Origin of the sequence: Comamonas koreensis, assembly GCF_021026195.1 — a bacterium.
Classification (GTDB): domain Bacteria; phylum Pseudomonadota; class Gammaproteobacteria; order Burkholderiales; family Burkholderiaceae_C; genus Comamonas; species Comamonas koreensis.
Genome location: NZ_JAJNCT010000021.1, coordinates 236739 through 292303 on the forward strand (window position 1 = coordinate 236739; position 55565 = coordinate 292303).

Below are 55565 nucleotides of genomic sequence, written 5' to 3' on the forward strand. Positions count from 1 at the left end.
GCGCAGAACGCTTTGTTGGGGTAAAGAATGTCCGTGAGCACATGCTGGCCACGGGTTTGCAGCAGGTAGGTGCCCGGGCCTCCATCGGCAATGGCTTGTTCCAGCAGTTGCAGGAATTGCTGGCGATGGTGGGCATCATCGGGCAGCCAGGCAGAGGCAACTATGGCGTTGTCCGCGCCCGCGCCTTTGGAATTGATCAACCTAATCTCTTTCATGTTGAACAATTCTCCATTTCCGATTGACATTGTGCAAGCAGTTTTTGCTTGGATTAGCAATGGTTAAAGAATGAAGGCATGAGGCCATACATTTGGTGCGTGGAAGGGTTGTCTAGATAAACCTTTTGACATCAACCACTTTTATGCGGTCTATCTCGGAGGTAGCTATCTGAGCTGGCAATTTCCAGAGATGTAGCGCTGGTTGTTTGTAACAATTGCCTGTGCGGTTGGCCGTCCATGGCGCTTTCGCCAATGCTGCAGATCAGGGTTTCCACAGACCATATTTTGTGTGCGGCGGTATTTTTTTCGCGCACAATGCTGCCTCTCGCGGCGACGCTGTATGGTTTCCGGGACTTGCGATGGCCACTTGGCCGATTTCAGGGGGAAGGGACCGGGCTGGCACCGATGCAGAGGATGCGCTTAAGGCACTGCTGTTTGATGCAACAAAATGCATCATAGTGTATGGTGACTGATCGCCTTCAACAGTGTTTTTGGTGGTGCTGTGCACATTATTGGTGCATGAATAGCTGTCAATGCCCTGTATAGGTGCAAAAATCACCATTTACTAGCACATAAGTGACATATTTGGCAATCCTTGGCATCCCTGTTGCGGGAGTTTATTAGACCTATATGCTGTCTCCGCATCGCACTTGATAGTTGCTCTATTGTCAATGTCTGCGATCCATAGCTCGATTAAAAAGGATTCCGTTATGAACGTACCGTTTCGCCTCAACTCGATGGTGGTTGCATTTGGTCTGGCCGGCAGCATGCTGGCTGGTGTAGCCCAGGCTCAAAATATCAAGATTGGCGTGGTCATTCCAGCGACGGGTCCGCTGACCCAGTACGGCGACATGGTCAAGGAGGGTGTAGATACGGCGCTGGAGCAGATCAATGCTGCTGGTGGCATCAATGGCAACAAGCTCGAAGCGGTGATCGTTGACGACGCCTGCGAACCCAAGCAAGGCCCCGTTGCTGCCAACCGCGTGGTCAACGCCAAGATCCATTACGTGGTCGGCCCCGTGTGCTCGGGCGCTGCGATTGCTGCAGCGCCGATCTACAACAACGAAGGTGTGGTGGTCGTGACCCCGTCGGCGACTTCGCCAGCGCTGACCGAAGGCAAGAACTTCACCTCGGTCTTCCGCACCATTGGCCGTGATGACCAGCAAGGTCCTTTCGCTGCCAAGTTCATTGCCCAGAACGTCAAGCCCAAGAAGGTTGCCGTGCTGCATGACAAGCAATCCTACGGCCAGGGCATTGCCACGGCAGTGCGTGACACCCTGAAGGCAGACGGCGTCAACGTCGCGCTGTTTGAAGGTATCAACGCCGGTGACAGCGATTACTCTGCGGTGATCACCAAGCTCAAGAGCGCTGGTGTCGACTTCGTTTACTACGGTGGCTACCACCCAGAAATGGGCCTGCTGCTGCGCCAGTCGGCCGAGCAAGGCCTGAAGGTCCGCATCATGGGCCCAGAAGGTGTGGGCAACCCAGAGATCAACGCCATCGCCGGTCCTGCCGTTGAAGGCATGCTGGTGACCTTGCCTGCTGACTTCGCTTCCAACCCCAAGAATGCCGCGATCGTGAAGGCCTTCAAGGACAAGAAGCGCGATCCTTCCGGTTCGTTCCAGATGGGTTCGTACACCGCCGTGCAAGTCATTGCTGACTCGATCAAGGCCGTGGGCAACGATGGTGCCAAGGTGGCCAAGCACCTGCATACCGCTACCTTCGAGACCCCACTGGGCAAGCTTGCCTGGGATGCCAAGGGTGACCTGAAGTCTTACGACTTCCAGGTGTTCAGCTGGCACAAGGACGGCAGCAAGTCGGCTGCGACCAAGTAAGTGTTAGACAAAAGCATGGCTCTACAACATAGAGCCATGCTTTTTTATTTTGGCGGCCACAAGCGCCAATGGAATTGGGTTGGTACGGTATGAACGATTTTTTGCCCCAATTCATACAGCAGTTGTTCAATGGTTTGTCACTGGGTGCGATCTACGCGCTGGTGGCCATTGGTTACACGATGGTGTATGGAATTATCGGAATGATTAATTTCGCCCACGGCGAGATTTATATGATTGCGGCCTATATCGGCCTGGTTACCTTGTCGGCCATTGGCACGCAAAGCGGTCTGCCGGTCTTCGTGGTGATTGGTGCCATGTTGCTGGTGGCGGTGGTGCTTACCGGGGTCTATGGCTTCGTGGTGGAGCAGGTGGCCTATAAGCCCTTGCGCAGCAGCCCCCGCCTGGTGGCGCTGATCTCGGCCATCGGTATGTCCATCTTCTTGCAGAACTGGGTGGCCCTGGGGCAGGGTGCACGCGATATGGCCGTGCCATCGCTGCTGCCTGGTGCATTCAACTTCCACATGGGTGATTTCGAGGTCTTTGTGCCTTACACCCGCGTTTTGATCATTGTGGTGGCCGTGGTTTTGATGGCCGCGCTGACCTTCTACATCCGCCACTCGCGCATGGGCCGCGCCTCGCGCGCCTGCTCGCAAGACATGCAAATGGCCAACCTGTTGGGCATTGACACCAACAAGGTCGTGTCCTTCACCTTCATCCTGGGCGCAGTACTGGCTGCCGTGGGCGGTGTGCTGATTGCGCTGGCGATTGGCAAGCTCAACCCCTATATCGGTTTTGTCGCCGGTATCAAGGCCTTCACGGCGGCAGTGTTGGGCGGTATTGGCAGCATTCCCGGTGCGATGCTGGGCGGCGTGCTGCTGGGTGTGGCAGAGACCATGGCTGCGGCTTACATCTCGTCCGAGTACAAGGACATCGTCGCCTTTGGTCTGCTGGTGCTGATCCTGCTTTTCCGCCCCACGGGCCTGTTGGGCAAGCCTGAAGTGGAGAAGGTCTGATGATGAAAGCGAACATCAAGAACGCCATCATCTCGGCCGTGCTGGCCGCTTTGGTAGTGGTCCCCATCTTCGGCCTGCATCTGGAGCGAAAAGGCGGCCAGAACTACATTGAGCCGCACTGGAACCTGGTCATCTGGGGCTTTGTCATTGTTCTGGTGCTGCAGCTGATCAAGCCGCTGCTGGGCAAGCACATGGCCCGTGTACAGGCGCCGCGCCTGCCCGAGGTCAGCTCGCGAATGCGCATGACCCTGCTGTGGCTGGTGATTGTGGCGGCCATTGCGTGGCCGTTCTTCAGCGGCCGCAATGCGGTTGACATCGCCACCTTGGCGCTCATCTATGTGATGCTCGGCCTGGGCCTGAACATCGTGGTCGGTTTTGCCGGTCTGCTGGATCTGGGCTTTGTCGGCTTCTACGCTGTGGGCGCCTATACCTATGCCTTGCTGTTCCACTGGGCCGGCTGGTCGTTCTGGGAGGCCTTGCCGCTGTCCGGTGCAGCCGCTGCCTTGTTCGGCTTTCTGCTCGGCTTTCCGGTGCTGCGCCTGCGCGGCGATTACCTGGCGATCGTGACCCTGGGCTTTGGCGAAATCATTCGCCTGCTGCTGGTCAACCTGGTGGATTTCACTGGCGGCCCGGACGGTATCTCGGGCATTCCCAAGCCGACCTTGTTTGGCTTTGAGCTGACGCGTACCGCATCGCAAGAGGGTGCACAGACCTTGCAGCAACTGATGGGCATCGAGTTCAACACCATGCACATGGTGGTCTTTCTCTACCTGCTGGCGCTGGGCCTGGCCCTGGTCACCTTGTGGATCAGCAACCGCCTGATCCGCATGCCGATTGGCCGTGCCTGGGAAGCGCTGCGCGAAGACGAAGTGGCATGCCGCTCGCTGGGCATGAACCCCACCAAGATCAAGCTCTCGGCCTTCACCTTGGGTGCCATGTTTGCCGGCTTTGGCGGTGCCTTCTTTGCCGCGCGCCAGGGCATCGTCAGCCCCGAGTCGTTCAGCTTCATCGAGTCGGCCCTGATCCTGGCCATCGTGGTGCTGGGCGGCATGGGATCGCAGATCGGCGTGGTGGTGGCAGCGATCCTGATCACGGTGCTGCCTGAGCTGGCACGCGAGTTCTCGGAATACCGCATGCTGATTTTTGGCCTGGTGATGATCTTGATGATGGTCTGGCGTCCGCAGGGCTTGTTCCCGATGAAGCGCTACCACGAAGAATTGAAGCAATGACCGTAAACACGGAAAACGCAAACAGGGAGAAGTGTTTATGAGTCAAAGCATATTGAAGGTGGAAGGCCTGTGCATGCGCTTTGGCGGCTTGCTCGCGGTCGACCAGGTCGCGCTCGATGTCAAGCCGCAGGAAGTGTTTGCCATCATCGGCCCCAATGGCGCTGGCAAGACAACCGTGTTCAACTGCATCAGCGGTTTCTACAAGCCCACGGCCGGTACCGTGTCGCTGGGTGGCCAGTCAATCGCTGGCCTGGCCAGCCATGAGGTGGCCAACCACGGCGTGGTGCGCACCTTCCAGAACGTGCGCCTGTTCAAGGGCATGACCGTGCTGGAGAACCTGCTGGTGGCCCAGCACCAGCAGATCAAGCGCAACCTGCTGTCGGGCCTGTTCAAGACCAAGGCCTACCGCGCAGCGGAAGAGAACGCCAAGGAACAAGCCGCCCACTGGCTGGATGTGATGGGCCTGCGTGCCTTCACCAACCGCGAAGCGGGCAACCTGGCCTATGGCCACCAGCGCCGGCTGGAGATCGCGCGCTGCATGATCACCAAGCCCAGGCTGCTGATGCTCGACGAGCCCGCAGCGGGCCTCAACCCGCAGGAAAAGGTGGAGCTGCAGCACCTCATCGACCGCTTGCGCCGGGAGTACGGTGTGACCGTGCTGCTGATCGAGCACGACATGAGCCTGGTGATGGGGGTGTCCGAGCGCATCCTGGTGATGGAGTATGGCAAGCCGATTGCACTGGGTGTGCCGGAGGTCATTCGCAATGACGAACGCGTGATCAAGGCATACCTGGGAGAGTCCTGATGCAGCCGATGTTGGAAATCAAGAATATCAGCACGCATTACGGTGCGATTTGTGCAGTCAACGACGTGAGCTTGCATGTCAACGAGGGGGAGATCGTCTCGCTGATCGGCAGCAATGGCGCGGGCAAGACCACCTTGCTGATGAGCGTATGCGGCAACCCCTGTGCCACAACAGGTTCGATCAAGTTCGAGGGCGAAGAGCTGGTGGGCCAGTCCTCGCACCTGATCATGCGCAAGGGCATTGCGATATCGCCCGAGGGCCGTCGTGTGTTCAAGGACTTGACCGTCATGGAGAACCTCCAGATGGGCGCGTTTTTCTTGAGCAAGCAGGAGATCGCCCACGGCATCGACTATGTCTACGGGCTCTTTCCCCGCCTCAAGGAGCGTGCCGACCAGCGCGCCGGCACCATGTCTGGCGGCGAGCAGCAGATGCTGGCCATTGGCCGGGCCCTGATGAGCAAGCCGCGTCTGCTGCTGCTCGATGAGCCTACCTTGGGCCTGGCGCCGCTGATCATCGCGCAGATCTTCGAGATCATCAAAGCCGTGCGCGAGCAGGGCGTGACCGTGTTCCTGGTGGAGCAAAACGCCAACCAGGCGCTGCAGATTGCCGACCGTGGCTATGTGCTGGAGACCGGCAAGGTCACCCTGGAGGACAGCGGCGTCAACCTGCTGCGCAACCAGGACATCCGCAAGGCCTACCTGGGCGGCTGACCGGCCTGGCGGCAAAGCCTGCCGCCACCCAAAGCAAAACCGCTGCTGGCTGCATCGCCAGGAGCGGTTTTTTTTATGGGCCGAACGCTGCTTCAGCGCTGGTAGTAGGCCTGGATGATGCGGCAGGCCTCATGCACATCGTCGGTGATGTGGAACAGCTTGACGTTCTCGGGCGAGATGGTGCCGTACTCGATCATCACATCGAAGTTCAGCATGCGCGACCAGAAATCCACGCCAAACAGCACAATCGGCACGCCCTTGGCCTTGTGGGTTTGCACGAGGGTCAGCACTTCGAAGAGCTCGTCCATCGTGCCAAAGCCGCCAGGAAACACCACCAGGGCGCGCGCGCGCATCATCAGGTGCATCTTGCGCAGCGCAAAGTAGTGGAACTTGAAGCACAGCGCCGGCGTGATGTAACGGTTGCCCGATTGCTCATGGGGCAGGGTGATGTTCATGCCGACATTGGGCGCATGCTCTTCGGAGGCGCCGCGGTTGGCCGCTTCCATGATGCCGGGGCCGCCGCCGGTGCAGATGTAGAGGCGGTCTTCGAGCTTCTGGGTCTCGCTGAACTTGGCCACCAGGCGCGCAAAGCGGCGCGCGGCATCGTAGTAGCGGCTGGTGGCCATGGCACGCTGCGCCACGGCAATCGCCTGGGCATCACCCTGGGCCTGGGCAGCGGCGAGCAGTACCTCCGCCTCCTCGGGCGCCACAAAGCGGGCGCTGCCAAACACCACCACGGTGTTGTTGATGCCCTGGGCGGTCAGCTCCAGATCGGGCTTGAGCATCTCCAGCTGAAAGCGGATCGAGCGGGTTTCTCGGCGGCTCAGAAACTCCGGGTCTGCAAAGGCCAGGCGGTACGAGTCGCGTTTGGCGGCCTGCTCTACAGGTATGTCGGCACCGAACAGGTTCCAGTCATGCGCCATGACTTGTTCGTCGAGTTGGGTGTTGGCGTCCATGGTCTTCTCCAGCTTTCACAAGGCCAATGCCCGGCAGGCACCAGCGGTCACAAGAAACACGAGCAGCACAAGCGGGGCCTGTGCTGCTACTGAATATAGAGTGATTTGGACATGCGCTTGGGGCAATGCGTTTAAAAAAAGTCGTTCAGCGCCCACCCCAGAGGGCTTGGCCGGTGGCCAGCCCCAGGGCAGTCAACGCCAGCGAACCGAGCAGATGCAGGCTGCACTGCAGCAGCGCCAAGCCGTAGCGCTGGGCTTGCAGCATCGATACCGTCTCGGCAGAGAAGCTGGAAAAGGTGGTGAGGGCGCCCAGAAAGCCGGTGATCAGCACCAGGCGCCAGACCGGGTCAATGCCGGGGGAGTTTTGGAACAGGGCCACCAGCAGACCGATGGCATAGCCACCCACCAGGTTGGCGGCCAAGGTGCCCCAGGGCAGCAAGGCATGGGGCTGGTTGAGCCAGCGGCCCAGTTGCCAGCGTGCCAGCGCGCCCAGGCAGGCGCCAATCGATATGCCAAGAACATTCCACATGGCCAGCAGCTTAGCAGGGCGAGGCTGCGCTGCGTGGAAAATCGCTGGCGTCCGTTAGCAGCACTTGGCTCAGCGCGTTTGCACAATGTCCTGCCAGGCGGCATAGGCGGCCAGCACCGCAGCGCGCTGCACGGTATGTGCAAAGACCAGTGCATCGCCCACAACGGTCTGGTCCGGAAACTCGGTAATCAGGCTCACCGGGCTGAGCCCCTGGTTGTCGACCTGCATGGTGCAGGGCGTGCCGCGCCGCAGCTCAAACGGCTGGCGGCCGGAATGGCTCTGGTACAGCGCCAATTGGCGGCGGTTGTATTCTGGCAAACCTGGCACCTGCAGCAAGGCCTGCGCCACACGCTCAGCCAGCGCCTCGGCTTGTGGTTGCCAGTCTTCCTGGTAGCGCAGAATCAGGAAAAAGCCCTTGGGGATGGTCCAAAGGTCAAAGCCCTGCGGCACATAGCCGGACAGGGGTCGTGTCCATTCATGGGCCGGGTAGCCGTGCAGGCTCAAGTGCAACTGTGCGCCACTGGCGGCAATCGCGTCACGCCGCAGCGCGCTTTCGTACCAGGGGGCGTGGTCGCGGTAGGCCAGGTCATCGCCCAGCGCGGTGTAGCGCGCTGCATGGTGCATTTGCTCGGGGGCATAGCGGCAGTACCACTGGTGCAGATCGTAGCCGTCCGGGTTCTCTACGGGGATATAGGCAAAGTGGCTATCCGGCTGCTGCGCCAGTGCCACCGCAGCGCGCAGCGCGCCTGTCACGCCTGATATCTCATTGGCATGCTGGCCGCCGCTCAGCACCACCGGGTGCTCACTGCCCTTTTTGTATGTGGCGGCAATGCGGCGGCCTTGCACGCTCTGGCCCTGGCAGGCGCTGCCATAGGCGACAAACAGCGGCTGCACCAGTGCCTCCATCTGCGCCAGGCTCGGCGCCCGCTGCAGCTGCGCTGCGGCGGCATCGGCCTCGGCAATGCTGTGGGGGTTGAAGGCAGCCGCTGGCAGGCCGTCATCCGCTTCCGGCAAGGGCTCGCTCAGGGCCAGTGCGCGGATCTGCAAGCCTACCGTGGTCAGTTCCAGCGGATGGGATTGGGCGGCGATGCGGATGTCCGGCACGATCTGGCCCGGTTGCAGGCGGCGGTCACCCGCAGCGCGCCCGGACAGCTTCTGGAAATGCTCCAGCAGCGAGAAATACAGGTCCTCGTGCATGGCTTCGGGCGTGCTCATGGTCTCGCCCGTGCCGGCAATCGCTTGCTCAAAACCGGGCAGTTGCATGGCGATATGCAGGCGCCCAAAGAACGGCTCGGTCTTGGGCCAGCCATGCTGCTCGATCGCCTGCATGGCCTGGGCATAGGCCGCTTCGTAGTCGGTGAGCAGGGCGGCATCGTGCACGGCGCGGCCTTGGGCGTCATGCGCCTGCTGCCAGCCGCAGGGGGTGATGCCGCTGCCGCCGTGTGCCGATTGGAAAGCACGGTTGGGCGCGAACACCTGCAGGCTTTGTGTGCGCCCATCCTGGTAGCGCAGCGCCAGTGTGTAGCTGCTGGTGTGCGGGCCGGCCTCCATCTGCAGCTCGACACCGGGCGGCAGCATGGCGGCCAGCGGGTAGGCCTCCAGCATGAAGCGGTTGGCGGCGGCGTCCGCATGCAGGGGGTAATGCAGGTGCAGGCTTTGCAGCCCGGTGGTGTCCAGCTCTTCCAGCACCGCATGCACCAGCGGCTTGTAGGCGCTGCGGACGCGGGCGCGGATGCCGTGTCTGGCCAGTTGCTGCTCAGCCGCCCGGCGCGCATCCACGCCTTCAAAGCACCAGAGCTGCCATGCCAGCTCGGGCTGCGGATGTGCCAGGCGCTCAGCCATCCATTGGCTGAGCGTGCGGTCTAGGGTGTGGGAGAGCAGAAGCGTCATGGCGGTGCGTGGGGTGTGGATGCTTGTGATCCACCAGCATAGAACAAGCGCGCTGTTCCTGCTGACCCCAGGCGCTTATTCCACAATGCGCTTCGACCGCTGTGCTGGCTTAGCCGTCTATCGCCATCCAGGGCTCAGGCGTCGTTGCCTTCCGGGTTGGCCGATACGATGCGGCTCAGGCTGGGTGGCACATCTTTGCCCATGCGCCGGTCGCGGAACAGCGCCGCGCGCATCAGGAAGATATTGGTGATGGGCACGGCCACCGACAGCAGCACGGCGATCAGCAAGGTGTGAAAGCTGGGCTTGTGCGTCTGCAGGCTGAAGTAGAAGACGGAGCTCCAGACAATCAGCCAGCAGCCGGCGCAGGCGATGATCGACGGGGTGTGCACGCGCTCGTAGTAGCTGGGCAGGCGGAACAGGCTGAGCGCGCCGATCAAGGTGATCAAGCAGCCGGCAAGCACCAGCACCGACACCACAATCTGAACCCAGATGGGCAGGGCGATTTCCGTCATTCGATCACCTCCCCGCGCAGCAGGAACTTGGCCATGGCGGTGGAGCTGACAAAGCCAAACAGCGCGATGAGCAGGGCGGCCTCAAAGTAATTGACCGATGCATAGTGGATGCCCAGCACCAGCATGGTGAGCATGCCAATCAGGTACATGCAGTCCAGGGCCAGCACACGGTCTTGTGCCTGTGGGCCCTTGAGCAAACGGATCATCGCAAACAGCATGGCCAGCAGCAAGATGAACAGGGCTGCCGGCATGGTCCAGGCAAGAATATTGTTCATTCGAAAATCTCCATGAGGGGCCGTTCGTAGAAGGCCTTGATGTGGTCGATAACGCCCTGCGGGTCATCCGCCTCCAGCACATGCAAGAGCAGGATGGAGCGGTCACGCGATATCTCGGCCCAGGCGGTGCCGGGGGTGATACAGACGATCATCGCCAGCACGGCCAGGCCATTGGGGTCGCGCAGCTGCAAGGGCACATGCACAAAGCCAGCGGGCTTTTTGCGGCTGCCGGGCATCAGCAGCAGGCGCAGCACCGCGCCATTGGATTGCAGCGAATCAGCGGCCACACGAAAGCCCAGGCGGATGATGGTCCAGGGCTTTTTGATGCTGACCGCGCGCGGGCGCAGTCCTTGGGTCAGCACCGGGATCAGCAAGCCGAACAGCACGCCGAGAATGATTTGACCGGGGCTGACGCTGCGGTTGAGCAGCAGCCACACCAGGCACAGCAGCACGGACAGCAGGGGTGCAGGGAAAAGGCGCTTCATGGCTGGGTACCTCCTGCAGTGGGTGCTTGCGGTGCAAGTTCAAACCCGGTCTCAGGCAGCACGGTGGGGATGTCGGGCGCGCCCACGGGTTTGGAGGTCGGGGAGGGCTTGGGGCTGGTCTCCAGCACCGCGCGGATGTAGTTGCCCGGCGAGTGGAGGTTGTCAGCCGCGCGCTGGGTAAAGCGCATTACGCTGGCGCCATGGGTCACCATCAAAATGCAGCAGCCCAGCAAAATGGCCAACGGCAGGCCTTCGATCACCTTGAGCTCGGGCGTGTTGCGGCTGATGCTGGACCAGAATTCGCGGATGCCGATGCGCACCAGGGCAGTCAAGGCCATCAAACCGGTCCCAATCAGTATGGCCATGAACGACCAGCCCAGCCAGCCGATTTGCGTGCCCGCCGACGAGCCCAGACCCAGTGGGTTGAGAAGCGCCGAGAGCATCGCGAATTTGCCGATAAAGCCGGACAGCGGAGGCAATCCGGAAATCACCAAGGTGCTGACCATGAACGACAGGCCCAGGAAGGCCATCGCTGCCGGAATGGCGCGGCCAATCAGCACTTCCTCATCCTCGTCCAGGTTCAGGCCCTCGCGCGGTAGCAGCTCGGCGGTCAAGAATGGCGCTTCCTCATCTTCAAAGCGTACATTGGCCCCATCGGTGGTGCGCCACCGCTCGATCAAATCCGTAATCAGGAACAGCGCCGCAACCGCCAAGGTGGAGCTGGGCATGTAGTACAGCAGGGCGCTGGTCATCAGGTTCTGGCCAAAGCCGGCCGCAGCCAGCAAGGTGCCGGCCGACAGAATGGCCGCGTAGCCCGCCACATAGCCCAGCCGTTGCGTGCCCAGAATGGAGATGCCCGCATACAGCATGGTGGCCAGCCCGCCCAGGATCAGCCAGGCGCTGCCGAAATGCGCGGAAGGCCCTGCCTCGCTGCTGAACATCAGGGTCCACAAACGCACAATCGTGTAGATCCCCACCTTGGTCATCAGCGCAAAAATGGCGCCGACCGGGGCCGTGGCCGACCCATAGGCCGGTACCAGCCAGAAGTTCAGCGGCCAGACCGCAGCCTTGATCAGGAAGGCGGTGGCCAGAATGCCGGCGGCGGTGTGCAGCAGGCCCCGGTCCGCGCTGCTGACGCTGGGGATAATGCGCGCCAGATCGGCCATGTTCAAGGTGCCGGTGATGCCATACAGCATCGACACACCGATCAGGAACAGCGACGAGGCCGCCAGGTTGATGGCGATGTAGTGCAGGCCATGCTGCACCCGGGATTTGCCCGAGCCGTGCAGCAGCAAACCATAGGATGCCGCCAGCATGATCTCGAAAAACACGAAGAGGTTGAACAGGTCACCGGTCAGGAAGGCGCCGGCCAGGCCCATCATCTGGAACTGGAACAGCGGATGAAAATGCACGCCCACCCGGTGCCAGCGCGCGCCAGAATAGACCACGGCACAGAGCGCAACCACGCTGGTGGTCAGCAGCATCAGGGCCGAGAGCCGGTCGAGCACCAGCACAATGCCAAACGGCGCAGCCCAGTTGCCCGATAGGTAGACACTCATCGAGGTGGCCATGCCATCCTGGTTGCTCCACTTGACCAGGGCCATCGCAATGACCAGGCCGATCAGGCAGGAGCTGATGTTCATCAGCAGTTTGGTGCGTTGGTACTTCTCGCCCAGGGTCAGCATCAGCGCTGCGGTCAGCATGGGCAGCAAAATCGGTGCCAGCAACAGGTGCGGCATCAGGCGCTCAGTCAGCGTCATCAGCGACATCAAGGCGCCTCCTGCACATCATTGGACAGGGAGCCGTCCACATGGTCAGTGCCCGTCATGCCGCGCGAGGCGAGCAGCACCACCAGAAACAGCGCGGTCATCGCAAAGCCGATGACGATGGCCGTCAGCACCAGGGCCTGCGGCATGGGGTCGGCATAGTGCATCAGGTCGGTGGGTACACCGGGCTGCAGTATCGGTTCCCGGTCGATCGCCAGGCCCACGCGGCCCATGCTGAAGATAAACAAATTGACCGCATACGACAGCAAGAGCAGACCCATGATGATCTGAAAAGTCCGTGGGCGCAGCAGGAGCCAGACGCCGGAGCCGGTCAATACGCCAATGGCAATGGCCAGTACGATTTCCATTTGGTATTGTCCTTAGAGTTGGGAGGCGGGGTCGCTGCGCTCGCCTTGCTGGCGCTCGTGGTAGCGGAATCCCCGGACGGATTGGTGGGCAATACTGGTGAGCATCAGCATGGTGGAACCCACGACCAGCGAGAACACCCCAATATCAAAGAACAGCGCGCTGGCGATATGGATCTCGCCCACCACGGGCAGGGTCAGGTGCGCAGTGTGGCTGGTCAGGAAGGGGTAGCCAAAATACCAGCTGCCCACGCCGGTGCCCAACGCAAACAGCAGGCCGGCGGCGATCCAGCGGCGCGGGTAGATGGGCAGATGCGATTCCACCCAGTGCGTGCCGGAGATGATGTACTGCAGCAGCAGGCCGATGGCCAGGGTCAGGCCGGCCACAAAGCCGCCACCGGGCTCGTTGTGGCCGCGCATGAACAGGTACATCGCCACAATCGCGGCAAACGGCAGCAACAGGCGCACCAGCACAGCGGGCACCATCAGATAGCCCACAGCGGTATCGGTCGCACTGCGCGGGTTGAGCAGGTCGGTCTGCAAGTCAGCAGGCAAAAAGCGCTGCTGCTCGGGCACATCCATGGCCTCGGGTGCGGGGCGGAAGCGGCGCAGCAGCGCATAGACGGTGAGCGCGACAATGCCGAGCACAACGATTTCGCCAAAGGTATCAAAACCACGGAAATCGACCAGCATCACGTTGACGACGTTGGTGCCGCCGCCCTCGGTCTGCGCCCGCTCCAGAAAGAAGGTCGAGGTGCTTTCTGGGAAGGGCCGGCTCATCATCGCAAACGACAGCCAGGCCATGCCGCCACCGGCAAGCAGGGCAATGGCCAGGTCACGCCAGCGGCGCAGGGTGACCAGCGCACCTTGCTGCGAGACTTTCTTGAGCTTCTTGTCGCGCTTGGGCAGCCAGCGCAGGCCCAGCAACAGCAGCACGGTGGTAACCACCTCAACCACCAACTGGGTCAAGGCCAGATCGGGTGCGGAGAACCACAGGAAGGTCATGCAGGTGGCGAGGCCCGCACCGCCCAAAGTGACCAGTGCCGCCAGGCGGTGGTACTTGACCAGGAAGGCCGCTGCCAGCGAGCAGCTGATACCGATGAGCCACAGAATGCCAAAGGCGGGCGACAGTGGCTGCAGGCCCCGGTTGCCCAGTTGCAGGCCGTGGATCAGCAGGGGCAGCGTGGCAGTCAGCAAGGCAGCCAGCACCAGCCACAGTGCTTGCCACTGCCAACGGCGCGTGCCCAGCCAGCGGCGCATATGGCGCGCGCCGTTGGTGATGATCGCCATCACCGCCTGGAACACCCATTGGCCATTGAGACGGCCGACCAGCGGCGCATCATCGAGGTATTGCTTGCTGCGCAACAGGCGCAGCAGCAGATACAGCAAGATGCCCGCCAGCATCGCGATGATGCTCATCACCAGCGGCGCATTGATGCCATGCCACAGCGCCAGGCTGAACTCCGGCAAGCTGCCACCCACCACGGGCGAGGCGGCCGCATCCAGGTACTGGCCCACCGCCCAGGCCGGGAAGATACCGACCAGCAGACAGATCAGCACCAGGAGCTCGACCGGCACACGCATCCAGTGCGGCGGCTCATGCGGCTCATGCGGCAGATCGGTGGCAGGCGGGCCAAAAAATACATCGACCGTGAAGCGCAGCGAATAGGCGACGCTGAAAATACCGGCCAAGGTGGCAGCCACCGGCAAGGCAGTAGTCAGAAACGGCGTGGTGTTGATGTACACCGTTTCGGCAAAGAACATCTCTTTGGACAAAAAGCCGTTGAGCAGCGGCACGCCAGCCATGGCCGCGCTGGCCACCATCGCCAAGGTGCCGGTGATCGGCATCATCTTCTGCAGGCCGGAGAGGCGGCGGATATCGCGGGTGCCGGATTCATGGTCGACAATGCCGGCGGCCATGAACAGCGAGGCCTTGAAGGTCGCATGGTTCATGATGTGGAAGACCGCAGCGACGGCCGCCAAGGGGCTGTTGAGGCCCAGCAGCAAGGTGATCAGGCCCAGGTGCGACAAGGTGGAGTAGGCCAGCAGCGCCTTCATGTCGTGCTGGAACATGGCGATATAGCCACCCAGCAGCAAGGTGATGGCGCCGGCACCGCCGACGAGCCAGAACCATTCTTCGGTACCGCTGAGCGCAGGCCAGAGGCGGGCCAGCAAAAAAACCCCCGCCTTGACCATGGTGGCCGAGTGCAGGTAGGCGGAGACGGGGGTGGGCGCTGCCATCGCGCGCGGCAGCCAGAAATGGAAGGGGAACTGGGCGCTCTTGGTGAGCGCGCCGAGCAGGATCAGCACCAGGGTGACGCGGTAGAGCTCGTGGTTGCGGATCTGGTCGCCAGCGGCCAATACATTGTCGAGCTCGTAGCTGCCGACGATGTGGCCCAGCAGCAGCACGCCACCCAGCAAGCAGAGGCCGCCAGTGCCTGTGACCGTCAGCGCCATGCGCGCGCCCATGCGGGCATCCTTGCGGTGGTGCCAGTAGCCAATCAGCAGGAACGAGAACAGGCTGGTCAGCTCCCAGAAGAATACCAACTGGATCAGATTGCCCGAGAGCACCACGCCCATCATCGAGCCCATGAAGGCCAGGAAGAACGAGAAGAAGCGCGGAACCGGGTCAGCTTGTGACATGTAGTAACGCGCATACAGCACCACCAGACTGCCGATGCCGAGCACCAGAATGGAGAACATCCATGCAAATCCGTCCATGCGGAAGTGCAGATCCAGGCCCAACTGGCCCAGCCAGGCAACGTTGTGGTGCACCACGCCGTTGTTCTGCGTTTCCGGGAAAAGCATGGCAACTTGAACCACACAGAACACCGCTATGGCCCCTGCCAACGTGGACTCCGTGTTACGCGCGTTGGCAGGCAGCAGCGCTGCAATTGCGCTGCCGATGAAGGGGAGGAGGATCAGGTATGAAAGTGCCATTTCTTTGTAAATTCTACAAGCTGGCCCGACCCCAGCTGCTACTAAAACCCGAGCAAGTACAGGATATTGGTCATGGCTTATCGATAGTCAATACCCTATGTTAGTAACTGCAAATGCGCGAACAAAGATGTTTTCTTGATGCCTGTTTTGAGTATGGGCCCATGCATGCTTTGCATGAATAGACCGGCGCGAGCCCATAGTGCAACACTGCAGTGTTGCTGCAGCGCCGAGTGGCTGGTTCAGGCAGAGGTAATGGCGGTGACGCAGACCGAAGGCATCGGCTTGGCGTGGCGGAAGCGCATATTGCACCGCTGCTGGCGCGTGGCAAGTAGAGCGGTGCGGGCGGGGCTGGGCTGCATGGGGTCCGGTGCCGTGGCATATCAGGGCTCCTGCGCCCCAGGGCAGGGCGTTTCCGCATCCTAGCAGAAGCAGCGGCGAAGTCCTATCGCTGTTTGGATAGGTTTAGAACAGGTTCTTACTGTTCTTCTACCCGGCGTGGCGGGTAGCTGTCCCAGGATTGGCAGCCGGGGCACTGCCAGAAGTGCTGGCGCGCCTCAAAACCGCAGGCGGCGCATCGGTAGCGGGTGAGAGGCTTGGCGGCATTGTCCAGCGCGCGCTGAATGGCAGGGTGGTGCTCCTCATGGCTGAGCGATTCTTGCGCAAGCCAGCGGCCGGCGGCCACCAGCGATGGCTCATGGCGCAGGTGTTCGATATACCAGTCACGCCCCACGGGGCCGGCAGCTTTGTCAACAGGGGCAAATTCATCCAGCTGTACCAGGCTTTGCATCACATCCAGCGATGGCGAGCTTTGGTAATTGGCTTCCAGCAGCGCACGCACCTGGGGCTTGCGCTCGTCGTTCTTGACCAACTCCAGCATCAGTGGCGCCACCAAAGGCACCGATGAGGGCGACACCGAGGCCAGCTCCATCAGCGAACCCAGGGCCAGTGCGGGATGGCCGCTCTTGTGCTGCAGGTGGGCCAGCTCGATGCGAGGGCGCGGTGCATGCGGCGCCTCGGACTGGGCTTGCTGCAGCAAATCCTGCGCCGCATCAAGCTGGCCTTGCGCCAACTGGCCCAGCGCCTGTTCACACAGGTAATGGGCAATGCGCACGCTGTAGTCGCCCTGGTTGTGGCTGTGCATCAGGCGTGCGATCTGCACCGCTTGCGGCCAGTCATGGGCACGCTCATAGATGGCCAGCCGCGAGAGGCGCGCCTCGTTCTCGTAAGGTGTGTTCTCCAGCCGGGCCAGTGCATCTTCGGCGCGGTCCAGCAGGCCGGCTTTCATGAAATCCAGGGCCAGCGCATGCTGGGCGCGCTCGCGCTCGGGTTTGCTGATGTCGGCACGGGAGAGCAGGTGCTCATGCACACGCACGGCGCGGCTGTATTCGCCCCGGCGGCGGAACAGATTGCCCAGCGCAAAGTGCAGCTCGGCGGTATCGGGGTCGTTCTGCACGGCCTCGATAAAGGCATCGATAGCCTTGTCCTGCTGCTCGTTCAATAGAAAGTTCAGCCCCTTGAAGTAGGCCTTGGGGGCGCTGCGGTTCTCGCGGCGGATCTGTCGCAGGTCAAAACGCGAAGCCAGCCAGCCCAGCACAAACGCGGCGGGAAAGCCCAGCAGGATCCAGGAGATGTCAAATTCCATGAGGAGGCAGCGGGGTGGATTCGTCCGCAGGGGCGTTGGTGGAAGGGGTGGACTCGGCCGCTGCGGTGTGCGCTGCCGCTGCACGCTGGGCGGCTTTGCGGTGCTTCCACCAGCGCGGCACCATCCCGATGATGCCGACAATCACGCCCGCGCTGAAGGCGAGCAGCACGACCAGAACCAGGGGCGCCTGCCATTGGGTGCCAAAGAACAGGTGCACCACCACATCCCGCTGGTTATTGAGCGCAAATGCAAACAGGGTGAAGAAGATGACAGCTTTGAGCAGCCACAGCAGGTATTTCATGGCAGTGACGGGAATGGCTTGGGCGCCATTCTACGTGGATTCCCGCGCCTGGCCTGGAAAAGCAAATGCCAGCACGAGGCTGGCATTGGACAGAAGAAGGTGACGAGCCTGACCCCGGCACTGGATCCACAGTTAGGGCTGCTTGGTTCCCCACCTGACCCGGTTGGCCGCTTCCCCATGCGAGGAGGCCCGTCAGCTGTCGATTGTACCTAAAGAATGGGAGCCCCTTGGCCAAGCTGGCCAAAAAGTCCATCTTCGTCCATGCCGCCAGGGCGCAGCGGCCAAAAGTATTGCAAGCTGCGCGCAGCCAGTGCCGTCCATGGCCGCGACTGACCGTAGAATGCGATGCTATGTCTTATCTTGTTCTCGCTCGCAAATACCGTCCGCGGAATTTCTCTGAAATGGTAGGCCAGGAGCATGTGGTGCAGGCGCTGTCCAATGCGCTGGTGCAGCAGCGCTTGCACCATGCCTATCTGTTCACAGGAACCCGGGGTGTGGGCAAGACGACGGTCTCGCGCATTCTGGCCAAGTCGCTCAACTGCACGGGCGTCGATGGCCATGGCGGCATCACCGCTGCGCCTTGCGGCGTGTGCCCGGCCTGCACCGAGATCGACAGCGGACGTTTCCCCGATTACACCGAGCTCGATGCCGCCTCCAACCGGGGTGTTGATGAAGTGCAGGGCCTCCTGGAGCAGGCCGTGTACAAGCCGGTGCAGGGGCGCTTCAAGGTCTTCATGATCGACGAAGTGCACATGCTTACCAATACCGCCTTCAATGCCATGTTGAAGACCTTGGAAGAGCCGCCCGAATACCTCAAGTTTGTGCTGGCGACCACCGACCCGCAGAAAGTGCCGGTCACGGTGCTGTCGCGCTGCCTGCAGTTCAACCTGCGCCCGATGGCGCCAGAGACCATCCAGGAGCACCTGGGCCGCGTGCTGGTGCAAGAACAGATTGCCGCTGAGCCGCAGGCCTTGCGTCTGCTGTCGCGCTCAGCTCGTGGTTCGATGCGCGATGCGCTGTCGTTGACCGACCAGGCCATTGCCTTTGGTGGCGGCCAGCTGCAAGAAGCCAGCGTGCGCCAGATGCTGGGCGCCGTTGATTCCAGCCATGTGTTTCGCCTGATCGACGCGCTGGCGCGCGGCGATGGTGCCGAAGTGGTCGATACCGTCAACCAACTGCGCCACCAGGGCTTGTCGGCTGCTTCCACCTTGGAAGACATGGCTGTGCAGCTGCAGCGCATGGCCGTGTTCCAGGCCGTGCCGGACAAGGCCCAGACCGCAGCTGCGGAAGACGACGCCGAGCAGCAAGAGCTGCTGCGCCTGGCCCAGCAGATGCCTGCGGACGAAACCCAGCTGCTGTACAGCATTGCCTTGCATGGCCGGGGTGAGCTGGGCTTGGCACCCGATGAATACGCCGCCTTGACGATGGCGCTGCTGCGACTGCTGGCCTTCAAGCCTGCGGGCTCGGCTGAAAAAAAAACTCTGAATAGTGGGGCTGTGGCCCCAGCGGCGGCAGCGCCCAAGCCAGCAGCTGGGCCGATGGCAGCGCCTGCTGTAGCGGTTGCTCCCGCTGTTGTGGCGCCTGTTGCCGCGTCTGCGGCGCCGCAGGTGGCGGCTGTGGTGGATGCGCCTGTGGCGGTTGTTGCTGCACCAGTAATTGCAGCCCCGCCAGCGGCTGCTGTTACCGCGCCGACGCCGGCGGCTGTGGTGGCCCCAGTGGCCCCGCCCGCGACGCCGGAAGCGACGCGCAGCGTGGCTGTGCCGGCGGTAGAAGCCGTCAAGCTGCCCGTGCGCAGCGCCGAAGATTTGATCCCCGCACGCGCTGCGGCCGCTGTGGCACCTGTTGCCATCGAGCCGCCGACCCCTGCCCAGACCGAGAAGGAGCTGGTGGAAGAGGAGCAGCCACAACCCCATGACGACGATGCCCCGTCCGAGCCCGACAGCGATGCCGAGGACGACACCGCAGCGCCGTACTTTGAAGATGTGCCGATGGAGGCCTATGCGGATGACGAGCCATCTGCGCAGGCCGATCTGCCCGATGCAGCGCCGGTGGCGCAGCCATCCGTGGCTGCAGCCCCCGAGCCTGCCAGCCTGATTGCCTTGCCGGTGCAAACCCCGCAGGCCAGTGAGCTGGACCGGCCCGCTGCCAGCTTTGGCGAGAACCTGGGCCGCGTGCCCGCCGAGTTTGAGGACACGGAAGAGGGGCGCTTTTGGAACGACACCGTCGTCGGCCTGGTGCAGGCCGAGGCGATCACGGCGGTGGCACGCCAATTGGCGCTGCGCTCCCAACTGATCAAGCGCGAGGCCGACGAGTGGTGGCTGCGGGTGGACCTGGAGTCGCTCGCCCAGCCCGGCACGATCGAGCGTCTGCGCACCGCGCTGGTGGCCGCTGGCCTGGTGGGCAAGATCCAGGTGTCCGTCGGCGCCGTGAGCGACTGCCCGGCGCGGCGCAAGGCCCATGCCGTGCAGGCCCGCCAGCGCGCGGCCGAGGACACCGTGCGCCAGGATCCCTATGTCCAGTCTTTGATACAGCAATTTGGCGCGAAAATAGTGCCCGGTAGCATTCAGCCTCTATGATGCGGCGTTCGCTGGCAGATGGGTGCTCCCGCCTGCCGCAGGTTTTTATACAAAAGGATTTTCCATGTTCAACAAAGGACAACTCGCTGGTTTGATGAAGCAAGCCCAGGCCATGCAGGACAACCTGAAGAAGGCCCAGGACGACCTGGCCAACATCGAGGTCGAAGGCGAGTCCGGTGCTGGTCTCGTCAAGGTGCTGATGACCTGCAAGCACGACGTCAAGCGCGTGACCATTGACCCCAGCCTGCTGTCCGAAGACAAGGATATGCTCGAAGACCTGGTAGCTGCTGCCTTCAACGCCGCCGTGCGCAAGGCTGAAGAGACCAGCAACGAGAAGATGGGCAAGATCACCGCTGGCATGCCAGGCCTGCCCGGCGGCATGAAGTTCCCGTTCTAAGCTGGCCGCTTTGTCGCAAGCTTTTATCGCTACCAGGCTCTTGGCTGCTCTGCGCGGCCAAGGGCTTGTCTGTCTGAGTTACCCGCTGATGGGCACTGACCATGTCTGATACCGGCACCTTGGATGCGCTGGTGCAGGCACTGCGCCGCCTGCCTGGGGTGGGGGTCAAGTCGGCATCGCGCATGGCTTTTCATCTGCTGCAAAACGACCGCGAGGGGGCCGAGCTGCTCTCCCGCGCCTTGCATGAGGCCAGCAGCCGCGTGCAGCACTGTGAGCGCTGCCACACCTTTACCGAAAACCGCATTTGCGATACCTGCCTGGATGAAGGGCGGGATGCCGCACGCCTGTGCGTGGTGGAGACCCCGGCCGACCAGGCCGCGCTGGAGCGCACCGGTGCCTACAAGGGCTATTACTACGTGCTGATGGGGCGTTTATCGCCGTTGGACGGCATTGGCCCGCGCGACATCGGTGTGCAGCAATTGCTGCAGCGGGCTACCGATGGGGTGGTGCAGGAGGTGATCCTGGCTACCAATTTCACCGCCGAGGGCGAGGCCACCGCCCATGTGATCGGCGAGGCCTTGCAGCGCAAGGGCATTGGCTTCACGCGCCTGGCCCGTGGCGTGCCCATTGGCAGTGAGCTCGAATATGTGGACCTGGGCACCATTGCCCATGCGCTGGCGGATCGGCGCTAAAGCCTTGGTCAATCGCGGTCCTGGCGCCTTTCCCATCCAGCCGTGATCTTGTGCCGTCCTGGGATGATGGCGTCCCGCAGCTTGGGAAAACCACTTTTCCTGCACCGCCGTCAGGGGCAAATGCCTCTTTGGCGGCGTTTGTGCTGCTTGCCACCGATTACAATTCAATGCTGATCTATATGCTTATTCATGCGTTTCATGCATGAATAAGCACCGGTGCGGTCTGTGTTTTCTTGGATTTGCCCGCTTTCTGTCTCGCACGCCTGTCGCTCTGGCCGCACCGCTTCTCAGATCATTCTTTGCTCTCGTTATTGCATCTAGCCGTGTTGCTGCCGGCTGTGCCTCGTGTTTTTTAGGATTTTTGCGTGCAATCTACTGCTGTATCCAAGCGAAATATTCTGGCCGCTGTCATTGGCAATGCGCTCGAATGGTATGACTTTCTGGTCTTTGCCTTCATGACGCCCATCGTGGCGAAGCTGTTCTTCCCCTCCAACCCCAACGATCCCAGCGATGACCTCAACCGCATCCTGATGACCACGGCCGTGTTTGGCGTGGGCTTCTTTATGCGCCCCGTGGGTGGCATCCTGCTGGGCCTGTATGGTGACCGCAAGGGCCGCAAGGCGGCGATGGTGATGGTCACCGGCATCATGGCCGTTGCCATTGCGCTGATCACGTTTGCGCCCACCTACCAGGGCGTGGGCATCTGGGCGCCCATCTTCATCGTGCTCGCACGCTTGCTGCAAGGTTTTGCTGCGGGTGGCGAGTTCGGCACCTCGACCGCCTTGCTGATCGAGCTGGCCCCCAAGGGCAAGCGGGGCTTTTATGGCTCCTGGCAGATGACGGGCCAGATGGCAGCGCTGTTGATCGGTGCAGCCGTGGGTACCTTGATTACCGACTTTTTCACGCAAGAGCAGCTGATGTCCTGGGCCTGGCGCATTCCCTTTGCGGTGGGCCTGTTGATTGTGCCGGTCGCGATTTACATCCGCCGCCATGTGGACGAGCCTGAGACCTTTGTGAAGATGCAAGCCGCGCAAAAAGCTGGCACCGTCAAGCAAGTCGGTGTGCTGGAGATGCTGCGCACCCATGCACGTGAAACCCTGGTCGGCATGGGCCTGGTGGTGACCGCCACGGTATCGATCTACATCACCTTCACTTACCTGGTGACCTATTCCACCGTGACCCTGAAGCTGCCGCTGCACGATACCTTCATGGTGCAGATGGCCGGCGCGGCGCTGATGGTCGTGCTGATGCCCTTCATGGGTGCCTGGTCGGACCGTGTGGGTCGCCGTCCGCTGATGATTGGCTCGCTGCTGGGTTATCTGCTGGTGCTGTACCCGCTGTACGCCTGGCTGACCGATGGCCCCACCATTGCCAAGCTGATGACCGTGCAAGTAGTCGTGTGCCTGTTTGTGTCGGTGTTCTTTGGTGTCTTCAGCACGGTGATGGCTGAGCTGTTCCCGGCCAATGTGCGTTCAGTTGGCATGTCCATGGCCTACAACATCGCCGTGATGGTGTTTGGCGGCTTTGCCCAGTTCATTGTCACCTGGCTGATCAAGACCACGGGATCGACCATGTCGCCGGCCTTCTATGTGATGTTTGGTGTGACCCTGGGTCTGATTGCGGCCTTCTTTATCCGGGAGCGCGCGCACGACGACCACCTGGATGGCGACATGGTGTAATCGCCTTGCCAGCGCCTGGTACGGTGCTGGCCCCCGAGCAACCAACAAAAAGCCCGGTGCTGTGACGCAGCACCGGGCTTTTTTGTGGCTAATAGGCCGTTGGGTCGATGCCTGCTCAGGCCAGCTCGGACAGCAAGGACTCCCACTGCGGAGCCAGCAGGCGCACCGATTGGGCCAGGGAGCTGGGCAGCAGCTGGTCGGCAGTTTGGTCTACCGCCATGCCCAGGATATGGCCGAGCAGCAAGGCGCCGGCCACCAATTGCAGGCTGGCTGGAGGTACATCCGGCCACAGGGCCAGGGCCTTGCTGGCCAGTTCGGCGCTCTGGCGCGGGTAAAGCTTTTCGCAATGCTGGACTTGTGGCAGCTGCGGCATCTTGGCGGCCACGGCCTGCAGCATGGTTTCCCAGGCTTTGAGGTGCTCGGCGGGGTAGGCTTGCACCAACTCCTGCAAGGACAGGTACGGCGTGCGTGCCTGCAGGTCCTGCGACTGGGCCATGCGCAGCAGGTTGAACAGCAGCGCGGGGCGGCGCTGCAGCAGCTCGGTCAGGGCAGCGGTGTCAACCTTGTTGTTGAGCGCCTGTGCCAGCGCCGCCACATCCGTGGTGCTGGGCAGAACCACTCTGGCCGGGATGGGCTCGGGGCGGCTGACGGCATAGCCCTGCAGCAAATGGGCCTTGTTCTCCTGCGCCAGTTGCAGTTGCGCGGCGGACTCGATCTTGTCGGCGATCAAGGTGGCGCCCGAGATGCGGCGTGCCCATTGCAGCATCAGTACCGCGCGTTCGGCCGACAGCACCGAGAAATCGATCTTCAGGTAGTCGACCAGGTCGTGCCAGGGCGCATAGGCAGAATCCAGCACTGAATGATTGAAGGCGAGTGCAAAGCCTTGGGCACGCAGGGCCTCCAGCGCAGGGCGGCGCGCCTGGGCCTCAGACGATGCCGCATGGCCCAGGGACGGAATCTCCAGGACCACCTGGTCCTTGGGCAGCAGGACCATATGGCTGCTGCGCAGGCTCTCAAACGTGGTGTTCAGGAACAGCAGACCATCACCCAACAAGGCGGCCGGCTCAATGTGCGAAAGCACGGCATGGGTCAATGCCAGGTCGGAATCGAGCGTATGGGCAGACGCAGTGCGGGATCGGTTGAATATCTCGTGCCCCATGACAGCGCCTTCGGCGTCTTTGATGGGCTGCCAGGCAATGGGGGGTGCGGGTGACGTGAACACCATGGCGGCTGCCATGGAGGGGGAGGTTGGAGGGTGCGCGCTCGTGTGTTGCATGTACGGCTGAACCATTGCATGCATCAGGGGTGCCACACCAGCAACTGGCGCAAGCAATGTCTGCATTTCGTTATCTCTGGATCGACGTGCATTGTCCTTCATATCAGGCATTTCACGCGTCTGTGGAGAGAGTGGATCTGCTGGTTTTGTAGCAAACTGCACACGCTTTTGGCGTATAAAAAGCGTCTGTTTGTTACAGTTGCCCCTGCAGCCAGTCCAGTTCGCTCTGGCTGAAACCGGCTTCGCGGCGGGCTGACAGGTTGATTGGAGGGCGGGGCCGAGGGGCCTCGTAGTGGCCCACAAGCCAGCTGTAGTGCCGCTCCGGGTCCAAACCACGCTGTGCGCAAAGAAACTGGTACCAGTGGTTGCCGATCGCCACATGGCCGACTTCTTCACGCAGGATGATGTCCAGAATGGCCACCGCCTCCAGCGCATCTTGTGCAGAGGTTTGTTGCAATTTTGCCTGGATCTGGGGAGTTGCATCCAAACCACGGGCCTCCAAGGTGCGGGGCACCAAGGCCATGCGCGCAACGATGTCATCGGCCGTTTTCTCGCACATGGTCCACAGGCCCTGGTGCGCCGGGTAGTCGCCATAGTCATGGCCCCATTTGCGCAAATGGGCGCGCAGCAGCTGGAAGTGCTTGGCTTCCTCACCCGCCACCTGCAGCCAGTCCTGGTAGAAGGCCTCAGGCATGCCGTCATAGCGCCAGATGGCATCGAGCGCCAGGTTGATGGCGTTGAACTCGATATGGGCGATGGCGTGCAGCAGGATGGCGCGGCCCTCGGCGGTGGCGGGGGAGCGCCGGCCCATGGCGGTGTGGGCCTTGAGCTCGGGCTTGGCCGGGTGGCCGGGCAGGGTCATGCCCTCGGGGACGGCCAACTGCGCCTGGGGTGCTATTGAAATAGTGGCTCTTTGCGCATACATGGCAAGGGCGAGCGCGGATTTTTCCTCGGCATCAGCCACACACAGGGCTTGCAAGGCACATTGACGTAATTCCATCCCTACAATTATGAGGCTGGCACCCCCTGAAGGCGTGCAAGGCAGGCATGGCCCTCGCGCTTGCAAGCACGACTGGAGCCCTGACCCGGAACCATAACCCGATGGAGACAAGATGGCGAAGTATGAACTCGATGGGGTGCAACCGCAGGTTGCCACCTCGGCCTGGATTGCAGACAGTGCGCAGGTGATCGGCCGCGTGGAGATGGCCGCAGACAGCAGTGTGTGGTTTGGTGCCATTCTGCGCGGCGACAATGACCCGATCCGCATCGGCGAGGGCAGCAATATCCAGGACGGCAGCGTGCTGCATACCGACAAGGGCAAGCCCCTGGACATCGGCAAGCATGTGACCATCGGCCATAACGTCATCCTGCATGGCTGTAGCATCGGTGATGAGTCGCTGATCGGCATGGGCGCCATTGTGCTCAACGGTGCCAAGATCGGCCGCCATTGCCTGGTGGGTGCTGGCGCCGTGGTGACCGAGAACAAGGAGTTTCCTGAAGGCAGCTTGATTGTGGGCAGCCCCGCCAAGGTGGTGCGCCAGTTGAGCCAGGAGCAGATCGAGGGACTGCGGCGCAGTGCAGAGGGCTATATGGCCAATGCGCGGCGTTTCAAAGCGGGTCTGCGAAAATTGCCGGATTGAGGCGCTGTCGCCCCGGGTGCCATGCCCGGGCGCAGCAGGCCTGCATGTATTGAATTGGAAGAATTACAGTGTCTGAACTGCATAAATTTTTGTTTGATGGGCTGCCCGTGCGGGGAGCCATTGTTCGACTGACCGATGCCTGGCAAGAGATCTTGCAGCGCCGCGCAGTCAATACCAGCACCGGCCCGTACCCGCTGCCCGTGCAGGAGATGCTCGGCGAGATGACCGCCGCCGGCGTGCTGATGCAGTCCAACATCAAGTTCAATGGCGCGCTGGTGTTCCAGATCTCGGGCGATGGCCCGGTGAAGCTGGCCGTCACCGAGGTGCTGACCAACCTGAGCGTGCGCTCCACCGTCACGATGATCGGTGATCTGCCTGCGGATGCAACCTTGACCGACATGGTCAATGTGCATGGCAAGGGCCGCTGCGCGATCACCTTGGACCCCAAGGACAAGCAACCCGGCCAGCAGCCCTACCAGGGCGTGGTGCCGCTGGTCGATGTGGACGGCCAGCCGCTGGAGAGCATGGCCGCGATCCTGCAGCAGTACATGCGCCAGTCCGAGCAGCTCGACACCGTGCTGGTGTTGGCCGCCAACGACAAGGTGGCCGCCGGCCTGATCGTGCAACGCATGCCTATCAAGGGTGAGGCCAATCTGGCGGCCGGCGCGCAGAACACCGAAGAGGTCGACCAGATCGGCCTGAACGAAGAGTACAACCGCATTGCCCACCTGGCGGCCAGCCTGACCCGCGATGAACTGCTGAACCTCGATGTCGAGACCATCCTGCATCGCCTGTTCTGGGAAGAAAAGCTGCTGCGCTTTGTGCCTGAAGACGGCGAAGGCGGCCCGCACTTTGCCTGCACCTGCAGCCGCGAGCGCGTCGGCAATATGCTGCGCAGCCTGGGCCAGGAAGAGTCCGACAGCATCCTGGAAGAGCAGGGCATGATCGAGGTGGGCTGTGAATTCTGTGGCCAGCAGTACCGTTTCGACGCAGTCGATGTGGCGCATCTGTTTACCGAGCGTGGCAATGACCCGCCGGCCTCCAACCTGGTGCAGTGATGCCGGGCGCCCTGGTGGCGTTCAGTTGGGCTAGGGGCTGATCAGGCTCTGGAACAGGCGCAGCTCGCAATCGGGATCGCTGCATTTTTCGCAGTTCCAGCCCGCTCGCGCACCGGGGTTGGCCTGGCGCAACGCCGCACGCAGGGCCTGCAGGCACTGCGCCTGCGGAAACCAGTTGCACAGGGCCGCCAGAGCATCCTGCTCCCGCCGGTGCCCCTGGCTGAACAACAATTGAAACGCCTGCCCCTGGGCCGCCAGGTGCAGGCGTGCTTGCATCAACAGGGTCTGTGCCGGATCGGCCTGGCTGGCGCTGTCACGCATCGGTGGTGCCAGCAGCAGCACGGCATCATGCCGGGCCAGAAAAATGGCTGGCCCGTCTGCCGCTGGCAGGCCGGTGAGCTGCGCAAAGCTGCAGGCCTGCAGCACAAATGCCGGTGGCGATGCGGTATTGCACTGTGCCAGGTCATGCGCCAGTTGCTGCGCGAGCTGCGCTGCATCCGCGCACGCTGCCGAGGCCAGATAGACCTTAGGCGGCAAGCCCCGGGGATGGGGCGTCGTGGCAGAGGAGGGCGTCGCAGGCATGGCGGCGATGATACGGCCAATGCCAGGCGCTGGCGATAAAAAAGCGCCTCCTGAGAGGCGCTTGCCGGGGCTGGGGGCCACACTGCTTTATTTGCGCGTGTACTGCACAAACACTTCATTGGGCTTGACCATGCCCAGCTCATTGCGGGCCTTGCCCTCAACCATGTCCATGCCTTGCTTGAGGTCGTTGACCTCGGTTTCCAGGCGCACGTTCTCACGCGTAGCGGCTTCGTTCTCCGTTTTCTGGGTGGCGATTTGCTGCTTCATGTCCTTGACGTAGGGCACGCTGCCGCGCCCACTCCAGAGCTGGGCATGGATGCTGACCAGAATGGCCAGCAGCACGAAAGGAACAATGCGAGAGATCATGGCAAACAGGGTTGGCAAGGGCGTACGGGGCAGGCCCTGAGGCCATGCCCCGCAGCGGGCTTAGCGCAGATTGTAGAAGGCAGAGCGGCCAGGGTATACCGCCACTTCGCCCAGGTCTTCCTCGATGCGCAGCAGCTGGTTGTACTTGGCCATGCGGTCCGAGCGGCTCAGCGAGCCGGTCTTGATCTGGCCGGCGTTCAAGCCCACGGCGATGTCCGCGATGGTGCTGTCTTCGGTTTCGCCCGAGCGGTGCGAGATCACGGCGGTGTAGCCGGCGCACTTGGCCATCTCGATGGCGGCAAAGGTTTCGCTCAAGGTGCCGATCTGGTTGATCTTGATCAGGATCGAGTTGGCGATGCCCTTGTCGATGCCTTCCTTGAGGATCTTGGTGTTGGTCACGAACAGGTCGTCACCGACCAGCTGCACCTTCTTGCCCAGGCGCTCGGTCAGCACCTTCCAGCCATCCCAGTCGCCTTCGTGCATGCCGTCCTCGATGGAGATGATCGGGTACTTGTCGCACCATGCGGCCAGCATGTCGGTCCATTGCTCGGCCGTCAGGCTGATGCCGCCTTCGCCTTCGAGCACATACTTGCCGTCCTTGTAGAACTCGGAGGCAGCACAGTCCAGTGCCAGAGCAATCTGCTCGCCAGCGGTGTAGCCGGCTTGGTCGATGGCTTCAAGGATCAGCTGGATGGCGGCTTCATGGTTCTCGACCGATGGCGCGAAACCACCTTCGTCACCCACGGCGGTGGGCATGCCACGGCTGTCGATGATCTTCTTGAGCGCGTGGAACACTTCCGCGCCCCAGCGCAGCGCTTCGCGGAAGCTCGGAGCGCCCACGGGCACGATCATGAACTCTTGCAGGTCCAGCGAGTTATTGGCGTGCGCGCCACCGTTGATGACGTTCATCATCGGCACGGGCAGTTGCACACCGCCCATGCCGCCAAAGTAGCGGTACAGCGGCAGTCCGGCTTCTTCGGCAGCAGCACGGGCCACGGCCATCGACACGGCCAGCATGGCGTTGGCGCCCAGGCGGCTCTTGTTGTCGGTGTTGTCCAGGTCGATCAGGGTCTTGTCCAGGAATGCCTGCTCGGCGGCATCCAGGCCCAGAATGGCTTCGGAGATTTCGGTATTGATGTGTTCGACGGCCTTGAGCACGCCCTTGCCCAGGTAGCGGCTCTTGTCGCCATCGCGCAGCTCGATGGCTTCACGCGAACCGGTGGAGGCGCCCGATGGGACGGCCGCGCGGCCCATCACACCCGATTCCAGCAATACATCACATTCCACGGTGGGGTTGCCACGCGAATCCAGAATTTCGCGGCCAACGATATCAACAATTGCACTCACTTTAGAGCCTTTCAGAGATTGAGAAAAGGGTTGGTGCGCTGCAAACGGGTGGACTGCAACTGCACGGAATCAAAAGGGGTGGGTAGGGCGACGCAGCGCTTAAACGCCTTCAACCAGTACCATGCGCATGATGGCGGCACCGGCACGCGCTTCGCGCGCCTTGCTGTACTCGGGGGAGTCGTAAAAACGGCGGGCCTGCTCGCTGTCCTTGAACTTCAGGATCACGGTGCGGCCGGGGTTCCAGTCGCCCTCGATCACCTCGACCTTGCCACCGCGCACGCAGACTTCGGCGCCATAGGTCTGCATGGCGATGGTGCTGAACTTGCGGTACTCCTCGTACTGCTCCGGGTCGGTGACGGTGACCGATGCAATGATGTATGCGCTTGGCATTTAAGCTCCAAAATTGTTTTCCAGGAAACCGTTCTTCTTGGTGATGCCATCGAGCGCCACCATGGTTTCGAGCAAGGCCTTCATGTGCTTGAGCGGCACGGCATTGGGGCCATCGCTCAGGGCATTGCAGGGGTCTGGATGGGTTTCCATGAACACGCCTGCGACGCCTACGGCAATCGCTGCGCGGGCCAGCACGGGAACCATCTCACGCATGCCGCCGCTGGAGGTGCCATTGCCGCCGGGCAACTGCACGCTGTGGGTGGCATCGAACACCACGGGCGCATTGGTTTCGCGCATGATGGCGAGCGAGCGCATGTCGCTCACCAGGTTGTTGTAGCCAAAGCTGGCACCGCGTTCGCAGGCCATGAAGCTGTCCTCGGGCAGGCCCACTTCCTTCGCAGCGGCACGGGCCTTGTCGATGACATTCTTCATGTCATGCGGGGCCAGAAACTGGCCCTTCTTGATGTTGACCGGCTTGCCGGATTGGGCGACCGCACGGATGAAGTCGGTCTGGCGGCACAGGAAGGCCGGGGTCTGCAGCACATCGACGATGCTGGCCACGTAGGGCACTTCGGCTTCCGTATGCACATCAGTGAGGATGGGCACATTCAGCTCTTTTTTCACCTTGGCCAGAATCTCGAGGCCTTTTTCCATGCCGGGGCCGCGAAAGCTCGTGCCCGAGCTGCGGTTGGCCTTGTCAAAGCTGCTTTTGAAGATAAAGGGGATGCCCAGGCTGGACGTGATTTCCTTGAGCTGTCCGGCCACATCCATCTGCAGCTGCTCGGACTCGACCACGCAGGGGCCAGCGATCAGGAAAAACGGTTTATCAAGCCCGATATCAAATCCGCACAATTGCATGGACGGTGTTCCTTAAGGGTGGGGTGAGAGCAAAGACGCCATGAAAAACGCAGCGTGGTTGGGTGCTTTGTTTGTCATGGCTTCTGTGTGTGTGCCGCAGCGTGGCCGTAATTTTACTTGGCTGCCTGCTTCTTGCGATCGACTGCTGCCTTGATGAAGGCATTGAACAGCGGATGGCCGGCCCAGGGGGTGGACTTGAACTCGGGGTGGAACTGCACACCGATGAACCAGGGGTGCACCGCCTTGGGCAGCTCGACGATCTCGGTCAGGTGCTCACGCTGGGTCAGCGCGGAGATCACCAGGCCCGCGTTGCGCAGCTGGTCCAGGTACTGGGTGTTGGCTTCGTAACGGTGGCGGTGGCGTTCGGTCACCACATCACCGTAGATGCTGTGGGCGAGCGTGTCCTTCTGCACATCCGACGATTGCGCGCCCAGGCGCATCGTACCGCCCAGGTCCGAGTTCTCATCGCGGGTCTTGATCGTGCCGTCGGCATCCTTCCACTCGGTGATCAGCGCGATCACGGGGTGGGGGGTCTGGCGGTCGAACTCGGTGGAGTTGGCGTTGTCCAAGCCAGCCACATGGCGGGCATATTCAATGGTTGCCACCTGCATGCCCAGGCAGATGCCCAGGTAGGGCACCTTGCCTTCACGGGCAAACTTGGCCGTGGAGATCTTGCCTTCCACGCCACGCGAACCAAAGCCGCCGGGCACCAGGATGCCGTCATAGCTCTTGAGCAGCTCGGCGGCATCGCTGTCGTGGATGGTTTCCGAATCCACGTGCGTGATCTTGACGCGCACATGGTTTTGCATACCGGCGTGCTTGAGCGCTTCGTTGACGGACTTGTAGGCATCCGACAGCTCGACATACTTGCCCACCATCGCGATGGCCACTTCGCCCTTGGGGTGCTCGGTCTCATAGACCAGGTCATCCCAGCGCTTGAGGTTGGCCGGTGGCGTGTTCAGGCGCAGCTTGTCGCAGATGAGGCCGTCCAGGCCCTGCTCGTGCAGCATGCGGGGCACCTTGTAGATGGTGTCCACATCCCACATGCTGATGACGCCCCAGGACTGCACATTGGTGAACAAGGAAATCTTGTCACGCTCTTCCTCGGGGACAGCATGCTGGGCGCGGCACAGCAGCGCATCGGGTTGGATACCGATTTCGCGCAGCTTCTGCACCGTGTGCTGGGTTGGCTTGGTCTTGAGCTCGCCGGCCGCTGCGATGTATGGCAGGTAGGTCAGGTGCACAAAGGCCGAGTTGTTGGGGCCGAGCTTGAGCGACAGCTGGCGCACCGCTTCCAGGAAGGGCAGCGACTCGATATCGCCGACCGTACCGCCGATTTCGCAGATGGCGACATCGACCGCGTGGTCGGTGCCGATGCCGGCGCCGCGCTTGACGTATTCCTGGATCTCGTTGGTGATGTGGGGAATGACCTGCACGGTCTTGCCCAGGTAATCACCACGGCGTTCTTTTTCAAGAACGCTCTGGTAGATGCGGCCGGTGGTGAAGTTGTTGGACTGGCGCATGCGCGTTTCGATGAAACGCTCGTAGTGGCCCAGGTCCAGGTCAGTCTCGGCGCCATCGTCCGTCACAAACACTTCGCCGTGCTGGAAGGGGGACATGGTGCCTGGATCCACGTTGATGTAGGGATCCAGCTTGATCAGGGTGACTTTGAGTCCGCGCGATTCCAAAATCGCTGCAAGGGAGGCTGAGGCGATTCCCTTGCCCAGGGAAGACACCACACCGCCAGTAACGAAGACAAATTTGGTCATGTCTTTTAGGGAGGTGGGAAATTCTGATTATAAAGGCGTAAGCCAGCCCGTGCGGCCAGCTGCGATAAATGGGCTTCAACGGCCACGGGTTTGCCAGCGATGGAGCAGTGCCGCGAAGATAGCCGTTCTGGCGCTGCTCTCTTGTCTGCTGCAGTGCAGCGGTGGCGCTGTGCCTCTGCTACATTGGCGGGCATGAACCAGCTCCACGGAAAACATATTGTCCTCGGCATGTCGGGCGGCGTTGCAGCCTTCAAATCTGCCGAGCTGTGCCGCCGATTGATCAAGGCTGGAGCGACCGTGCAGGTGGTCATGACCGAGTCGGCCACCCAATTCATGACGCCGGTCACGATGCAGGCGCTCTCCAACCGCCCCGTCTATACCTCGCAGTGGGATGCGCGCGAGCACAACAACATGCCGCACATCAACCTGAGCCGCGAGGCCGATGCGATTGTGGTGGCTCCTTGCAGCGCCGACTTTATCGCCCGCCTCGTGCAGGGCCGGGCCGATGAGCTGCTCAGCCTGTTGTGCCTGGCGCGGCCCATCGACACCGTGCCCTTGATCCTGGCCCCGGCGATGAACCGCGAGATGTGGGCCCACCCCGCCACACAGCGCAACCTGCGCCAGGTGCAGGCTGATGGTGCCCTGGTGCTGGGCGTGGGCAATGGCGATCAGGCCTGTGGCGAGACCGGAGACGGCCGCATGCTGGAAGCCGCCGAGATCGAGGAAGAGCTGCAGTATTTCTTCAGCGCCAAGGCACTGGCTGGCAAAAAACTGCTGATCACCGCCGGCCCCACCTTTGAAGCAATTGACCCGGTGCGGGGCATTACCAACCTCTCCAGCGGCAAGATGGGCTTTGCGATTGCGCGCGCGGCGCAGGCCGCTGGCGCCGAGGTCACCCTGGTCGCCGGTCCGGTGCATCTGCCCACGCCGCGTGGCGTGCGCCGCATCGATGTGCAATCGGCGCAAGAAATGCTGCAAGCGGTGCTGGCTAGCGTCGAAGGTGCTGATGTATTTGTAGCCACCGCTGCGGTGGCCGACTGGCGTCCAGCCCACGCGGCCGACCAGAAGATCAAGAAAGACGGCAGCGGTGAAGTTCCGCAGCTGGCCTTTGTCGAAAACCCGGACATTCTGGCCACCGTCGCGCAGCTGCCGCGTGCCAAAAGCGGCGATCTGTACTGCGTGGGCTTTGCCGCAGAAAGCGAAAACCTGCTGGCCAATGCCCAGGCCAAGCGCTTGCGCAAGCAGATTCCGCTCTTGGTAGGCAATATTGGTCCCGCCACCTTTGGCAAGGACGACAACGCTTTACTGCTGGTGGACGAGCAGGGCCACCAGGAGCTGCCCCATGCCAGCAAGGCGGCCTTGGGCGAGCAACTGGTGACCGAGATCGCCAAGCGCATCGTGCGCTAGCCCGTCCAAAAGCTCTGCAGATTGCAGCCGCCAAGATGGGCGGCTGTTTGCTTGGCGTCAGTCCAACAAGGCGAGGATTTCGTCGTGCAGCTTACGCGGCAGGCTAATGCCTTGCTGCGCACTCAGCGCCCGCGCCGCATAGCGCCGCTCGGAGGGCAGGCGTGCCCCCTGGCCCTTGATGGCGGCAAACATGGCTTCGGCACGCGCCTGGTGGGCAGGCCAGTCTTCGCCGGCAAAGCGCTGCGGATCAAAAGCCAGCACCAGATGGCCGTGGCAGGGCATGCCGCCGGCACCGGCGTCCAGCGCCATCGATTCCTGGCTGCCCAGGTCGCCAATCAGCATGCCCGCCATCAACTCCACCATGGTCGCCAGGGCCGATCCCTTGTGGCCGCCAAAGGTGCGCATCGCGCCCTGGGCCACGGCTGCCGGGTCGGTCGATGGCTGGCCTTGCGCATCGATGCCTACGCCTTCAGGCAGCGGGGTGCCGGCGCGGCGGTGCAGGTCGAGATCGCCGCGCGCAATGGCGCTGGTGGCAAAGTCAAACACATAGGGGTAGGGGCCGGGCCGGGGCCAGCCAAAGGCGATCGGGTTGGTGCCAAACACCCCTTTGGTACCGCCAGCTGGTGCCACCCAGGCATGGCTGGGTGTCATCACCAGGGCGGCCAGGCCTTGGCCGGTGAGCATCTCCACCTCCGGCCACAGCGCCGTGAAGTGGAAGCAGTGGTTGATCACCAGCGCGCCCATGCCCAGCTGGCGGGTGGTTGCCACCAGCGGCGGCAGGCCCACCTCCAGCGCCCAGGGCGAGAAGCCGCGCTGGGCATCGACCCGGGTGATCGCGCCTTGCGTAGGCTGCAGCAGTGGCCGGGCTTGCAGATCCACCAAGCCGGTGCGGATGGTCTGGGCTGCGCTCAGGATGCGGTAGGCGCCATGGCTTTGGCAGGCATCGCGCTGGCCTGCGACCACGATGCGCGCAATGGCCTGGGCATGGTCTGGGCTCAAGCCCAGGTGCTGCAACACCTGCAGCGCCAGACGCTGCAGGTCGGCTTCGCTGATCAGCAGGCTGTCTTCTTGTCTTTGATCCATGCTTTTCCCGCCTCAGGCCTTGCTGCGGGGGATGCGGCCCATCAGATAGAACTCGTCATTGGGTTGCATGCCGGCAAAGCTGGCCATGCGGTTGCTCAGGCCAAAGAAGGCGGTGATGGCCGCGATGTCCCAGATGTCTTCGTCATCGAAGCCATGGGCGTGCAGGGCGCCGAAATCGGCTTCATCAATCTCCTGCGAGCGGGTGCAGACTTTCATCGCAAAATCCAGCATCGCGCGCTGGCGAGCCGAAATATTGGCCTTGCGGTAGTTGACGGCCAACTGGTCGGCCAACATCGGGGCCTTGTCGTAGATGCGCACCAACGCACCATGCGCGACCACGCAGTACAGGCATTCGTTGTGCGCGCTGGTGACGGTGACGATCATCTCGCGCTCGGCCTTGCTCAGGCTGCTTTCCTCACGCTCCATCAGCGCATCGTGGTAGGCAAAGAAGGCGCGCCATTCCGCCGGGCGGCGCGCAAAGGCCAAAAACACATTGGGGATGAAGCCGGCCTTTTCCTGCACCTGGGCAATGCGGGCCTGGATGTCTTCAGGCAGGCTCTTGAGATCGGGCAGGGGGTAGCGCGCAGTTGCAGCCATGGTCATGTCTCCACAGGGTTGTTCTGCGGGCCATCATAGAGGCAAGCCCTGCGCCGGGCCTGCCTGTTGGTGACTGGCTGCTGATGGCTACGTCCGGGCGTCTACGAAAAGTGATTGCCCTTCAGCGCCCACTCATTGCGCGCTGAAGGGGCGGCCGCGCAACTTGGTGCCAGCTGCAATGCCTTTTTGCTTGAACCAGCCCTGGTTCATCTCCAGCACATAGCGCACCGGCTTGCTGGAGCAGTGCGAATCCTCCGTCATCGGCTGCATATCGGCCAGGTTGACGATGGTGCCGTCGTCGCTGACAAACGCGGCGGTCAGCGGCAGGATGGTGTTCTTCATCCAGAAGCACTGGATGCCGGGGCGGTCAAACACAAAGAGCATGCCTTCATTGGCCGGCATCTCCTTGCGGAACATCAGGCCGATTTCCTTCTCACGCGCCGTCTGCGCCACTTGCGCATGGATGCGGTGCATGCCGGCCGTCAGCTCAGTGCGGGCCAGCTGCATCTGCGGCTCCCCAGTGGGCGCCGCCTGCTGCGCCGCTGCCGGCAAGGCCGCAGCCAGTGCGCAGGCCATGGCCGATGCGGCAAGGCAGCGCTGAGCGAGGCGGGAAGAACGGGTGGCCAAGGGGGTGGGGAACATGGTGGTCAAGACTCTCACAAAGCAGGGTGCACGAGATGTGCAGTGGCGGCGCTGCGCGCCATAGCCGGTTTTATACACCAAGCCAGCCTTGCTGCGGGCCCGCTGTGCCATGCCCGGTGCTGGCTTCAGATGTCACAGTTTGTGCAGTCAGGCCGGGGCGGTATTTGTCGATAGAATCGTTGGCGGTAACACATGCGCCTGGTGCCTGGTGGGGCTGGGCGAAGAATCAGATTGGGAGATTTGTGACGATGCGTGCTCAACATATCCAGCAGCCCGAGGGCGGACAGGCCATCACCGCCAATGCGGACCACAGCCTCTGCGTGCCAGACCAGCCCATCATCCCCTTTATCGAAGGTGATGGCGTGGGCCGCGACATCACCCCGGTGATGCGCAAGGTGGTGGATGCGGCAGTGGCCCAGGCCTATGGTGATACGCGCCGCATTGCCTGGATGGAAGTGTTTGCCGGTGACAAGGCGCTGGGCCTGTATGGCGAGGGCCAAAGCCTGCCCCAGGAAACCATGGATGCCATTGGCCAGTACCTAGTCGCCATCAAGGGCCCGTTGAACACGCCGGTGGGCGGCGGCATCCGCTCGCTCAACGTGACCTTGCGCCAAACGCTGGACTTGTACGTCTGCCTGCGCCCCGTGCGCTACTTTGAAGGCGTGCCATCGCCGGTGCGCGAGCCGCACAAGACGCATATGGTGATCTTCCGCGAGAACTCCGAAGACATCTATGCCGGTATCGAGTTTGCGGCCGGCTCGGACCTGGCAGTCAAGCTGATCGCCTTCTTGCAGCAAGAAATTGGTTCGCAGAAGATCCGTTTTCCGCAAAGCTCGGGCATCGGCATCAAGCCCGTGTCGCGCGAGGGCACCGAGCGCCTGGTGCGCCAGGCTATCCAGTACGCCATCGACCATGACAAGCCCAGCGTGACTTTGGTGCACAAGGGCAACATCATGAAGTTCACCGAAGGCGCGTTCCGTGATTGGGGCTATGCGCTGGCCAAGAAGGAGTTCGGCGCCGAGGTCATTGATGGCGGCCCCTGGATGCGCCTCAAAAGCCCCAAGGATGGCTCCGAGATCATCATCAAGGATGTGATTGCCGATGCCTTCCTGCAGCAGGTGCTGCTGCGCCCGGCCGATTACTCGGTGATCGCCACCCTCAATCTGAATGGCGACTACATCTCGGATGCGGTGGCCGCGCAGGTCGGCGGCATCGGCATTGCGCCGGGTGCCAATCTGTCGGACCGGGTGGCGGTGTTCGAGGCCACGCATGGCACGGCGCCCAAGTACGCCGGCAAGGACTATGTCAACCCCGGCTCGCTGATCCTGTCGGCCGAGATGATGCTGCGCCATCTGGGATGGACCGAAGCCGCTGACCTGATCATTGCGGCCATGGAGGCCACCATTGCCTCCAAGCGCGTGACCTACGACTTTGCGCGGCTGATGGAGGGCGCCACGCAGGTCAGTACCTCGCGCTTTGGCGACGAGATGATCAGCCATATGCAAGCCGCTGCCTGACCTTCCACCGGCTGGGGTGCGCCTTGAGACCGCACCCCAGTCCCTTATCTTGTTGCCCATGGCCATGGACACACCGTACATCATCGACACTGCGCGCCAGGTGCTGGAGATCGCAGCGACGATTGCGTTTGCGCTGTCCGGGGTGATCAAGGCGGCGCACAAGCAGCTCGATGTCGTTGGCGTGTGCGTGGTGGCCTTTGTGGCCGCTTTCGGTGGCGGTACCTTGCGCGATCTGCTGCTGGACCAGCGGCCGTTTTTCTGGGTGCGGCAGGAGACCTTCGTCTGGGTCATCATGGGCATCAGTCTGCTGGCCATCGTGTTTTTGCGGCAGCGCCATTTTGCGCTGACCGAGCGTGCCATGCTCTGGCCCGATATGCTGGGCCTGGGGATGTTTGCTGCCGTGGGCGTGGACATGGCTGCCGAGCAGGGCCTGCCCGCACTCATCTGCGTGATGATGGGCGTGATCACCGGGGTGTTTGGCGGGGTGTTGCGCGATGTGATGTGCGGCGAGATTCCGCAGGCCTTCCGTGACCACCAGCCTTATGCGGTCTGTGCTTTTGTGGGCGGTTGGGTGGATCTGCTGCTGCGCAGCTCGCCCGTGCCTGAGATGGCGCCAATGCTAGGCTGTGTGTTGGTCACCGCCGGCCTGCGCGCGATTGCGCTGTGGCGGCACTGGCGCTTGCCGAGCTGGCGGGTGGATTAGCCAAGGTTGTAGCAATAGGAGTTGTGCAGGCATGGGAAAAAAATTTGCATGGTCACTGCTGGCGCTGCTGGCAGTGGTGGGCGCCGTTGCCATCTGGTACCTGGCGGGCAAGACTTATGAAATCCGCATCAGCCAGGCGCAGCTGGAGCAAAAACTGGCCGAGCGCCTGCCGCTGACCCAACGCTACCCGCTGGTCTCCGTCACCATGGCACAGCCCCGGGTGCATTTGAACGAGGACAGCGAGCGGGTCGATTTTGGCGTGCACATGACCGTCAACACCAACACCAGCGGCAGCCAGCTGCTGAGCGCGCAGGTCGATATGTCTTCCTCGCTGCGCTATGACGCTGAACGCGGCGCTATCTTTCTGGACCAGCCGCTGATGGACAAGCTGGTGGTGCAGGGTTTGGACGAGCGGCGCACGGCGATGGCTCAGGTGGCGCTGGAGGCCGCGATGACTTCCTACCTGGCCCAGCAGCCGATCTACACCCTCAATGCCGCAGATGCCCGTCAGCGTGTGGCGCGCATGGCGGTGCGGGATATCAAGGTGGACAAGGGCGTGCTGGTCATCATTCTGGGCTTGTAATGCAGCGGCTTTTCCTTATTCTCAAAAACCATAAATTAACAAAAATATATTCGTTTGAGTTTTAAGCACAAAAGTCCACAATTTGCTACATCACTTCATACGAATGGGTAGCAGAACATGAAACTGGGTGGATTGAAATCTTTGGTGGTTGCTGCAGCGGTGGTGGCCAGCGGCTCGGTGCTGGCTCAAAACCAGCTGCTCAACGTCTCGTATGACGTCGCCCGTGAGTTCTACAAGGACTACAACACGGCCTTTATTGCCCATTACAAGAAGACTAAGGGCGTGGACATCAAGGTGGACCAGTCGCATGGCGGCTCCAGCGCCCAGGCGCGTGCCGTGTCCGAAGGCCTGGCCGCCGATGTGGTGACCTTCAACACCACCACCGATGTGGAGTTCCTCGCTGAAAAGGGCGTGGTCGCCAAGGACTGGGCCAAGAAGTTTCCCAACGATGCATCGCCCACTACCTCGACCATGCTGTTTCTGGTGCGCAACGGCAACCCCAAGGGCATCAAGGACTGGGATGACCTGATCAAGCCTGGTGTGCAGGTGGTGGTGGTGAACCCCAAGCTGGGTGGCAACGGCCGCTACGCCTATCTGGCCGCCTGGGGCCAGGCCCGCGAAAAGGGTGGCTCGGACGCCGATGCCCAGGCCTACATCAGCAAGCTGTACAAGAACGTGCCAGTGCTGGCCAAGGGTGGTCGCGATGCAACCGCTGCCTTTCTGCAACGCAATGTGGGTGATGTGCTGATCACCTTTGAATCCGAAGTCGTGTCGATCGACCGCGAGTTCGGCAAGGGCAAGGTAGACCCGGTGTACCCATCGGTGAGCATCACCGCTGAAAACCCCGTCGCCGTGGTGGAACGCACGGTCGAGAAAAAGGGCACGGCTGAGCTGGCCAAGGCCTATCTGGATTTCCTCTACTCCGATGAAGGCCAGGAAATCGCTGCCAACCATGCGATTCGCCCCCGCAGCGAAGCGGTGCTGAAGAAGCACGCCGATGTGTTCAAGCCGATCAAGCAGTTCACCGTGGGCAAGTACTTTGGCAGCCTGGGTGAAGCGCAGAAGACCCATTTCAGCGATGGCGGCTATTTCGACAAGCTGTTCACCGAACCCAAGAAGTGATGAGTCCATAGCAGCGCCCGCCAGCCGGGCGCTGTCTGCGCATTTCCTGTAGATTTTTGCCGATCGGAATCCATGTCAGCTGCCATCACTGCCCCGGCCAACGCCGTGCCCAGTGCCAAACGCCGTAGTGCCAAACGGGTACTGCCAGGCTTTGGGCTCACCCTGGGCTACACCATTTTCTATCTCAGCATCATCGTGCTGATCCCGCTGGCCACCCTGTTGTTCAAGACCTTCGAGCTGACCTGGGACCAGTTCTGGACAACGATTTCCGCCCCCATCGCGGTAGCCGCCTACAAGGTCACCTTTGGTGCCTCGCTGATCGCCGCCTTGGTGAACCTGGTGTTTGGCATGCTGATCGCCTGGGTGCTGGTGCGCTATAAGTTTCCGGGTAAGAAGCTGGTAGATGCGCTGGTCGATCTGCCTTTTGCCTTGCCCACCGCCGTTGCCGGCATCTCGCTGACCGCCTTGCTGGCGGACAACGGCTGGGTCGGCCAGTACTTTGCGCCCCTGGGTATCCAGCTGGTGTTCAACCGCGTGGGTATCGTGTTTGCGCTGATCTTTATCGGTCTGCCCTTTGTGGTGCGTACGGTACAGCCGGTGCTGGAAGACTTTGAGAAAGAGCTGGAAGAGGCCGCCGGCAGCCTGGGTGCCTCACGCTGGCAGACCTTCTACAAAGTGATCCTGCCTGCGATTGGTCCCGCGCTGCTGACCGGCTTTGCGATGGCCTTTGCCCGCGCGGTGGGCGAGTATGGCTCGGTCATCTTCGTCTCCAACAACATCCCGATGGAGTCGCAGATCACGCCTTTCGTCATCATGGCCAAGCTGGAGCTGCATGACTATGCCGGTGCCACCGCCATTGCGATGGTGATGCTGGTGATCTCTTTTGTGCTGCTGCTTCTCATCAACGGCCTGCAAAGCTGGCAACGCAAGCGTTCGGGGGCCTAAACCATGCCAACCATGTATCTTGTATTGATTGCCATCGTGGTGGTAGTGCTGGGCACGGTGATTGCGCGCTACCAGTATGTGGCCCGCCATGAGCCCGAAGTGCAGAGCACGGTGACGGAGCCGCGCTGGGTGCGCTGGACCCTGACGGGTATTGCGCTGACCTTCATGCTGCTGTTTCTGCTGCTGCCGCTGGTTGCCGTCTTCGTCGAAGCGCTGCGCAAGGGCTGGGACACCTATGTGGCCGCGCTGACTGAGCCCGATGCCTGGTCGGCCATCAAGCTGACCTTGATCACCGCACTGATTGCCGTGCCGCTGAACCTGGTGTTTGGCGTGGCGGCCGCCTGGGCGATTGCCAAGTTCGAATTCAAGGGCAAGGCCCTGCTGACATCGCTGGTGGACCTGCCGTTCTCGGTGTCTCCCGTTGTGGCGGGCCTGACCTATGTGCTGCTGTTTGGCGCCAATGGCTGGTTCGGCGCCTGGCTGGAGGCCCATAACCTGAAGGTGATATTTGCGGTGCCGGGCATTGTGCTGGCCACCGTGTTCGTGACCTTCCCCTTCATTGCCCGCGAGCTGATTCCGCTGATGCAGGCACAGGGCAATGACGAAGAGCAAGCGGCCATTGTGCTGGGGGCCTCGGGCTGGCAGACCTTCTGGCGCGTGACCCTGCCCAACATCAAATGGGGTCTGCTGTACGGCGTGATCCTGTGCAATGCGCGCGCCATGGGCGAGTTTGGTGCAGTGTCGGTGGTCTCAGGCAGCATTCGTGGCCAGACCAACACCATTCCGTTGCATGTCGAGATTCTGTATGCCGACTTTCAGTCTTCTGCAGCCTTTGCGGTGGCGTCCTTGCTGGCCTTGCTGGCGCTGGTGACCTTGGTGCTCAAGTCGATCGCCGAATGGCGCGCCGAGAAAGAGCACAAAGAGGCAGCCAGTCTGCCACCCGAGCGTCCGCGTGATGACAGCGCGGCCACGGCATAAACACGGTATTTTCGAGGTCGGATATGAGCATTGAAATCCAAAACATTTCCAAGTCGTTTGGCAGCTTTAAGGCGCTCGATAACGTCAACCTGGACATCCAATCCGGGGAACTCATTGCGCTGCTGGGCCCTTCGGGCTGCGGCAAGACCACCTTGCTGCGCATCATTGCGGGCCTGGAGTCTGCCGACCAGGGCACCATCCAGTTCAGTGGTGAAGACACCACCGATGTGCATGTGCGCAACCGCAATGTGGGCTTTGTTTTTCAGCACTATGCGCTGTTCCGCCATATGACGGTGTTCGAGAACGTGGCCTTTGGCCTGCGCATCAAGCCCCGCAAGGAACGCCCGAGCGAAGCCCAGATCCGAGAGAAGGTGATGAGCCTGCTCAAGCTGGTGCAGCTGGACTGGATCGCAGACCGCTACCCCTCGCAGCTGTCGGGTGGCCAGCGCCAACGTATTGCGCTGGCCCGCGCGCTGGCGGTGGAGCCCAAGGTGCTGCTGCTCGACGAGCCCTTTGGTGCGCTCGATGCCAAGGTGCGCAAGGAACTGCGCCGCTGGCTGCGCCGCTTGCACGATGAGCTGCATGTGACCAGCATCTTTGTGACCCACGACCAGGAAGAGGCACTGGAAGTGGCCGACCGCGTGGTCGTGATCAACAAGGGCCAGATCGAGCAGGCCGGCACGCCGCAGGAAGTCTGGGACAGCCCGGCCAGCCCCTTCGTCTATGGCTTCCTCGGCGATGTGAACCTGTTCCGTGGCCGTGCCACCGGTGGCCACACCGTGGTCGAAGGCGGCGTGCAGATCGATTCGCCCGAGCTGGCATCGGCCAACAACGCCCAGGCTCTGGCCTATGTGCGGCCCCATGAACTGGATGTGGAGCGCTATTCGCCCGGCCAGGACAAGGACGCAGATGGCCGCCAGCGCGGCATTGTGGCCCAGCTCGACCGCGCAATTGTTGTCGGCCCCATCGCCCGTCTGGAACTTATTGCCGTGGGCGGGCACCAAGCCCAGGGTGCCGGGGCTTCGGACAGCGACAAGCTCATTGAGGCGCAGATTTCTGCGCAACAGTTCAAAGCCATGGGCCTGAAGGAAGGTGAGACGCTGGTGGTGACACCGCGCCAAGCCCGAGTTTTTCTCGATCAAGCAGCCAATATCTAGCGCCCTGACGCTCGCGCCTGCGCCTGAAGCTGTGAGACCCGGTTCTGCCCTTTGGGCGGGCCGGTTTTCTGGTTTTGGGACCCTGCAGGTCTGTACGCGTAAGATGGCGGGGTTGGCAGCATAAGGATATGACTTGAACTGGATCTGGAACGCACCGCGCCGCACTTTGGCGCTGATTTTTGTGGCCTGCGCGGCCATGATGGCCTTTGGCATGTATTTGCAGCACGTGGTGGGGCTGGAGCCCTGTCCGATGTGCATCGTGCAGCGCTACTGCCTGATCGCCGTCGGTGTGCTGGCGCTGCTGGGCAGCCTCAAGCCATCGACCGCCGGCTGGTGGAAGAGCTTTGGCGGCCTGGCGCTGCTGTTCTCGGCCTTTGGTGCCTTTACCGCAGCACGCCAAAGCTGGCTGCAATGGAACCCACCTGAGTTCGCCACCTGCGGCCGCGACTTCTACGGCATGATCGAGAACTACCCGATCAGCCGTTCGCTGCCGATGATTTTCCGTGGCTCGGGCGATTGCACCGCCATCGACTGGACCTTCCTGGGTCTGTCGATTGCCAACTGGTCCTTCCTCGCTTTCACCGCTTTCAGCATCGTGCTGCTGCTGGCCTTGTTCAAAGCCAAGCGCTAAGCCTTGTCGCTCTGCATGCAAACGCCCCTTTTGAGGGGCGTTTTTCATGGCGGCGCAGAGCAGGGGACAACGCGCCAGGCCTTTATCGCCAATGCGACTGGAGTGGGCGATAGCCAGCTTGTGCAGAAAAGCTGCCGGACTAATATGCTGATCTGTCCGGCATCGAAAGGGGCGAATGCCCCGGCTCAATACAAGCAACAAGCAACAAGGAGATCGCATGATCAGCTATGACGTTACAGGCTTTGGTGAACCCCTGGTGCGCAGCGAGCGCCCAACCCCCGTACCAACCGGAGACCAGGTGCTGGTGCGTGTCGAGGCCGCCGGCGTGTGCCACTCGGACCTGCACATCTGGCACGGCGAGTACGACCTGGGCAATGGCAAAAAGCTGTCCATGGCTGACCGTGGCATGAAGCTGCCGCTGACCTTGGGCCATGAGATTGCCGGAGAGGTGGTAGCCATGGGCCCGGACGCCAAGGGCGTCGAGATCGGCAAGCGCTATGTGGTCTTCCCCTGGCATGGCTGCGGCGAGTGCAAGGTCTGCAAGCGCGGCGATGAGAACCTCTGCCTGGCAGGCAAATCCATGGGTGTGTACCAGAACGGTGGCTACGCCGACCACGTGCTGGTCAACCATGCCTACTACCTGGTGGACATCGGCGATATGCCCGCAGAGCGCGCCGCGCCCTATGCCTGCTCGGGCCTGACCACCTACAGCGCGATCAAGAAGATTGATCCCCAGGTGTTCAAGGACGAGAAGATTGTGCTGTTTGGCGCTGGCGGTCTGGGCCTGATGGCCATCCTGCTGATGAAGGCCATGGGTGGGGCCGGTGTGGTGGTGGTGGAGCCCGATGCCAGCAAGCATGCGGCTGCGCTGAGCGCTGGCGCGGACGTGGTCATCGATCCGAAGTCGGCCGACTTTATCGCCCAGGTCAAGCAAGCCGCGGGTGGTGCGGTCTGGGCCATCATCGACTGCGTGGGTTCCAGCCAGACGGTGCAGCAAGGCATCGACATGCTGACTAAGGGCGGCCACCTGGTGCAGATCGGCCTGTTTGGCGGCCATGTGGACCTGCCAACTCCCACGCATGCGATCCGCGCCATCACTTACCAAGGCACCTATGTGGGCAATCTGGGTGACCTGCGCGAGCTGATCGCGTTGGTGCGCGACAAAAAGCTGAACCCGGTGCCTACGACTTGCATGCATTTCAGCAAGGCCTTCTCCGCGCTGGTGGCGCTGGAGCAGGGCAAGGCCGTGGGCCGCCTGATGCTGACGCCCAACGAGGAGGCGTTGGCCTGAACCCATCGCCAATGAATCGACCTGGAGGCATCCAGGCCGTCAACCACCATGCAAAAAGTCCGCAACTGCGGACTTTTTGCATGGTGGCCGGCGATCAGCCTTGTGTTTCCAGATTGGGCACGGAGCCCGACTTCACGACGATCTCGAAGTTGCCGACCGATACCTGGTCACCCGCATACAGAACCTGGCGCTTGACCCGGCGGCCGTTGACAAAGATGCCATTGGTGCTGTCGTGGTCCTCCACCATCAAGAGGCCGATGTAGTAGCTGAAGGCGCCGTGGTCGCGGCTGATGCTCGGGTCGCTCAGGAAAAGACCGCTGCTCGGACCTCGGCCAATGGCCGTGCAACCGCGCTCCAGTTGGATGGAGCGGGGAGGAGATTGCAGATCAGAGCGAACAAGGATTTCCGGCAACATGGTGAGCCCCTAAAGGAACTGGCTATTGAAAAGTATGAATGGATTATGCATCTATTATTTGCTCCGTAACGATACACATTGCCAATCATTGTCATAGCCAAGCACAATCTGCAAAAACTATGGGAAATGATATGGGAAGACAAATAATCTAAATGATGGGTGGCGATTGTAGGGGTTAATACCGATCTCGTGTGCTGATTTGGTGTCAATTCCAACTATTTTTCTTGGCGGCGTTTATTGGGCGAGGGGGCGGCTGGGTCCCTGGTCTGCTATGGGGCAGGCGTGTTTTTTTTGGGGGGGCGCGTCATCGACGTCATCAAATGGGTCGACGGAAACCAGCGACCGCGAGCCTCTGCCTGAGATAGCGCGCCGAGCAGCCAAGCGCAGGCAGCACTTAAGCCAGGGCAGACCCAAGCGGCTTTCTATGCCCTGCAGCTCCCCGTCAAAAGGCTGTAAGCCAATCCCCACCGTCTAACAGGTTGTGCACCTAACTTTCTCCATCCCGACGCGCGATATCGTTGAGCCATCCCAACGTTGCTTTGCAACATCACTGAAGGAAAAAGCATGAACAAGAACCAAGTCGCAGGTGCCGTGAAAGATGCCGCTGGCAAGGTCCAGCAAAAGGTGGGCGAGGCAGTGAACAGCCCTGAGCAGCAGGCCAAGGGCATTGCCAAGCAGGTCGAAGGCAAGACCCAAAAAGCAGCGGGCAATGTGCAAGAAGCGGCCAAAGACGCTACCAAGTAAAGGAGTTGACGATGAAATCGAAATCTATGTTGATGCTCGGCGCTTTTGCGATCACGATGGCTGCAGGCTCCGCGTTTGCGCAGACGCAAGTGCCGGTTGCAGGCGGCGTGAAGCTGGGGGTGGAGCAGACCGAAATCCAGGCGGTCGCCACCGGTTGGAGCCTGAAGAAGTCGGTTCTCGGCAAGAACGTCTACAACGAGGAAGGCAAGTCTGTCGGCAAGGTTGACGATGTGATCGTCGCACCTGACAAGGCTGTTTCTTACGCCATCATCGGTGCCGGAGGCTTCCTGGGCGTCGGCAAGCATGATGTTGCCATCCCCGTGGGCCAGTTCCGCTTGCAAAATGACAAGATCACTTTGCCCGGTGCGACCAAGGATGCCCTCAAGGCGCTGCCTAAGTTTGAGTACGCCAAGAAGTGATAGCTGCCCTGAGGCAGATGTCCTGGAAAGCCCCGCAAGGGGCTTTTCGCGTTGTAAGCCCTCAGCCATGTTGCGCAAAGATCCCGCTATAGCAGCTAGCGATCCATCTTTTGCCTTCACCACGGCTGCGCTGAAGTTGGAGCCGATGATTCAGTGCATAATGACGCCCAGTCATAAAAAACAAAAAATGGCCCTCGCGGAGCGCTCCGCAAAACCAAGGTCTCAGGTTGCGCCCACCACGGCAAATACCTTCATAAATCAAGCATCTGCCCGTAGCTCAGTTGGATAGAGCAACAGCCTTCTAAGCTGTGGGTCACAGGTTCGATCCCTGTCGGGCAGGCCAAACTCCTCGGCTGTAGACAGCCCGCTGCCAGCTTGCAAACTTGCATTCCCCATAAGCTGCACAGTCATATCTTTTCGCGTCGTGCTCCTCTTGAATGCACAAAAAACAATGCCCGCAGTGCGATCACACTGCGGGCATTTTCAGTTCTGACGCAGACATACATCTTTCGATGCACGACGGTGAGGGCAGGGTAGCGCTTAGTCCGTTTCTTCGTAAACCAGCGAAGGGTTGTTCATCGACCGGGCCACATCGTTGAGGCTGGCGATGATGTGGTTGGCGAAGAAGCTGCTTTGGGTGTCGGGCTCCAGCGCTGCAATGGCGACATTGGCCAGCGATTGGTTCAACGGCACATAGAAACTGCCTTCGGGCACATCGATGGCGACGCGCTCAAGGCCGACCTTGACCCGCTCCACGCTTTGCTGGCCAGGGCCCAGGACATCGCTCTTGGCGCTGCTGCTGCGTTCTTGCTCCTGATAGATGTCGGCCAGCAGATTGCCCGGTTCGGCCACCCGCAGCACTTGAAGACCCAGCGCGCGGAGCTTGTCGACGGCGTCGGTAGCATTGCCGGCGAGCCAATAGCCGCAGGGGCGTGCGCGCTTGGGACCAGGGTTGAGCTTGACGGAAGAGTGCCAGTCCACTTCCTGCTGCATGTCTTCACCCGTTTGCGGGTCGAGGAAGATGACACGGCGTTTTTCGGTAGTTTGCTGCGACTCCAGCGTGAACTCACCCCGGCAGGCTTGGGAGGCGATATCGCGGTTGGCAAAGGTGCGCACCTGCTCCAGTTCCTTGGTGCGCTGCGCGGTGGTTTGCAGCGCGGAAGCCAGTGCCACATATTGGCTGTGCACGCGGCGCTGGATGTGCGCGCGGCCAATGCCGACACCCCTGGTTTCGACCAGCATCGTGGCGGCGTTCTTGAGCGCGTTCACATTGCGGCCGGTGTCTGGGCGTACACCGCCCATGGACAGCGACAGGTCCTGTGGGTCGCGGGTGGTGGTGTAGTACCAGTTGGTGCTCTGTCCCTGCTCGGTGAGCGCCTTTTGCATGGGCAGCAAATACCATTCGTTGGAGGCCTTGGCGATGAACTCATGCACATTGGCAGTGGTAGGTGTTTGCAGCAGCGCGTCATAGCGCTGCACGCCCTTGAACTTTTCCAGATAGCGGCCGGCCACGGTGAACTCGTGCGCATCAAACACTGCGATGGGGCGGTAGATGCGGCCAAGCTTGGCCAGCGCCTGGGCTTCCGGTGTCTGCAGCAGCAGATGGTCGCGGTTCATATCCAGGCCATTGGCGGTGGCGCGCCGACCAGCGGCGGCGCCATCGGGGTTGGCGCGGGGCACCAACAGCACATTGATCTTGTCGAGCAACGACGCCAGAGGGCCTTGCTGCAGGTCCTGTGCCAAGGCCAGCAGTGCTTCGCTGCCTGCAGGCTCATCACCATGCTGCTGGCCGATCAGTAGCACGGTAGGGCGCTGGCTTTGGTCGAGGTCGTGGAGGCTGGTGCTGGCAGCGCGGGTCAGCAACAGCGCCAAAATAGGCTGGCCTTCCTGCGAGGTACCTGCGGTCACCAGCTCGGCTTTGGTGCCGGATGGACCGGGGTTGGCCAACTGGCGCAGCCACTGGCCCAGCTCGGCATTGCTGGTGTAGGTTGTGCGGCCAGCGCCTAGTCCTGGAGTGGCGTAGTTGCGCTGGGGATCGGGAAATCGGGCAGCGACTTCGTCGCTCTCCTTCCATCCGCCCAGAGGGCTGCCTTGCAGCGGAACCGTTTCCACCGGGGTGGAGACCACACCGGAGTTACCGAGGCCCGGGATCTGCACGGGGCTGGGGCCGCTGGCAGGCTTGGTGGTCACGGTACCTGGCGCTGGCTGGCCGCTGGCGATCGGCGTGCTGTTCCAGGCGGGCAACGGTGTGCTGGAACATGCCGACAGGGCCAGCGCTGCCGCAATGATGCTCAGGCTGGCCCAGCCTGGCATCGTGCGCTGGGGAGATGGGGATACTGCGTCGTGTTTCATCATCATTGTTGTGCGTGACAAATCACGCCCCTCCTGAAAAATACGTTGCCATTATGCAAAGCGGTGTGGCGCTTTTACGTAGGATGGGTGCGAAACAATAAGTTTCCGTGCGTAACTGACGTACCCAGACTGCGTGAATTTACACCAGCAGCGATGCGCACCAGACGCAGTTTCAAGGCGGGCGACTGTTGTTGAATTTTCCTGCAATCAGATTCTCTGCAAAACACCCTGCTGCGGTCAGAATGCCGGCTCAGGCGATGTGGCCTGTGGTCATTTTTGCCATGGCCGGCTATCGACGGCAAAGGATGCTTGCGCCTTGTCACGATCCGCGCACATCCTGTTTGACGAAACCTAAACGGAGGATTTCTGGGGGGTATCACTGGACTGCTCGAATGTACCAGCCGAATCCAGATCGGGGGATAAATCCCCTGTATTGGCGCTCGGTGAAGGTGCCCGCATGCGCAACAAGGCACGTACAAAGCCGTGGTCAGAGCGGCTGCGGTCGCGGCCTTCATGCAGATGGTCGTTGAAGTAATCCACCCGGCGCACATCGCCCACCGCATGGCGGCTGCGCGGATCGAACTCCTCGCTGACAAGCACCTGGTCGAGCACGGCCGGCGCGCCCTGGTGGATGTGGGAATAGGCTACATCTTTTTTCAGCGCCGCATCGCCGAGCAGATCGAAGGCATTGAACAGTGCGCGATCGCGGGCCTTGCGGTCATAGGCCACTTCGGCGCTGGCAGAGATCATCTGCGTGGTGACGCTGTCGGGCGTGTCGTTGAAATCGCCCAGCACCACCAAGGGCATGCGGGTGTGGCGCAGCAGGTCGATCACCAGGCAGCGCAGCGCCGTCGCTTCTACGCCCCGCATCACCAGCGAGCGCAACGAGGCGAGTGCGGCAATCTTGGGGTTGTCGCGGTCTTCCAGCGGGTTGCCGTTGGCATCGAGCAGGAACTTGGGGCGTTTGGATTTGAGGTGGCAGGTCAGCACCGTCAGAATCTGGCCGCGCTTCATCTGCAAGGTGGCGACGAGCGGTGGGCGTTCAAAACGGGTGTGAATGCCCAGGCCGGGGATGGGCTGGCCCAAGCCCGCGGGAAAATCAGTGAACGAGCGCGTGGCCAGCACCTTCAGGCGGGTGGCCAGTCCTACGCGGGGCGTGCCGCTGGCGCCGGGCCGGCCCTCGCTGTTTTCTGCGCCGGGTACGGCCGCGTAGTGGTAGTGCAGACCGCTGGCGGCCAGCGATTGAGCAAAGGCAGCCTCGTCCCAGACTTCCTGCACCGCCAGAATGTCGGCATTCAGCGCCTGAAAGCGGTCACCCAGCCATTGGGTTTTGCGCTCGTACTGCGCCCGGGTGTAGGGCGCCTGGTTGGCGTAAAACTCCCGCTCAGGCAACGCCAGATTAAGAACATTGCAGGTGGCGACCGTCAAGGTGTCGGGTGCCAGTGTGGTCGCTGCAACTTGTGCAGCGGAAGAGGGCATAGAAAAAGGCCGCATGAAATTCGCTTTCGAATGCGGCCTTACCCTAGCGGAATTGGGCGTGCAAATCAACTGCCATCAGCGATGACAGTTGAAATCGGACGCCGCTTAGCGCTGCTTAGCGCGAGAACGAGTGGTTGCGGCCACCTCGGCCAGCACCACCGCCGCCGCCATTGCGGTTGCCACCGCCAAAGCCGCCACGGCGACCGCGTTCGGCCATGCTGTCCACGCTGGTGCGCATTGGATCGGGCTGTGCCGCGCCACTGCGGCGGTGGTCGCGGCCATCTACCGTGCCGCCAAACTGCGTGCCCAGGTGGGCATCCGCGCGGGGCTGGCGTTCGCTGTCCTGGCGTGGGCCTCGGCCAGCACCCGCACCGGCGCCGGCTTGGCGCGGGCCTTGCGACTGGCGTTGTGGGCCGCGTGCCTCACCCGATGGGTGGCGTGGGCCTTGGCGGCCATCGCGGCGTGGTGGGCGCTGCTCGCGGCGTGCCTGGTCCATGCCTTCGCCGCCAAAATCGGCACCGCCTTCGGCGCGCTCAGCACGTGGGCCGGGGCTGCGCTTGGCATTGCCGCCGCGCTGACCACCGCCTGCGTTACCGCCGCCGGGGCCGCGTGCCACCTTGTTGGTGCGCACCCGTTCCATCATTTCCTGGCGCGCAGCCTTGGCTGCTGCCTGCATCACATCACGGCCAGGTGCCTTGCCTGCACCACCCCAGATGGTCTGGCGGCCCATGGCGATGGGCTCAGCCTTTTCGCCTTCTTCGGGGCCAAAGCCTTCGAGCACCTGCACCGGGATGTCCTGCTTGGTGAAGCGCTCGATGTCCATCATGAAGCCTTCTTCATCCATGCACACCAGGCTCACGGCATTGCCTTCGCGGCCAGCGCGGCCGGTGCGGCCAATGCGGTGCACATAGTCTTCCGAGACATTGGGGATCTCGTAGTTGACCACGTTGGGCAGCTCGTCGATGTCGATACCGCGCGCTGCAATATCGGTGGCCACCAGGGCGCGCAGATCGCCGGACTTGAAGCCTTCCAGGGCCTGGGTGCGGGCGCTTTGGCTTTTGTTGCCGTGCAGGGCCATGGCCGATACGCCATTCTTGCTGAGGTATTCGGCCACGTTGTTGGCGCCGAACTTGGTGCGGGTGAAGACCAGCACCTGGCTCCAGTTGTTCTCCTGCACGATGTGCAGCAGCACCTGCTTTTTCTTGCCGCGGCCCACCGGGTGGATCACCTGCTTGATGCGCTGCACGGTGGTGTTGCGCGGCGTCACCTGGATGGATTGGGGGTTCTTCAGCAGGCCATTGGCCAGCTCGCGGATTTCATCGCTGAAGGTGGCAGAGAACAGCAGGCTTTGCTTGTCCTTGGGCACCAGGGCCAGCACCTTCTTCACGTCGTGGATGAAGCCCATGTCCAGCATGCGGTCGGCTTCGTCGAGCACGAGGATCTCGACGGTGGACAGGTCCAGAAAGCCTTGTTGCTGCAGGTCCAGCAGGCGGCCTGGGGTGGCCACCAGCACATCGACGCCCTTTTTGATGCGGTCGATTTGCGGGTTCATGCCCACGCCACCAAAGATGACGGTGGATTTGATGTCGAGGTGCGCAGCGTAGAGGCGCACGTTTTCTTCGACTTGGGCGGCCAGCTCGCGGGTAGGAGCCAGAATCAGTGCCCGGATGGCCTTGTTGCCCCATTTGTTGCGGCTGCCTTCGGATTCGGTCAGGCGCTGCAGCATGGGCAGGGTGAAGGCGGCCGTTTTGCCGGTGCCGGTCTGTGCGCCTGCCAGCAGATCGCTGCCTTGTAGCACGACAGGAATGGCCTGGGCTTGGATGGGGGTAGGCGTGTCGTAGCCTTGTTCGCGCACAGCCTGCACAATGGCAGGTGCCAGATTCAGTTCTTCAAAGTTCATTGGATCAGATGCGTCCAACCTGGACGCTGGGTATCGGCCTCGTCTAAGCAATTTTTTGGAATAATTGCAGCCAGTCAGGTAGGCAGATGGGTTCAAAGAGGGAGCCCGGAACTGTGTCCATCGTCCCCAGCATTAGCGCTGAAGTCCTAGGCAACTGGAGCCTTTGACTGCAGGTATTGTCGCATGCACCGATAATCCCAGGGTGGCCGCGATCAAAAATCGCATATTTTTTTACTGATTTACCAAAAGAACACATGGCTCAATACGTTTTTTCGATGAACAACGTCACCAAGACGGTTCCTCCGAAGCGACAGATTCTGAAGGGTATTTCTCTGAGCTTTTTCCCGGGCGCCAAGATCGGTGTGCTGGGTCTGAACGGTTCGGGAAAGTCCAGCTTGCTCAAGATCATGGCCGGCGTCGACAAGGAGTTCGAAGGCGAAGCCATCCCGATGGCAGGCCTGTCGATTGGCTACCTGCCGCAAGAGCCCCAGCTCAACCCCGAGCACACCGTGCGCCAGGCGGTTGAAGAGGCGATGGCCGAAGTCAACAACGCCAAGGCACGCCTGGAAGAGGTCTATGCCGCTTACGCCGAAGAAGACGCCGACTTCGACGCGTTGGCCGCCGAGCAAGGCCAGCTGGAAGCGGTGATTGCCGCTGCCGGCACCGACTCCGAGCACCAGCTGGAAATCGCGGCAGACGCACTGCGCCTGCCCGCATGGGATGCCATCGTCGGCCAGCTGTCCGGCGGTGAAAAGCGCCGCGTGGCGCTGTGCAAGCTGCTGCTGTCCAAGCCCGACATGCTGCTGCTCGACGAGCCGACCAACCACTTGGACGCCGAATCGGTGGACTGGCTCGAACAGTTCCTGCACCGTTTCACTGGCACCGTGGTGGCGATTACCCACGATCGCTACTTCCTGGACAACGCGGCCGAATGGATTCTGGAGCTGGACCGTGGCCACGGCATTCCCTACAAGGGCAACTACTCCGACTGGCTGCTGCAAAAGGGCAACCGTCTGGAGCAGGAGCAAAAAGGTGAAGAAGCCCGCGCCAAGGCCTTGAAGAAAGAACTGGAATGGGTGCGGCAGAACGCCAAGGGGCGCCAGGCCAAGTCCAAGGCCCGTATTGCCCGCTTTGAAGAGCTGAGCGATTACGAATACCAACAACGCAATGAAACCCAGGAAATCTTCATTCCTGTGGCCGAGCGTCTGGGCAGCCGCGTGATCGAGTTCAAGAACGTCTCCAAGGCCTTTGGCGACCGTCTGCTGATCGACAACCTGAGCATGAACATCCCTGCGGGCGCCATCGTCGGCATCATCGGCCCCAACGGCGCGGGCAAGTCCACGCTGTTCAAGCTGATCGCCGGCAAGGAGCAGCCTGATTCGGGCGAGGTCGAAATCGGCCAGACCGTGAAGATGGCCTTTGTGGACCAGCACCGTGATGCGCTGGCCAACGACAAGACCGTGTGGGAGGACATCTCCGGTGGTCTGGACATCATCAACGTGGGCAAGTTCCAGATGGCGTCGCGTGCCTATGCGGGCCGTTTCAACTTCAACGGCCAGGACCAGCAAAAGAAGGTCGGCAACCTGTCCGGCGGTGAGCGCGGCCGCCTGCACCTGGCCAAGACCTTGATCCAGGGCGGCAACGTGCTGCTGCTGGACGAACCGTCGAACGACCTGGACGTGGAAACCCTGCGTGCACTGGAAGACGCATTGCTGGAATATGCGGGTACAGTATTGGTCATTTCCCACGACCGCTGGTTCCTGGATCGCATCGCGACCCACATCCTGGCGGCGGAAGGGGATAGCCAATGGGTATTTTTTGATGGAAACTATCAGGAATACGAGGCAGATAAGAAGAAGCGGTTGGGAGAAGAAGGGGCAGCACCCAAGCGGATGCGCTACAAAGCCCTGAAGTAAACCCACACCGTACGCCCGTCGCTTTCGCCAAGCGCCGGGCGTTTCAACTGGGAGAGGTGAAGCGTGGAGCAACGGGCCGTATCGGTATTTGACACCTGTCTGGAGCAGGCATTGCATGAGGCCGAGCCTTTGATGGCCGCCATGTGCAATGCTGCTTTGGCGTCTCTGGGTGCGCAGTTGTCGTCTTACAGCAACGCTGAAGATCAACAATTGTTGCTGTACGCGCAATCTCAACTTGCCAGCAAGAAAGCGCAGCTACCGCTGGCCTATGCGCTGCGTTTGCGGCAGGCCGTCTTTTCCATTGCCGAGGGCAAACGTGAGGACTACCACGCGCAGATGGGCGGCCAGGGCCAGGCCGATGGTCTGCTCGAAGACCGCAATGCGCTACGCGCCCAGATCGAATGGGGCCGCATGCAGATCAATCTGCTGCAGCAGACCGAGCAGAGCCTGACGGGCCTGGAGCGCGTCTACCGGCCCTTGCGCAAGATTACCCGCTACTGGCGCAACGGCAACCCTTTGCACCACACCGTGTATCTCGACAGCCTGCAGGCCACCTTGAGCGATGTGGAGATTTCTGCAGACGCGACCGCGCTGTTTCTGCCGGACATGGTGGGCGTGATGGCCGACCACCTGCAGACCAGCTACCAGCGCATCATGACCTTGGCGATGAACAGCTATGCCGAGCTGCTGGCCAGGGCCGAACTCAAGCGCCGCGCTGCCAAGGACAACACCCGCAGTTTTGTGCAGCGGATCAAGACATTGTTCGATATCCCTGCGCATTGCCCCGTGGGCGCCGTCAGGGCCTACAAAACCTTGATCCCGGTGATGGAGCGCATGGCTGCCGATGACGGCTCGTTCTGGAGCGATACCGACCACCCCGCCCGCGTGCTGGTACAAACCATTGTCGACAAGGCCACTGTGCTCAAGGAAGAGGGCCGCGCATTGTCCGACCCGCAGTTCCCGCAACTGGTGACCGAGACGGTCGAAACGCTGTCGGCCCTGGCCCAGCCCAGCGCGGCAGATTTTGCCCAGGCACTCAGCCGCTTTGGGGTGCGGCTCAAACCCCGGCTTTCGTCCGCCTTGCAGGATGTCGATGACTCAGGCTATGCCAGCAGCATGCTGCTGGAGAGCCAGTGGGGCGCGTCAGGCCTGATCAGCATCAGCCCAGAATCCGACTGGGGGCAGCTGGCGCAGCTACAGGCCGAGCGCGAGGATGTGCCGCAGCCCGCACCTAGACCCAAGCCCGCCCCGGTGCAACATGCAAGGTCTGCCACGCCAAGTGACATGAGCTTGGCCCAGGCCGCGCCAGGCCAAAGCAATAGCGCGCCAACCAGCCTGGAGCAGATTGAGGCTGAAGTGATGCTGCGCCTAGCCACCAGCCTGCACAGCTTTGATGTGGATCCGGCGCTGCTGGCCGCCTTGACGGGCGCCTGGCCCAAGGTGCTGCTGCAGGCGGCCGAGCGCTCGGGCCAGGATTCCTCGCATTACCGCGCCTACCAAGAGGCGGTGGACGACGTACTCGCGCTGGCAGGTGCCAACGCCAGTGCCAGCATGCACAGCGATGCGGACATGCTGATCCCCTCGCT

52 protein-coding genes, 1 tRNA gene and 1 other RNA gene (2 of these 54 cut by a window edge) are annotated in these 55565 nt (G+C 61.7%); 26 read left to right on the forward strand and 28 right to left on the reverse strand.

All coding sequences use genetic code 11. The features are described 5' to 3' along the window. Positions 1–200, reverse strand: partial view of a hypothetical protein gene (locus LPW39_RS17265; protein ID WP_230778056.1) — the 5' portion only. The gene continues 10 nt to the left of window position 1, outside the view; the window shows 200 of its 210 coding nt (coding positions 1–200); it begins with the start codon at positions 198–200; its stop codon lies beyond the left edge, outside the window. 725 nt (positions 201–925) lie between these two features. Between LPW39_RS17265 and LPW39_RS17270 the strand changes: the two genes are divergently transcribed. The 5 genes from LPW39_RS17270 to LPW39_RS17290 all read left to right on the forward strand — a co-directional run bounded on the left by LPW39_RS17270 (position 926) and on the right by LPW39_RS17290 (position 5807). Next, complete coding sequence (locus LPW39_RS17270; RefSeq protein ID WP_230778058.1) at positions 926–2050, forward strand: branched-chain amino acid ABC transporter substrate-binding protein; 1125 nt, start codon at positions 926–928, stop codon at positions 2048–2050. An 89-nt stretch (positions 2051–2139) separates the two neighbouring features. After that, positions 2140–3063: a high-affinity branched-chain amino acid ABC transporter permease LivH gene (gene livH / locus LPW39_RS17275; RefSeq protein ID WP_230778061.1), complete on the forward strand. Its 924-nt coding sequence runs from the start codon at positions 2140–2142 to the stop codon at positions 3061–3063. Then, complete coding sequence (locus LPW39_RS17280) at positions 3063–4292, forward strand: high-affinity branched-chain amino acid ABC transporter permease LivM (RefSeq protein WP_407928866.1); 1230 nt, start codon at positions 3063–3065, stop codon at positions 4290–4292. Before livH ends, LPW39_RS17280 begins: the two co-directional genes overlap by 1 nt. 37 nt (positions 4293–4329) lie before the next feature. Continuing rightward, positions 4330–5097, forward strand: coding sequence for a high-affinity branched-chain amino acid ABC transporter ATP-binding protein LivG (gene livG, locus LPW39_RS17285; protein WP_230778064.1), 768 nt, complete (start codon positions 4330–4332; stop codon positions 5095–5097). A gap of 8 nt (positions 5098–5105) precedes the next feature. Then, on the forward strand, positions 5106–5807 hold the full coding sequence (locus LPW39_RS17290; RefSeq protein ID WP_230778334.1) for an ABC transporter ATP-binding protein: 702 nt from the start codon (positions 5106–5108) through the stop codon (positions 5805–5807). Positions 5808–5899: 92 nt separating this feature from the next. Here LPW39_RS17290 and LPW39_RS17295 read toward each other — a convergent pair whose 3' ends face one another. The 12 genes from LPW39_RS17295 to ffs form a co-directional block, all read right to left on the reverse strand. Beyond that, entirely contained in the window at positions 5900–6763 is an 864-nt protein-coding gene (locus LPW39_RS17295; RefSeq protein ID WP_230778067.1) for an LOG family protein, read from the reverse strand. A gap of 145 nt (positions 6764–6908) precedes the next feature. Further along, the gene (gene crcB / locus LPW39_RS17300) at positions 6909–7292 is read right to left on the reverse strand and encodes a fluoride efflux transporter CrcB (RefSeq protein ID WP_230778069.1); all 384 of its coding nucleotides are present in this window, start codon (positions 7290–7292) and stop codon (positions 6909–6911) included. 69 nt (positions 7293–7361) lie between these two features. Next, positions 7362–9182: a M14 family metallopeptidase gene (locus LPW39_RS17305; protein WP_230778071.1), complete on the reverse strand. Its 1821-nt coding sequence runs from the start codon at positions 9180–9182 to the stop codon at positions 7362–7364. A gap of 134 nt (positions 9183–9316) precedes the next feature. Continuing rightward, positions 9317–9694: a monovalent cation/H(+) antiporter subunit G gene (gene mnhG, locus LPW39_RS17310; RefSeq protein ID WP_230778073.1), complete on the reverse strand. Its 378-nt coding sequence runs from the start codon at positions 9692–9694 to the stop codon at positions 9317–9319. After that, positions 9691–9969: a K+/H+ antiporter subunit F gene (locus LPW39_RS17315; protein ID WP_133857348.1), complete on the reverse strand. Its 279-nt coding sequence runs from the start codon at positions 9967–9969 to the stop codon at positions 9691–9693. The genes mnhG and LPW39_RS17315 overlap by 4 nt, the downstream gene beginning before the upstream one ends. Further along, positions 9966–10454 (reverse strand): Na+/H+ antiporter subunit E, encoded by a 489-nt coding sequence (locus LPW39_RS17320; RefSeq protein ID WP_230778075.1) that lies wholly within the window; start codon positions 10452–10454, stop codon positions 9966–9968. The genes LPW39_RS17315 and LPW39_RS17320 overlap by 4 nt, the downstream gene beginning before the upstream one ends. Continuing rightward, positions 10451–12223 (reverse strand): monovalent cation/H+ antiporter subunit D, encoded by a 1773-nt coding sequence (locus LPW39_RS17325; protein ID WP_230778077.1) that lies wholly within the window; start codon positions 12221–12223, stop codon positions 10451–10453. Before LPW39_RS17325 ends, LPW39_RS17320 begins: the two co-directional genes overlap by 4 nt. Then, positions 12223–12588 (reverse strand): Na+/H+ antiporter subunit C, encoded by a 366-nt coding sequence (locus LPW39_RS17330; protein WP_021028259.1) that lies wholly within the window; start codon positions 12586–12588, stop codon positions 12223–12225. The genes LPW39_RS17325 and LPW39_RS17330 overlap by 1 nt, the downstream gene beginning before the upstream one ends. Before the next feature lie 12 nt (positions 12589–12600). Further along, positions 12601–15525, reverse strand: coding sequence for a monovalent cation/H+ antiporter subunit A (locus LPW39_RS17335; RefSeq protein WP_230778079.1), 2925 nt, complete (start codon positions 15523–15525; stop codon positions 12601–12603). Positions 15526–16000: 475 nt separating this feature from the next. Continuing rightward, complete coding sequence (lapB, locus tag LPW39_RS17340) at positions 16001–17167, reverse strand: lipopolysaccharide assembly protein LapB (protein ID WP_230778081.1); 1167 nt, start codon at positions 17165–17167, stop codon at positions 16001–16003. After that, complete coding sequence (locus LPW39_RS17345) at positions 17157–17468, reverse strand: LapA family protein (protein WP_230778084.1); 312 nt, start codon at positions 17466–17468, stop codon at positions 17157–17159. The genes lapB and LPW39_RS17345 overlap by 11 nt, the downstream gene beginning before the upstream one ends. A gap of 98 nt (positions 17469–17566) precedes the next feature. Further along, positions 17567–17662, reverse strand: an RNA gene (gene ffs, locus LPW39_RS17350) — signal recognition particle sRNA small type. Between the two features lie 156 nt (positions 17663–17818). Between ffs and dnaX the strand changes: the two genes are divergently transcribed. The 4 genes from dnaX (at position 17819) to LPW39_RS17370 (ending at position 22812) form a co-directional block, all read left to right on the forward strand. Continuing rightward, the gene (gene dnaX / locus LPW39_RS17355; protein ID WP_230778087.1) at positions 17819–20044 is read left to right on the forward strand and encodes a DNA polymerase III subunit gamma/tau; all 2226 of its coding nucleotides are present in this window, start codon (positions 17819–17821) and stop codon (positions 20042–20044) included. 64 nt (positions 20045–20108) lie between these two features. After that, complete coding sequence (locus LPW39_RS17360; RefSeq protein ID WP_021028254.1) at positions 20109–20441, forward strand: YbaB/EbfC family nucleoid-associated protein; 333 nt, start codon at positions 20109–20111, stop codon at positions 20439–20441. A 101-nt stretch (positions 20442–20542) separates the two neighbouring features. Continuing rightward, positions 20543–21133, forward strand: a complete 591-nt coding sequence (gene recR / locus LPW39_RS17365) for a recombination mediator RecR (protein ID WP_133857342.1) — start codon at positions 20543–20545, stop codon at positions 21131–21133. A 365-nt stretch (positions 21134–21498) separates the two neighbouring features. Beyond that, positions 21499–22812, forward strand: a complete 1314-nt coding sequence (locus LPW39_RS17370; protein WP_330166619.1) for an MFS transporter — start codon at positions 21499–21501, stop codon at positions 22810–22812. A 115-nt stretch (positions 22813–22927) separates the two neighbouring features. On the opposite strand, the gene LPW39_RS17375 is transcribed toward LPW39_RS17370, so the two are convergent. Together LPW39_RS17375 and LPW39_RS17380 are read right to left on the reverse strand one after the other, a co-directional pair. Beyond that, positions 22928–24049: an EAL domain-containing protein gene (locus LPW39_RS17375; protein WP_230778090.1), complete on the reverse strand. Its 1122-nt coding sequence runs from the start codon at positions 24047–24049 to the stop codon at positions 22928–22930. A gap of 232 nt (positions 24050–24281) precedes the next feature. After that, positions 24282–25088 (reverse strand): ferritin-like domain-containing protein, encoded by an 807-nt coding sequence (locus LPW39_RS17380; RefSeq protein WP_230778091.1) that lies wholly within the window; start codon positions 25086–25088, stop codon positions 24282–24284. Positions 25089–25200: 112 nt separating this feature from the next. Here LPW39_RS17380 and LPW39_RS17385 point away from each other — a divergent pair, with 112 nt between their 5' ends. Continuing rightward, positions 25201–25728: a gamma carbonic anhydrase family protein gene (locus LPW39_RS17385; RefSeq protein ID WP_230778094.1), complete on the forward strand. Its 528-nt coding sequence runs from the start codon at positions 25201–25203 to the stop codon at positions 25726–25728. Between the two features lie 68 nt (positions 25729–25796). Next, the gene (hslO, locus tag LPW39_RS17390) at positions 25797–26786 is read left to right on the forward strand and encodes an Hsp33 family molecular chaperone HslO (protein WP_230778097.1); all 990 of its coding nucleotides are present in this window, start codon (positions 25797–25799) and stop codon (positions 26784–26786) included. A gap of 30 nt (positions 26787–26816) precedes the next feature. Here hslO and LPW39_RS17395 read toward each other — a convergent pair whose 3' ends face one another. From LPW39_RS17395 to LPW39_RS17420, 6 genes are all read right to left on the reverse strand, one after another. Continuing rightward, on the reverse strand, positions 26817–27368 hold the full coding sequence (locus LPW39_RS17395) for a hypothetical protein (RefSeq protein ID WP_230778100.1): 552 nt from the start codon (positions 27366–27368) through the stop codon (positions 26817–26819). Between the two features lie 87 nt (positions 27369–27455). Continuing rightward, complete coding sequence (locus tag LPW39_RS17400; RefSeq protein ID WP_021028246.1) at positions 27456–27734, reverse strand: FtsB family cell division protein; 279 nt, start codon at positions 27732–27734, stop codon at positions 27456–27458. A 60-nt stretch (positions 27735–27794) separates the two neighbouring features. Beyond that, positions 27795–29081 carry a phosphopyruvate hydratase gene (gene eno / locus LPW39_RS17405; RefSeq protein WP_230778103.1) on the reverse strand — a complete coding sequence of 429 codons (1287 nt, stop codon included), beginning with the start codon at positions 29079–29081 and terminating at the stop codon, positions 27795–27797. 99 nt (positions 29082–29180) lie between these two features. Continuing rightward, a complete protein-coding gene (locus tag LPW39_RS17410; protein ID WP_230778106.1) occupies positions 29181–29471 on the reverse strand; it encodes a DUF1330 domain-containing protein in 291 nt (96 codons plus the stop codon). Next, entirely contained in the window at positions 29472–30329 is an 858-nt protein-coding gene (gene kdsA, locus LPW39_RS17415) for a 3-deoxy-8-phosphooctulonate synthase (RefSeq protein WP_230778109.1), read from the reverse strand. It lies immediately after the preceding gene. Positions 30330–30442: 113 nt separating this feature from the next. Continuing rightward, entirely contained in the window at positions 30443–32098 is a 1656-nt protein-coding gene (locus LPW39_RS17420; RefSeq protein WP_230778111.1) for a CTP synthase, read from the reverse strand. A gap of 192 nt (positions 32099–32290) precedes the next feature. Here LPW39_RS17420 and coaBC point away from each other — a divergent pair, with 192 nt between their 5' ends. Further along, a complete protein-coding gene (coaBC, locus tag LPW39_RS17425) occupies positions 32291–33505 on the forward strand; it encodes a bifunctional phosphopantothenoylcysteine decarboxylase/phosphopantothenate--cysteine ligase CoaBC (protein ID WP_230778115.1) in 1215 nt (404 codons plus the stop codon). Between the two features lie 57 nt (positions 33506–33562). Here coaBC and LPW39_RS17430 read toward each other — a convergent pair whose 3' ends face one another. From LPW39_RS17430 to LPW39_RS17440, 3 genes are all read right to left on the reverse strand, one after another. Next, entirely contained in the window at positions 33563–34588 is a 1026-nt protein-coding gene (locus LPW39_RS17430) for an Ldh family oxidoreductase (protein ID WP_230778118.1), read from the reverse strand. 12 nt (positions 34589–34600) lie between these two features. Beyond that, entirely contained in the window at positions 34601–35185 is a 585-nt protein-coding gene (locus tag LPW39_RS17435) for a peroxidase-related enzyme (protein ID WP_230778121.1), read from the reverse strand. A gap of 132 nt (positions 35186–35317) precedes the next feature. Then, positions 35318–35761 carry a DUF192 domain-containing protein gene (locus tag LPW39_RS17440; protein ID WP_230778340.1) on the reverse strand — a complete coding sequence of 148 codons (444 nt, stop codon included), beginning with the start codon at positions 35759–35761 and terminating at the stop codon, positions 35318–35320. Between the two features lie 314 nt (positions 35762–36075). Between LPW39_RS17440 and icd the strand changes: the two genes are divergently transcribed. The 9 genes from icd (at position 36076) to LPW39_RS17485 (ending at position 44754) form a co-directional block, all read left to right on the forward strand. Further along, complete coding sequence (gene icd, locus LPW39_RS17445; RefSeq protein WP_230778123.1) at positions 36076–37344, forward strand: NADP-dependent isocitrate dehydrogenase; 1269 nt, start codon at positions 36076–36078, stop codon at positions 37342–37344. Between the two features lie 64 nt (positions 37345–37408). Continuing rightward, positions 37409–38047 carry a trimeric intracellular cation channel family protein gene (locus tag LPW39_RS17450; RefSeq protein WP_230778125.1) on the forward strand — a complete coding sequence of 213 codons (639 nt, stop codon included), beginning with the start codon at positions 37409–37411 and terminating at the stop codon, positions 38045–38047. Positions 38048–38078: 31 nt separating this feature from the next. Further along, positions 38079–38630, forward strand: coding sequence for a DUF1439 domain-containing protein (locus LPW39_RS17455; RefSeq protein ID WP_230778127.1), 552 nt, complete (start codon positions 38079–38081; stop codon positions 38628–38630). A 132-nt stretch (positions 38631–38762) separates the two neighbouring features. Beyond that, positions 38763–39752 (forward strand): sulfate ABC transporter substrate-binding protein, encoded by a 990-nt coding sequence (locus LPW39_RS17460; protein WP_239645038.1) that lies wholly within the window; start codon positions 38763–38765, stop codon positions 39750–39752. A gap of 72 nt (positions 39753–39824) precedes the next feature. After that, positions 39825–40697: a sulfate ABC transporter permease subunit CysT gene (gene cysT, locus LPW39_RS17465; RefSeq protein WP_230778129.1), complete on the forward strand. Its 873-nt coding sequence runs from the start codon at positions 39825–39827 to the stop codon at positions 40695–40697. A 12-nt stretch (positions 40698–40709) separates the two neighbouring features. Further along, on the forward strand, positions 40710–41675 hold the full coding sequence (gene cysW, locus LPW39_RS17470; protein WP_230778131.1) for a sulfate ABC transporter permease subunit CysW: 966 nt from the start codon (positions 40710–40712) through the stop codon (positions 41673–41675). A gap of 23 nt (positions 41676–41698) precedes the next feature. After that, the gene (locus LPW39_RS17475) at positions 41699–42832 is read left to right on the forward strand and encodes a sulfate/molybdate ABC transporter ATP-binding protein (protein WP_230778133.1); all 1134 of its coding nucleotides are present in this window, start codon (positions 41699–41701) and stop codon (positions 42830–42832) included. 133 nt (positions 42833–42965) lie between these two features. Next, positions 42966–43463, forward strand: coding sequence for a disulfide bond formation protein B (locus tag LPW39_RS17480; RefSeq protein WP_230778135.1), 498 nt, complete (start codon positions 42966–42968; stop codon positions 43461–43463). A 217-nt stretch (positions 43464–43680) separates the two neighbouring features. Then, positions 43681–44754, forward strand: coding sequence for an alcohol dehydrogenase (locus tag LPW39_RS17485; protein WP_230778138.1), 1074 nt, complete (start codon positions 43681–43683; stop codon positions 44752–44754). Between the two features lie 94 nt (positions 44755–44848). Here LPW39_RS17485 and LPW39_RS17490 read toward each other — a convergent pair whose 3' ends face one another. Beyond that, complete coding sequence (locus tag LPW39_RS17490; protein ID WP_230778141.1) at positions 44849–45169, reverse strand: FHA domain-containing protein; 321 nt, start codon at positions 45167–45169, stop codon at positions 44849–44851. A gap of 564 nt (positions 45170–45733) precedes the next feature. On the opposite strand from LPW39_RS17490, the gene LPW39_RS17495 reads away from it, so the two are divergent. From LPW39_RS17495 to LPW39_RS17505, 3 genes are all read left to right on the forward strand, one after another. Beyond that, entirely contained in the window at positions 45734–45913 is a 180-nt protein-coding gene (locus LPW39_RS17495) for a CsbD family protein (RefSeq protein WP_230778144.1), read from the forward strand. 32 nt (positions 45914–45945) lie between these two features. Further along, on the forward strand, positions 45946–46332 hold the full coding sequence (locus tag LPW39_RS17500; protein ID WP_407928870.1) for a PRC-barrel domain-containing protein: 387 nt from the start codon (positions 45946–45948) through the stop codon (positions 46330–46332). A 266-nt stretch (positions 46333–46598) separates the two neighbouring features. Beyond that, positions 46599–46675: transfer RNA gene (locus LPW39_RS17505), tRNA-Arg, on the forward strand. Positions 46676–46872: 197 nt separating this feature from the next. Here LPW39_RS17505 and LPW39_RS17510 read toward each other — a convergent pair. The 3 genes from LPW39_RS17510 to LPW39_RS17520 form a co-directional block, all read right to left on the reverse strand. Continuing rightward, entirely contained in the window at positions 46873–48690 is a 1818-nt protein-coding gene (locus LPW39_RS17510) for a M14 family metallopeptidase (RefSeq protein ID WP_407928867.1), read from the reverse strand. Between the two features lie 345 nt (positions 48691–49035). Further along, positions 49036–50163, reverse strand: a complete 1128-nt coding sequence (locus tag LPW39_RS17515; RefSeq protein ID WP_230778153.1) for an endonuclease/exonuclease/phosphatase family protein — start codon at positions 50161–50163, stop codon at positions 49036–49038. Positions 50164–50278: 115 nt separating this feature from the next. Next, positions 50279–52063, reverse strand: a complete 1785-nt coding sequence (locus LPW39_RS17520; RefSeq protein ID WP_230778155.1) for a DEAD/DEAH box helicase — start codon at positions 52061–52063, stop codon at positions 50279–50281. 254 nt (positions 52064–52317) lie between these two features. On the opposite strand from LPW39_RS17520, the gene ettA reads away from it, so the two are divergent. Both ettA and LPW39_RS23530 read left to right on the forward strand, forming a co-directional pair. Continuing rightward, positions 52318–53979: an energy-dependent translational throttle protein EttA gene (ettA, locus tag LPW39_RS17525; RefSeq protein ID WP_230778157.1), complete on the forward strand. Its 1662-nt coding sequence runs from the start codon at positions 52318–52320 to the stop codon at positions 53977–53979. A gap of 63 nt (positions 53980–54042) precedes the next feature. After that, a protein-coding gene (locus LPW39_RS23530) for a DUF1631 family protein (protein ID WP_230778159.1) crosses the window boundary here: on the forward strand, positions 54043–55565 show its 5' portion. 520 nt of this gene lie beyond the right edge of the window; the window shows 1523 of its 2043 coding nt (coding positions 1–1523); it begins with the start codon at positions 54043–54045; its stop codon lies off the right edge, out of view.

What these genes read in the sequence shown, in the direction of transcription:
- LPW39_RS17280 (WP_407928866.1), top strand. Translation starts at nt 3,063, where the DNA reads ATGATGAAAGCGAACATCAAGAACGCCATCATCTCGGCCGTGCTGGCC.
- livG (WP_230778064.1), top strand. Translation starts at nt 4,330, where the DNA reads ATGAGTCAAAGCATATTGAAGGTGGAAGGCCTGTGCATGCGCTTTGGC.
- LPW39_RS17475 (WP_230778133.1), top strand. Translation starts at nt 41,699, where the DNA reads ATGAGCATTGAAATCCAAAACATTTCCAAGTCGTTTGGCAGCTTTAAG.
- LPW39_RS17315 (WP_133857348.1), bottom strand. Translation starts at nt 9,969, where the DNA reads ATGAACAATATTCTTGCCTGGACCATGCCGGCAGCCCTGTTCATCTTG.
- LPW39_RS17290 (WP_230778334.1), top strand. Translation starts at nt 5,106, where the DNA reads ATGTTGGAAATCAAGAATATCAGCACGCATTACGGTGCGATTTGTGCA.
- LPW39_RS17330 (WP_021028259.1), bottom strand. Translation starts at nt 12,588, where the DNA reads ATGGAAATCGTACTGGCCATTGCCATTGGCGTATTGACCGGCTCCGGC.
- LPW39_RS17520 (WP_230778155.1), bottom strand. Translation starts at nt 52,063, where the DNA reads ATGAACTTTGAAGAACTGAATCTGGCACCTGCCATTGTGCAGGCTGTG.
- LPW39_RS17450 (WP_230778125.1), top strand. Translation starts at nt 37,409, where the DNA reads ATGGACACACCGTACATCATCGACACTGCGCGCCAGGTGCTGGAGATC.
- mnhG (WP_230778073.1), bottom strand. Translation starts at nt 9,694, where the DNA reads ATGACGGAAATCGCCCTGCCCATCTGGGTTCAGATTGTGGTGTCGGTG.
- icd (WP_230778123.1), top strand. Translation starts at nt 36,076, where the DNA reads ATGCGTGCTCAACATATCCAGCAGCCCGAGGGCGGACAGGCCATCACC.
- LPW39_RS17295 (WP_230778067.1), bottom strand. Translation starts at nt 6,763, where the DNA reads ATGGACGCCAACACCCAACTCGACGAACAAGTCATGGCGCATGACTGG.
- crcB (WP_230778069.1), bottom strand. Translation starts at nt 7,292, where the DNA reads ATGTGGAATGTTCTTGGCATATCGATTGGCGCCTGCCTGGGCGCGCTG.
- cysT (WP_230778129.1), top strand. Translation starts at nt 39,825, where the DNA reads ATGTCAGCTGCCATCACTGCCCCGGCCAACGCCGTGCCCAGTGCCAAA.
- LPW39_RS17435 (WP_230778121.1), bottom strand. Translation starts at nt 35,185, where the DNA reads ATGGCTGCAACTGCGCGCTACCCCCTGCCCGATCTCAAGAGCCTGCCT.
- livH (WP_230778061.1), top strand. Translation starts at nt 2,140, where the DNA reads ATGAACGATTTTTTGCCCCAATTCATACAGCAGTTGTTCAATGGTTTG.
- LPW39_RS17345 (WP_230778084.1), bottom strand. Translation starts at nt 17,468, where the DNA reads ATGAAATACCTGCTGTGGCTGCTCAAAGCTGTCATCTTCTTCACCCTG.
- LPW39_RS17385 (WP_230778094.1), top strand. Translation starts at nt 25,201, where the DNA reads ATGGCGAAGTATGAACTCGATGGGGTGCAACCGCAGGTTGCCACCTCG.
- LPW39_RS17515 (WP_230778153.1), bottom strand. Translation starts at nt 50,163, where the DNA reads ATGCCCTCTTCCGCTGCACAAGTTGCAGCGACCACACTGGCACCCGAC.
- LPW39_RS17270 (WP_230778058.1), top strand. Translation starts at nt 926, where the DNA reads ATGAACGTACCGTTTCGCCTCAACTCGATGGTGGTTGCATTTGGTCTG.
- ettA (WP_230778157.1), top strand. Translation starts at nt 52,318, where the DNA reads ATGGCTCAATACGTTTTTTCGATGAACAACGTCACCAAGACGGTTCCT.
- LPW39_RS17510 (WP_407928867.1), bottom strand. Translation starts at nt 48,690, where the DNA reads ATGATGATGAAACACGACGCAGTATCCCCATCTCCCCAGCGCACGATG.
- dnaX (WP_230778087.1), top strand. Translation starts at nt 17,819, where the DNA reads ATGTCTTATCTTGTTCTCGCTCGCAAATACCGTCCGCGGAATTTCTCT.
- LPW39_RS17490 (WP_230778141.1), bottom strand. Translation starts at nt 45,169, where the DNA reads ATGTTGCCGGAAATCCTTGTTCGCTCTGATCTGCAATCTCCTCCCCGC.
- LPW39_RS17325 (WP_230778077.1), bottom strand. Translation starts at nt 12,223, where the DNA reads ATGTCGCTGATGACGCTGACTGAGCGCCTGATGCCGCACCTGTTGCTG.
- LPW39_RS17380 (WP_230778091.1), bottom strand. Translation starts at nt 25,088, where the DNA reads ATGGAATTACGTCAATGTGCCTTGCAAGCCCTGTGTGTGGCTGATGCC.
- LPW39_RS17320 (WP_230778075.1), bottom strand. Translation starts at nt 10,454, where the DNA reads ATGAAGCGCCTTTTCCCTGCACCCCTGCTGTCCGTGCTGCTGTGCCTG.
- LPW39_RS17455 (WP_230778127.1), top strand. Translation starts at nt 38,079, where the DNA reads ATGGGAAAAAAATTTGCATGGTCACTGCTGGCGCTGCTGGCAGTGGTG.
- LPW39_RS17375 (WP_230778090.1), bottom strand. Translation starts at nt 24,049, where the DNA reads ATGGCAGCCGCCATGGTGTTCACGTCACCCGCACCCCCCATTGCCTGG.
- kdsA (WP_230778109.1), bottom strand. Translation starts at nt 30,329, where the DNA reads ATGCAATTGTGCGGATTTGATATCGGGCTTGATAAACCGTTTTTCCTG.
- LPW39_RS17420 (WP_230778111.1), bottom strand. Translation starts at nt 32,098, where the DNA reads ATGACCAAATTTGTCTTCGTTACTGGCGGTGTGGTGTCTTCCCTGGGC.
- LPW39_RS17305 (WP_230778071.1), bottom strand. Translation starts at nt 9,182, where the DNA reads ATGACGCTTCTGCTCTCCCACACCCTAGACCGCACGCTCAGCCAATGG.
- recR (WP_133857342.1), top strand. Translation starts at nt 20,543, where the DNA reads ATGTCTGATACCGGCACCTTGGATGCGCTGGTGCAGGCACTGCGCCGC.
- lapB (WP_230778081.1), bottom strand. Translation starts at nt 17,167, where the DNA reads ATGGAATTTGACATCTCCTGGATCCTGCTGGGCTTTCCCGCCGCGTTT.
- LPW39_RS17400 (WP_021028246.1), bottom strand. Translation starts at nt 27,734, where the DNA reads ATGATCTCTCGCATTGTTCCTTTCGTGCTGCTGGCCATTCTGGTCAGC.
- coaBC (WP_230778115.1), top strand. Translation starts at nt 32,291, where the DNA reads ATGAACCAGCTCCACGGAAAACATATTGTCCTCGGCATGTCGGGCGGC.
- LPW39_RS17410 (WP_230778106.1), bottom strand. Translation starts at nt 29,471, where the DNA reads ATGCCAAGCGCATACATCATTGCATCGGTCACCGTCACCGACCCGGAG.
- LPW39_RS17395 (WP_230778100.1), bottom strand. Translation starts at nt 27,368, where the DNA reads ATGCCTGCGACGCCCTCCTCTGCCACGACGCCCCATCCCCGGGGCTTG.
- LPW39_RS17360 (WP_021028254.1), top strand. Translation starts at nt 20,109, where the DNA reads ATGTTCAACAAAGGACAACTCGCTGGTTTGATGAAGCAAGCCCAGGCC.
- LPW39_RS17440 (WP_230778340.1), bottom strand. Translation starts at nt 35,761, where the DNA reads ATGGCCTGCGCACTGGCTGCGGCCTTGCCGGCAGCGGCGCAGCAGGCG.
- LPW39_RS17335 (WP_230778079.1), bottom strand. Translation starts at nt 15,525, where the DNA reads ATGGCACTTTCATACCTGATCCTCCTCCCCTTCATCGGCAGCGCAATT.
- LPW39_RS17430 (WP_230778118.1), bottom strand. Translation starts at nt 34,588, where the DNA reads ATGGATCAAAGACAAGAAGACAGCCTGCTGATCAGCGAAGCCGACCTG.
- cysW (WP_230778131.1), top strand. Translation starts at nt 40,710, where the DNA reads ATGTATCTTGTATTGATTGCCATCGTGGTGGTAGTGCTGGGCACGGTG.
- LPW39_RS17500 (WP_407928870.1), top strand. Translation starts at nt 45,946, where the DNA reads ATGCTCGGCGCTTTTGCGATCACGATGGCTGCAGGCTCCGCGTTTGCG.
- LPW39_RS17485 (WP_230778138.1), top strand. Translation starts at nt 43,681, where the DNA reads ATGATCAGCTATGACGTTACAGGCTTTGGTGAACCCCTGGTGCGCAGC.
- LPW39_RS17495 (WP_230778144.1), top strand. Translation starts at nt 45,734, where the DNA reads ATGAACAAGAACCAAGTCGCAGGTGCCGTGAAAGATGCCGCTGGCAAG.